Origin of the sequence: Oceanobacillus luteolus (assembly GCF_042678205.1) — a bacterium.
Classification (GTDB): Bacteria; Bacillota; Bacilli; order Bacillales; family Amphibacillaceae; genus Oceanobacillus; species Oceanobacillus luteolus.
Genome location: NZ_JBHUDE010000164.1, coordinates 1 through 57,671 on the forward strand (window position 1 = coordinate 1; position 57,671 = coordinate 57,671).

Here is a 57,671-nt window from a genome sequence, read left to right on the forward strand (position 1 = left end):
TAAAGACCGATAATGATAAATTTGACTCAAAAAAGGATCCTAGCAAAGTTTTGATTGCTTGGATCCTTTTTAATTACTGTTTTCGGCTAGTTATGTCCCAGCCTCAATTTTCAATATGAAGAATTAGCTATTTGAAATAAAGTTTATTTATTATAATTGGGGGTAAACCTCTACTAAATTAGAAATATAATTCCTTCGTTTATTTTATGGGGAATGAATTGATAAATAAAAATAACTATGTTAATATAAATTTACAAATAAATAAATAATTCAGTAATCCTGATGTGTACGTTCATACAAAGTGTATTGACCGAACAACAGATGAAAGGGAGCCTGGAGTTTCCATGCTTCATCCCGTCCACCGGACGAATATATGCAGTATGGAACAGGGCACCCACCTGCTAATAGCGGGATCAAAACTTTACATGGACGGCACGATCGGGATTTGTAATAAAAAAATCACGCAGAGGGTTCTGCGTGTTTTTTTATTGAGCAACTAATTAGAGGGATTCGCTAGTTGCTCCAAGTTTCCATTTTTATCCATCCTAAAACTAGGGGAAGTAAATGAACGCTCATCATTCAATACTGTCATGCGACGAGCGCGATCCATAATTTGAATGAATGTCTGGTAATCTTCCTGCATGGTCTCCAATTGTTTTTCTGTCTGTTTTAATTGTTTTTCCAGACGGGCATTTTCCTCTTTTAGTTGTTGGTTTTCTTTTAAGGTAATCTCCATGTTTGCTTTTGATTGATTAGAAGCGTAATAATCTTGTTTTAAGTTTTTCAAGAATGTTAGAACCATATCAAAAGTTAGCTCACTAGAGTATTCTACCTGGTTACCTGTATTGGTGACAGGCGTGGTTGGTTTATCGAGAGACTTGACATTTTGCCTCGCTTGTTTTCTTTTTAATTCTTTTCGTTGTCTTTTTGCAAGATCAATCGCATTAATATATTTATTACGGACTTCAGCGTTCCAGCGAAAGCCACAAGCGGCAGATGTCCGGTTGAGCTTGTCCCCAACTTCCTCAAAGGCATTAAGCTGTGTACTGCCTTCTCGAATATGACGCAGTACGGTTTCTGCCAATAGTAAATCATCTTCATGGGACCAAGCATCCTGTCTGACTTTAGCCATCTTACCCAACTCCTTTTTCTCGTGGTATAGTAGATTATAAATATATCCATCTGATAATTTTTTCTCATGGAACACGTTCTGCTTCAGTTGGTATTCGATTTGTAATCGCTCTTTCATCCAGACGGCATTTCAGACTAGAAACTTCGCTTTGGAGTTTAGCGGTTACTATGATTACGGATTCCAACATGCTTACTGAACGTTTTTTTCATTATGAGAAAAACTAGATTATCATGTTGATAGTTATTATTACCTCAAGAAAAAGGAATTATACGTTAATCATTTAACTCTCGTAGAATTTTTTCGTAAACTTGCTTCATTGCCGATTCGAATTTACCCGTATCTTTTGGTTGATAATACTTTTTGCTTTTAATTCGATCTGGCAAATATTGTTGAGAGACCCAGCCGCCATCATAATTATGTGGGTATTTATATTCCACCCCTCTACCTAGTTCTTTTGCCCCTTTGTAATGGCTATCTTTTAAATGCAGTGGAATATCACCACTTTTTCCGGATCGTACATCACTAAGTGCAGAATCTAAAGCTTTATAAGCGCTATTGGATTTCGGGGACAAAGCTAGTTCAACAATAGCAACTGCCAGGGGAATTCTAGCTTCTGGAAAACCTAGTCTTTCAGCAGATTGCACAGCTGCAAGAGTCCTTGGACCGGCCTGCGGATTTGCCAATCCGATATCCTCATATGCGATTACTAACATTCTTCTCGCGATACTATCAAGATCACCTGCTTCAATTAATCTAGCTAAATAATGAAGCGAAGCATTAACATCACTGCCTCGAATGGATTTCTGAAAAGCGGAGAGGACATCATAATGGGCATCTCCATCTTTATCATGTGAAAAGCTTTTCTTTTGCATACATTCTTCTGCAGCTTCAAGATTGATCTGGATGATATCGTCATCGTTAGCCGGGGTTGACATGGCTGCAAGCTCAAGACCGTTTAAAGCTGCACGCAAGTCCCCGTTTGAACTGGTTGAGAAATGTTCGAGTGCATCCTCACTCAACTCAATATTCATCTTTCCTAAGCCACGGGTATCATCTTCGATAGCTCTTAGTAATGCTTCTTTAACATGTTTGGGTTCTAGAGAATGCAGTTCAAAGAGGTGACACCTACTGCGGATTGCAGGATTTATAGAGTGATATGGGTTACTAGTTGTACAACCGATAAGAGTAATCAAGTTCGTTTCCAAGTGAGGAAGAAGAAAGTCTTGTTTCGCCTTATCCAAACGATGGACCTCATCAAGAATAAGGACGATTTGTCCACTTAATTTGGCTTCCTCGACAACGATCTCCATATCTTTCTTTTTATGTGTTACCGCATTAAGCAATCTCACTTGCAAACCAGCTGTTTTGGCAATTGCAACCGCCGTTGACGTTTTACCAGTGCCGGGAGGGCCGAATAGTATCATAGAGGCGAGCATATTTGCTTTGACCATCCGGTGAATCAATTTACCTTCACCGACAAGGTGTTCCTGCCCGATAATTTCCGAAATGTGAGTAGGTCTCATACGTAAAGCTAATGGTTGTCGTTTCATTTAAACCGTCCTTTGTCATTATCTAGTTTCATTGCCAGTGACATAACGAATGGATTATAATCCATATGTTATAAAACGGCTGTAAGGTATTTCTATTAGTTATATAATTAAAGCTTAAGCTTGAAATCGCAGAAATGCAAGAGAGATATAATTCATGTTATAATAGCGAATAGTATACAATGAACGATTGGAATTAAACGCTGATTATTGGACAGTAATTTAATTTTCTCGTATAGTGATGACTTATATTGTAAAGAGGTGCAAAGTATGAAAATTACAACTAAAGGAAGATACGGATTAACTATAATGATTGAACTTGCAAAGGAATATGGGGAAGGACCGAAGTCATTGAAGTCCATTGCCCAAGAGAATAATCTATCTGAACATTATTTAGAACAGCTAGCTGCACCTCTTAGGAACGCCGGTCTTATTAAGAGTGTGAGGGGTGCTTACGGAGGCTATAAACTTGCCAAGGAACCAACAGAAATCTCTGCTGGTGACATCATCCGTGTATTGGAAGGACCAATCACACTAGTGGAGGGTATTGAAGAAGAAAAACCTGCCCAACAAGCATTATGGATAAAAATCCGTGATGCCATTCGTGGGGTACTGGATAATACGAGCCTAGAGGACTTAATTCAGGCTGATGATAATGAAACAGAAGAAGCATACATGTTCTATATCTAATGAATAAGGAAAGGAATTCTCCTATGAAAGAGATTTATTTAGACCACGCAGCTACAACGCCAATAGCTGCAGAAGTAGCAAACGAAATGATTACAGTTTACCAAGAAGTCTTTGGTAACCCATCCAGTGTCCATTCTTATGGAAGAAAAGCACGAAAGATGTTAGATGAAGCAAGGAGGCTTGCTGCATCCAGCATCAACGCAAACGAAAAAGAGATTTACTTTACGAGCGGGGGTACAGAAGCGGATAATATCGCTTTAATCGGTACTGCGTTGGCTAACCGTGACAAAGGGAATCATATTATTACAACGGCCCAAGAACATCACGCTGTACTTCATACTGCTGAATATTTGGAATCCATTGGATTTGACGTAACTTATTTATCAGTCAGTGAAACAGGGCGTATTTCATTAGATGAGCTAGAGAAAGCTCTGCGTGAGGATACTATCCTCGTTTCAATCATGTACGTAAATAATGAAACGGGTGTTATTCAACCAATAGAAGAAATAGGAAGTATTTTAAAAGAACATCAAGCCTATTTTCACACAGATGCCGTACAAGCATATGGTTTGTTGGAAATCGATGTAAATGCGCTTCAAGTCGATTTATTGACTACTTCAGCTCATAAGATCAATGGGCCAAAAGGTGTCGGTTTTCTATATGCCCATGAATCCGTTCCAGTTCAAAATTTATCTTTTGGAGGAGAACAGGAGAGAAAACGAAGAGCTGGTACAGAGAATGTTGCTGCGATTGTCGGATTTAGTAAAGCAATAGAGCTTGTCAAGCTAGAGCGTGAAGAAAGAAACAAACAGTACCAACTATATAAAGAATTATTTGTTCAGCAATTAAGAGAAGAAGATATTGAGTTTACATTAAATGGCGAACAAGAGAACACGATCAGTGCGATCGTCAATATAAGCTTTCCAGGGACAAATGTAGAACAGGTGTTAACGAATCTGGACCTTTCTGGAATTGCAGCATCTAGTGGAAGTGCTTGTACAGCCGGTAGCGTTGAACCTTCACACGTTTTGAGTGCGATGTTTGGAGAAAATAATCCATGTACAACAAATTCCATCCGGTTTAGTTTCGGTAGTGCAAATACGAAAGAGAATGTAATCGAAGCAGCGAAACGGATCGCTAAGATTATACGAAGATTAACAAATTAAGGATTGTGATAGAAATGAACGATAATAAAAATATTAGAGTGGTTGTCGGGATGAGTGGTGGTGTCGATTCATCGGTTGCCGCCTTACTTCTAAAAGAACAAGGTTATGATGTTGTCGGTATTTTTATGAAAAACTGGGATGACACTGACGAATTTGGAGTGTGTACGGCGACCGAAGACTTTGATGACGTTGTCCGTGTATGTAATCAATTAGATATCCCTTACTACTCCGTTAACTTTGAAAAAGAATATTGGGATAAAGTATTTACTTATTTTCTAGATGAATATAAAGCAGGCCGTACTCCAAATCCTGACGTTATGTGTAATAAGGAAATTAAATTTAAAGCGTTTCTTGATCATGCAATTTCTTTAGGTGCAGATTACTTGGCCACTGGACATTATGCTCAAGTCAGAAGGGAAGACGGAAGAGTAGAACTTATCCGCGGCGTTGATGAAAATAAGGACCAAACGTATTTCCTTAACCAGCTCTCAAAAGACGTGTTGGATAAAGTCATGTTTCCGTTAGGTCACCTTAATAAACCAGAAGTACGCGAGATTGCTTTGAAGAATAATCTGGCAACTGCTACAAAAAAAGATTCTACAGGGATTTGCTTTATTGGTGAAAGGAATTTCAAAGAATTCCTTAGTGAATATCTTCCAGCACAACCAGGTGAAATGCAGACACTTGCTGGTGAAGTGAAGGGAAGACACGATGGACTCATGTACTATACTATCGGGCAAAGGCAAGGTCTTGGAATCGGTGGAGCTGGGGACCCATGGTTTGTTGTTGGGAAAAATCTAAAAGAAAATGTTCTTTATGTAGAGCAAAGTTATGCGAATGATAAATTATATTCAGATGCATTGACTGCAACGGATGTAAATTGGATCAACCCAGAAGTGGTAAAAGAAAAGTTTACATGCACAGCGAAGTTCAGATATCGTCAAAAAGATAGCAAAGTGACAGTCACTGTATTGGAAGATAATAAAGTCCGTGTAGATTTTGACAAACCGGAGCGTGCGATTACACCAGGACAAGCTGTTGTATTTTATGATGGTGAAGTATGTCTTGGTGGAGCGACTATTGATAAAGTGATCAAGGAAGAACAGCACCTTGAGTATGTAGGTTGAGTTAGGGGTTTATACATGGAGAAAAATAGAGAAGCCATTCGTATGATGCAAGAAAAAAAATACGAAGAAGCAGCAAAATTATTTAATGAAATAATAGAAGAAAATCCGTCCGATCCATTAGGGTATATAAACTTTGGGAACCTATTAGTAGAGCTGCAAGAAAACGAACGTGCAGAGCGCTTTTTTCTAAAAGCAATCGATTTGGATGAAAATGCCGCTACTGCATATTATGGCCTTGGTAATCTGTACTTTGAACAAAATCAATTTGAACATGCTGCAAAATATCTTCAGCATGCTTTGGATAAAGGTCTTGAGGATGCTCATGTTTATTACTTGTTGGGACTATCGTTGCAGAATAAAGAAGAGTTTCGTTTAGCATTGCCATATTTATTACGGGCTACAGAATTACAACCAGGGGAAACAAATTATCTTTTTCAATACGGTTTGTCTCTTGCCCAATGTCAGTTAATTGATGAAGCGAAGAGTGTTTTTACGAAAGTAATCGATTTTGATAAAGAGCATAGTGACGCTTACTATAATTTAGGAGTAATTGCTGTTTTTGAAGAAGATGCAAAACAAGCGTTAGCTTATTTTGATACGGCCCTTCAAAACCAATCTGACCATTATTTGGCTGCTAACGGCAAGAAACAGGTGGAAGAATTTTTAGAAAATCTTTAATGTCCCGCACCTCAACTATAATGAATAGCGGTGCGAGATGTTATGGCGAAGAAGCCAGCATGTAAAATTTTAGCTATAACGAAACGAGAGGTTTTACAAATGGAAGAAAAAAAGCAAAATGAAAAGGGATATATACGAGGAGTCGTTCTTTATACAATTTTTCAAAATCAGTCGGAGAACTTCTCAATCATTAAAGTGAAGATTGAAGATACAAATGAAGAATATGATGAAAAAGAAATTGTTGTTAAAGGTTATTTCTCTGAACTTACGGAAGAAAATTCGTACTATTTCTATGGAACCTTTGAACAACATGCACGATTTGGGATGCAGTATCGTGTCGACTCCTACCAAACTTATATTCCTGATACAAAGGAAGGCCTGATTTCATACCTTTCCAGTGATCTTTTTTATTCCATTGGTGTAAAGACTGCAACAAAGATAGTAGATAAACTTGGCTTAAATGCTATTTCTCATATTTTAGAAGACCCGGAATGCCTGGATGGGATTCCGGGTATTACTAAAAAGACGCGTGACCAATTACATAAAAGTTTAGAAGAGCATCAAGGGTTTGAAAGAATCGCAATCACTCTTTCAAATTATCAGATCGGCTTAAAAATGGCTCAACAAATCTATCAAGAGTATAAAGAAGATGCTATTATCAAACTTGCCGATGATCCTTACCAACTTGTTTTCGATATTGAAGGTTTTGGCTTTCAAACTGCGGATCGAATTGCAAGAATGAACGGGCTCGCAGTCGACCACCCTACTCGTACTGGTGCTGGTTGTGTATTTGTCTTGCAAAGAAGCATGCAAGATGGACATGTGTACTTACCATATGACTATTGTATAAGAGAAGTCATCCAATTATTAGGGTTCCAAATAGAAGAACAAGTAGTGATGGAGCAATTGGATACTTTAAATATAGAAAAGAAAATTATTATACATGATGGGAACGTATACTTGCCTTCCTTGTATTATGCTGAGGATGGTTTTGCGACGAACCTGAATAGGATTATGCAAAGCGAGCTTGAAGATAGAACGACTCTCGCAGAACTGATGAAAATTACAGGTGAAATCGAGGAAGAAGAAGTGCTTAGCTATGGTAAAGAACAATTTCATGCGATTGAAAAATCACTAAGCTCAAGGATTATGATCCTAACCGGTGGGCCCGGTACAGGTAAAACTACTGTAATTAAAGGGATTGTAAAAGCGTATGCAGCTATCCATGATGTATCCCTCGATATCGATGATTATGAGAAGAAAGCTGAGTTTCCTTTTGTTTTGACTGCTCCGACTGGGAGGGCGGCCAAACGTTTAAGTGAATCAACTGGGTTGCCGGCATATACGATTCACCGTTTGCTTGGTTGGAATGGAACAGATGGTTTCGATAAAGATGAACATGAACAATTATCTGGCCGTTTTTTAATTGTTGATGAGTTTTCTATGGTCGACATTTGGCTGGCCAATCATCTATTTAAGGCTATTCCTGATGATATGCAAATATTAATGGTAGGTGATGAAGACCAACTGCCTTCGGTAGGTCCCGGTCAAGTTCTATCTGACCTGCTGGCAAGTGATAAAATACCTGTTGTAAGATTACAAGAGGTTTATCGTCAACAAGAAGGTTCAAAAATAATTGAACTCGCCCATGAAATAAAAAACAATGCTCTAACTCCACAATCATTGAAAAAAGCAAAGGATTTCAGTTTTCTCTCCGTAAATAATAACCAAATTGTAGAGGCAATCACAAAAATCTTTAAACATGCGATGGATAAAGGTATTGATACGAATGATATTCAAGTTCTTGCACCGATTTATAAGACAGAAGCAGGAATCAATCGGATTAATGAAGAATTACAGCAAATGCTCAATCCAAAAACAGATAAGAAAAGGGAAATCCAAGTTTCTGATGTTTCTTACCGTGTAGGCGACCGTGTCATTCAACTAGTTAATCAACCTGAAGATGGTGTGTTTAACGGAGATATTGGAGAGGTTGTAGCGATTTTCTTCGCTAAAGAGAACAAAGAAAAGAAGGATCAAATAGTTATTGCATTCGATGAGAGGGAAGTGGTGTATGAAAGACAAGACTTCCTGAACTTTATGCATGCTTATTGTATCTCCATTCATAAATCACAAGGCAGTGAATTTCCGATTGTCGTATTGCCTGTTATTTCTTCCTATCATCGTATGCTCAGGAAAAATTTATTGTACACAGCAATTACAAGAAGCAAGGAATCTCTCATTATATGTGGAGATAGCTCAGCTTTTATGCGTGGAGTTACCACCATCGATACGAATCAGCGTTATACTTCGTTAATTGAACAGCTTGAAAAAAGAATTGAAATAGAACCTCAAGTAGATTCATCTGAAGAATCAGAAGCACTCGATCCTTATGATTTTATGTAAAATAGGTATAGACCTCTCGAAATACGGTTAGGATAGTGTTATATACTGACCGTGGAGATGATGTAGAATGCACTGTCCTAACTGTCGAGGGAAGAACCTTGGTAAGATAGGCGTTCAATTATACTATTGTTGGACGTGTTATATTGAACTTTCTATTGAAAAAGGGAAGCTTAATATGAATCAAATAGAACCTGATGGCAGCTTAAGTCCATTAAATGACTTATTTCCCGAAGAAGAAAGAACGATATCAGAAGATAGATTGCTATCCTGAATATCGTGATTAAAATAAGTCTCTTGGAGTGTTGCCATTGCTTCACCGGATAGATGGAAAAAAACTAATATATATTTTATTGATTGGTATTTTACTTTTAGTATTTTCTTTTTTGATCTTAATAACTTATCCTTACTTTAAGGAGCTTTTCTCCTTTATATGGCGGCTTCTACTGCCTTTTTTTATTGCTGCTTTTATTGCCTATCTACTTTTTCCGATCATTGCTTTTTTAGATCGGCAGCAAATTCATAAAGGGCTTGCTGTCTTGATTATTTATGTTCTATTTTTTGGAGGTATCGGATTTTTATTTTATCGTGTCTATCCCTTGGTAATTCATCAAATGAAAGATTTGATCGACAACTTCCCGCAATTTATAGAATTGTATGAGGCTTCAATTAACAATCTGTATGATTATACTGCATTTCTCCCTGAGACGGTACACGATAAAATTGATGAACTGCTCCTCAGTTTGGAAAATTCATTGGATATGTTATTGACGAGGCTCGTTGATGGATTTCTGCATATTTTCGATATGATTATTATCATAACTGTAATCCCTGTCCTCGTATTTTATTATATTAAGGATTATCAGTTGATGAAGAATTTCATCAAAAGGTTTATACCGAAAAGACTCCATGCTAGAGTAAAACGAATGGTCTATGCAATTGATGAAGGACTTGGAGGTTATATCAGGGGACAGTTTATCGTAAGTATATTTGTTGTACTGGTCACCTTAATCATATTTAAATGGATTGATGTGCCCTATGCTCTTTTGCTTTCCATTTTACTTGGCTTAACCAATATTATTCCATACTTTGGTCCAATAATTGGTGCCATTCCAGCTGTCATAATTGCGTATGCCTCATCACCAAGCCTTGCAATTTATGTAGTCATCACCATTTTTGCTGTTCAGGTCATTGAAGGCAATCTCTTATCCCCATATATCATGGGGAAGAACATAAAAATCCATCCAATTGCGATTATCTTTGTTCTACTTCTAGGTGGAGAATTGTTTGGTATACTTGGTATGATTCTTGCTGTTCCAGTTCTTGCGATTCTCAAGGTGATCTTTAAGCATTTACCATATTTAATTAGTACCGATTGACAAGAGAAAAATTATTATCTATACTATCGCTAAACACATATTTTAAAATGATGAAAGTGCCGAGTACATGGAGTTCGTGTGACAGAGAGGGATGAAGTGCTGAGAACATCCTCACATGGAAACATGGAATGCTACACTAGAGTACGGCTAATCCCCGTCGGTTTCAAACCGTTAACATGCATAAGTGATGAATAGTAGTCATTCTATTCATAATTAGGGTGGTACCGCGAATAATCTCGTCCCTGCATAGAGCAGAGAGGGGATTTTTTTATTGGTTTGATTAGATGATTACTGAATGTAAATATATAGGAGGATCAAATGATGAAAGAATTAAATTCTGCTGAAGTTAGACAAATGTTTTTAGACTTTTTTAAGGAAAAGGACCATCAAATTGAACCAAGTGCTTCTCTTGTACCAAATGACGATCCGAGTTTATTATGGATCAATAGTGGTGTCGCTACATTAAAGAAATATTTTGATGGGAGAGTCATTCCAGAGAATCCACGAATTGTAAATGCTCAAAAGTCCATCCGAACAAATGATATTGAGAATGTCGGTTACACTGCAAGGCACCATACATTTTTCGAAATGCTAGGTAACTTTTCGATTGGCGATTACTTCAAGGAGGAGGCAATTCATTGGGCATGGGAATTTCTTACAAGTGAGAAATGGCTCGGCTTTGACCCGGAATTATTGTCAATCACCGTGCACCCAGAAGATGATGAGGCTTACGATATCTGGTTGAATCAAATTAAAGTACCTGCAGAAAGAATCATCCGGTTGGAAGAGAACTTTTGGGATATAGGCGAAGGGCCAAGTGGACCAAACTCTGAAATATTTTACGATCGAGGACCTGAATATGGGAATGATCCAAATGATCCTGAACTATACCCAGGTGGAGAAAATGCACGTTATTTAGAAATATGGAACTTGGTCTTCTCCCAGTTCAACCATAATGCTGATGATACGTATACGCCACTCCCTAAGAAAAACATTGATACAGGTATGGGATTGGAACGAGTGATGTCCGTCATTCAAAATGTGCCAACCAACTTTGAAACAGACTTATTCCTGCCTATCATTGAAAAAACAGAAAGCATCGCTAAAGTTAAATATGGGAAAGACGAAAAACAGACTATCGCATTTAAAGTGATTGCAGACCATATTCGGACAGTCAGCTTTGCAATTGGAGATGGTGCACTACCTTCGAACGAAGGACGCGGTTATGTTCTTAGAAGATTAATTAGAAGAGCTATTCGATTTTCCAAGGAAATAGGATTAGATAAACCATTTTTATATGAGTTAGTAGATATTGTTGGAGATATAATGAAGGAATACTATCCACAAGTGTCGAATCAAAAAGATTATATAGCCAAAGTTATTCGTTTAGAGGAAGAGCGATTCCATGAAACGTTAAATGATGGATTGGATATTCTTACAACTATTATCGAGAGGGAAAAGTCAGCAGGCAACAAAGTTTTTCCTGGAGAAGCAGTATTTAAATTATATGATACGTACGGTTTTCCAAAAGAGCTTACTGCTGAATACGTAGAAGAACACGGCTTTACGATTGATGAAGAAGGCTTTGAGAAAGAGATGGAGAAGCAGAGGGAACGTGCAAGAAGTGCTAGACAGAAAGTTGATTCAATGCAGGTCCAAAACACAGCATTGAGCGAACTTGATGTAGAAGGTGAGTTTATTGGTTACGATACGTTGGAAACGAACGCTACAATAACGGCAATTGTAAAAGATGATTCTGAAGCAGAGATTGCAAAAGAAAATGATGAGGTTCTGCTCTTTTTATCAGAAACGCCATTTTATGCAGAGAGTGGTGGACAGATTGCCGATAAGGGATGGATTTACACAGAAAGTGCATCAGCTTACGTTGAAGATGTACAAAAATCCCCTCAAGGTCTTCATATCCATCGAGTGACGGTTAAAAGTGGTGAGTTGCAAAAAGCTGAGCAAGTGCGTGCTATTGTAGAGAATGATTTTCGTAATGCAATTATAAAAAATCACACTGCAACCCATTTATTGCATCAAGCGTTAAAAGATGTCCTTGGTAAACATGTGAATCAAGCAGGTTCATTAGTTACTCCAGATCGTCTTCGTTTCGATTTCACCCACTTCGCTGCGGTTACCAAAGAAGAGTTTGAACAAATCGAAAAGATTGTAAACGAAAAAATCTGGCAGTCCATCAATCTTGTTATTGATTATAAAAAAATCGATGAAGCAAAAGAGATGGGAGCAATGGCTTTATTTGGTGAAAAATACGGTGATATTGTTCGCGTAGTGCAGATCGGTGATTACAGTATCGAACTTTGTGGTGGCTGTCATGTTAGGAATACTTCTGAAATCGGACTGTTCAAACTTGTTTCAGAAGGTGGAATTGGAGCTGGAACGAGAAGGATTGAAGCTGTAACAAGTAAAAATGCTTATGAATTTTTAAACGAGAAGATGAATGTGCTCAGACAAGTTACCGACCTTGTAAAAGCCAATGATGATGCTCAATTACCTGAAAAAGTACAGCATTTACAGCACGAAATTAAGGTTCTGCAAAAAGAAAACGAATCACTTAGTTCGAAACTAGCAAATGTTGAAGCCTCTGCCATATTAGAGCAGGTAGAAGATATTGGTGGCATTCCAGTACTGGCACAGCATGTGAATGTGAAGGATATGAATCAGCTTAGGAATATGGTGGATGATTTGAAACAGAAACTTGGTTCTGTTGTTATACTTCTTGCAACAGAAAATAATGAGAAAGTCCAATTGGCTGCAGGAATATCCAAGGATCTTGTCGAAAAAGGATTGCATGCAGGAAAATTAATTAAGGAAGCTGCTGCCGTTTGCGGTGGCGGAGGTGGTGGACGCCCAGATATGGCTCAAGCTGGAGGAAGTGATCCATCGAAAATTCTTGAAGCACTTAACACTGCTAAAGATCATGTGAATGGTGTAATAAACCAGTAAGTAATTTGTAACAATGCATTGAAAAGGTTATAATGATTTTATGATAGAGTTGAGTGCTTCCTTAAAAATTGGAATGAGGTGTCACAATGAGTTCAATTGACAAGACGATGAAGTTTAATTTTTCAGAGGAGCCGTATGATCACGATATAAAAACCATTCTTTTTACCGTACATGAAGCTTTACAGGAAAAAGGTTACAATCCAATTAATCAGATTGTAGGTTATTTATTGTCAGGTGACCCTGCGTATATCCCAAGACATAAAGATGCACGAAATTTAATACGTAAGGTTGAACGTGATGAGGTTATTGAGGAATTAGTAAAATACTATTTAAAAGGAAATCAGAATAACTAAATGAAAATATTAGGGCTTGATGTAGGAACAAAAACAATAGGTGTAGCTGTCAGCGATGCATTAGGATGGACAGCCCAAGGAATTACAACAATATATTGGCAAGAAGATGATATTCAGTCTGCAGATGCTGAACTGAAAAAAATCATAGAAGAACACGAAGTAGGAAAAGCTATTATTGGCTTGCCAAAGAATATGAATGGGACCATCGGCGAACGTGGAGAGGCTTCAATGAGATTTGCCGAGCATTTTGAAGAGACATTTCAAATACCTGTAGTATTATGGGATGAAAGATTATCCACCATTGCTGCAGAAAGAGTACTGCTTGAAGCGGATTTAAGCAGGAAAAAAAGGAAAAAAGTAATTGATAAGATGGCTGCTGTAATGATCTTACAGGGTTATCTGAATCAAAAATAATAGGGGTGACCTCATGGCATTAGAAGAAAAAGAAAGAATCATTATTCCCGATGATAATGGGGATGAACATTTATTTGAAGTATTATTTACGTTCGAAGTAGACGAGACGAATGCTTCCTATATTGCAGTTATACCTGTCGAACAGGCAGAGGATGAAGAAGTGGAAGTTTATGCATTCCGCTATGAAGAAAAGGATAACGATGATGAGGACCTCTCTTTATTCCCAATAGAATCTGATGAGGAATGGGAAATGGTAGAGGAAATGTTAGAAACATTAGCAGACGAAGCCGATGAAGAAAAGTAAATGACAGTTGTGGCTATAAGACCTCCCATTTGATGTATCGAATGAAATCGGGATAGTAAAAGGGAAATCTAACGTTGAATCGTGTTTCCACAAGGTAATATTCCAAGAGATACAGATTCACTTTATGAAAAGCTGATGTCTTATGTAGACATCAGCTTTTCCCTGTAACTATCAGCATCTTTATTATTAGTATTGCTGGTTCCGGTCCAGTCACACGTCGCTCAAGTGCGTATTTGCTCTATTGCAATACGCGTTATTATACTTTATTATTTTCCGAGATATAGTATAATATATCGAATAAGAGGGAGAGAAGTGCATGAGCAAAGGAAAATTCAAAAAGCTATTTAAAGAAAACCGGAATGCTCGGGGAGAAGAAGCACACACGGTTCGTAAAATAGTCTTTATCATCCTCATCGTATTTATATTATTATTTGCAATTGGTGGAGTAGCCGGATATTCATACGTCAAATCCGCTTTGGAACCAGTTGATGAGAATAGTGAGGAAAAAATTGATGTTGAGATTCCTATAGGTTCTTCTACCTCAACGATTGCAGGGATATTGGAAGAAAATGGAATTATTAAAAACGATCTTATATTTCGTTTCTACATAAAATTTAAAAATGAATCTGATTTTCAGGCAGGAAATTATACATTCAGTCCCTCTATGACAATCGATGAGATTATCGAGTCTTTAAAAAGCGGGAAGTTAGTATTGGAGTCAACTCAACGAGTAACGATACCGGAAGGGTTAACCGTAGAGCAAATTGCTGAAATCTATAGTAACCATTTTTCATTTACTAGTGAAGAATTCCTCGAAAAGGTAAATGATGAGGAGTACATTAAGCAGCTGATTGATGAGTATCCACTTCTGTTGACAGAAGAAATTTTGCATGAAGATGTAAAAACTCCATTGGAGGGTTACCTTTACGCTATTACTTACGACTTTTATGAGGAAAATCCGTCCATTGAATCTATTGTTGAGATGATGCTTGAACAGACTCAAAGTGTGATGGCACCATATTTTGAACAAATAGATGAAGCTGGGATGACGATTCACGAGGCAATCACATTCGCTTCCATTATAGAGAAGGAAACAGGTAAACTTGATCAGCGTAATGAAATATCTGGTGTATTTCATAATCGTCTAGATGTAGATATGCCTTTACAAACCGACCCGACGGTAATCTATGCAAAAGGTGAACATACAGAACGTGTATTATATGAGGATTTGGAGATTGAATCACCATACAATACATACAAAGTCAAGGGACTTCCGGTCGGGCCGATAAGTAATTTCGCTGAGAGTTCTTTAGAAGCTGTATTAAATCCTGTCGAGAGTGATTATTTGTATTTTCTACATGACCGACAAGGTAACATTCATTTTGCAGAAACACTAGAGGAGCATAATCAGAATAAAGCCGAGCATTTGGGTGACGACGAGTAGAAATGTGGATGATTGATTCACATTTCTACTTTTACGGCATTAGAATCTTATGTAGAAGAGGTAGAATATGATAAATGATAGTATCCATACCTATTTGCAAGAGTTGGTTTCACCTAAACCTGATTGGGTAATGACACTTGAAGAGCATGCCGATAAAAACAATGTACCGATTATGGAAAGTGTCGCAATCGATTTTATGTTGAATCAAATAAAGATCCATCAACCGAAACAAATTCTTGAAGTAGGCACAGCAATAGGCTACTCCGCACTTCGTATGTTGGAAGCAAGCCCCAATTCTGAAATAATTACAATTGAAAAGGACGAACAGCGTTATAAAGAGGCTATTGAAACAATCAGTAAACAGAATAAAGACAATAAAATTATTGTCCATCTTGGTGATGCTTTAGACGTTATGCAGAAACTTCAGGAAGCAGACAAAAAATTTGACTTTATCTTCATTGACGCTGCAAAAGGGAAGTATCGTGATTTCTTTGATATAGCTCACCAGCTATTAAATAAGGGTGGATGGATAGTTACAGATAATGTATTATTTAGAGGTTATGTAGCAAATCCGGAGGCTGCACCGAAAAGATATAAAAATATGGTAAAGAAGATTAGTGAATATAATCAATTACTCTCCACACATCCAGATTACATTACATCAATTCTACCAATTGGAGACGGTGTAATGCTTAGCTATAAAATTGATTGAAAGGCAGGCGCTAGCCAGTGACAAGCAAACCAATGGTCATCGGAGTTGCCGGGGGAAGCGGAAGTGGAAAAACTTCGGTTACGAAAGCAATCTTTGATCGTTTTTCAGATAAAAGTGTTTTAGTTATTGAACAGGATTATTATTATAAAGACCAAGGACATCTATCGTTTGAGGAAAGACTCAACACGAATTATGATCATCCATTAGCATTTGATAATGGGTTATTGATTCAACATGTTAAAGACTTGATACAACATAAAGCAATAGAGAAGCCAGTCTATGATTATAAACTGCATACTCGATCAGACAAAGTAATCCATATTGAACCAAAAGATGTCATTATAGTTGAAGGAATACTCATATTAGAAGATAGTGAATTACGTGATTTAATGGATATTAAAGTGTTTGTCGATACGGATGCGGATCTCCGAATTATTCGTCGTCTACTACGTGATATAAAAGAAAGAGGACGCAGCCTGGATTCAGTAGTCGATCAATACTTGAATGAAGTTAGACCATCACATTTGCAGTTTATTGAACCAACTAAACGCTATGCGGACATCATCATACCTGAGGGTGGTCAAAATCATGTAGCCATTGATATTATGGCGTCTAAGATTGAGACAATCTTAGCACAGAAAAAAGTTAACTAATTGTAAAAATATATTGATATATTATTGAATTTCTGCCATAGTGGTGGTTAGTATATTCTCATATTTACATTCAAAGCGCATACATTTAATGCAAGCGAGTGTATTACTTATACTGTCGGAATTATAAAAAGGAGTGTTTATACATGTCTACAGAGAAAAGTTATTATATGACTATTGAGGGAAAAGAAAAACTAGAGAAGGAGTTACATTATCTTAAAACAGACCGTCGACAAGAGGTTGTTGAGAGAATTAAAATTGCTCGGGATTTCGGAGACCTATCGGAAAACTCGGAGTACGATTCTGCTAAAGAAGAGCAGGCATTCGTTGAACAACGTATTACACAACTTGAAAAAATGATACGTAATGCTGTAATTATTGAAAATACGGATTCAAATCCTAATGTTGTTTCACTTGGTAAATCGGTCACATTCCAAGAGCTACCAGACGGGGAAGAAGAAACATATACTATCGTTGGTAGTGCAGAAGCAGATCCTTTCGAAGGTAAAATTTCTAATGACTCTCCAATTGCCCAAAGTTTACTGGGACAAGAAGTTGGAGCGGAAGTAACGGTGACTACTCCAGGTGGCGATATCCAAGTTAGAATTACTAAAGTGGAATAGACTTTCAATTAATGATGATACAAAAAGTAGCAGGAGCAATACCTGCTACTTTTTTATCTTCTATTATTATAGGAGGATTTGTAAATTTTCTTACCTAAATAATTTTATTTCACTTGTACATGTCGATGAAACTCTAGTATAGGTAATATGTTTATTGAAACTTTTACAACTTGTATCGATACTATATATATTTCGTAAACAAAAAGTAAAAAGGAAAATACTAATTTACTCTGAATAAATGTTATAATATGATACTATAAATGTTATTAGAGGAGGGAGTAAACATTGACAAATAATTCAAATTCTCGCTTAAATAAATTTGAAAAACGTAGAAGAAATACAAAGTTTATTAACTATTCTCTTATACTCGCTTCTGTACTCGTTCTGTTTTTGGTGGCGATGTGGATATTTGGCGGTGGAGAGGACGAAGTAGCAGAAACCACTGATGCTGAAACTGCTAAAAATGAGTCACTTTTCTTGGAAGTTGATGAGGATGATGAAGAACAAGAAAATGAATCCAACGATTCAGATCAAGTAGAAGATATAGAAGAGGATTCAGAAGATCAGGCCGACGACGAGAAGGATAACAATGAAGAAGCGGAAGACGAAGATCAGGAAGTGACTACGGTGGAGGCAGAACCATCTGATGATAATGTATCTGAAGCAGTTACAGGAAATTGGCCAGCAATTGGTACAAGCCAGACTGGACCTCATACAACAAATTTTGAAAATGGATCACAAGACCGTATAGAAATAAAGAAGGCTGTATCGATGGTTACAGGCATACCAGAAGATAATATGATTGAATGGTGGGTTGGTAATGGTGGAGATCAGAAAGTGGTCGCGACTGTTTCTGATCGAGAAGAAACAGAAACCTACCGAGTATATCTATCTTGGGTAGATAATGAGGGATGGCAGCCAACAAAACTAGAAACTTTAGTTGAAAATGATAAGAAATGATGCACATATAATGACAGCTGGAGGTAGCGGAATGATTGGTTTGATTGGTGCAATGGATGAAGAAATTGCATATTTATTAAATGAAATGGAAAATAAAACGGAAATTACCGTAGCAAACAGCCTATTTGTACAAGGTGAGCTTCAAGGAAAGGAAGTAGTCCTGTTAAAGTCAGGAATAGGTAAGGTAAATGCTGCTATGGGCACTACAATTATGATGGAACGATTTTCCCCGAACGCTATCATCAATACGGGTTCTGCTGGTGGATTTCATGCAGAGCTTGCAGTAGGGGATTTAGTGATATCGAGCGAAGTTGTTCATCATGATGTTGATGTGACTGCGTTTGATTATGCTTATGGTCAAGTTCCAGGATTGCCTGCCACATATGAAGCTTCAAAAGAGCTGGTAGAATACACCGCAAATGCTGTAAAAGAGCTTGATATTGATTATAAAATAGGATTGATTGCAACAGGTGATTCCTTCATGGAAGACAAAGCAAAGGTTGAGGAGGCACAGGAAAACTTTCCTGATATGATAGCTGCAGAGATGGAGGCGGCGGCGATTGCTCAAGTTTGCCATCAATACGGAACTCCTTTTGTTGTTATTCGTGCTCTTTCTGACATTGCTGGGAAAGATTCGTCCACTAGCTTTGATGAATTTCTGGAGACTGCGGCTAAACATGCAGCACAATTGATTATTAAAGTTGTAAAATCCATATAAAATGATTAAAACGAAGGAAGTCGCAAAGAATAGGGCGATTTCCTTCGTTTTTTGTATAGTTAATCTATTAGTTTACTTCTTTCTTGTCGGTAATATTCATGAAACACTTTCATTAGTGCTCTTTTTTCAATTCTTGAGACATAGCTCCTAGAAATATTTAGTTTCTTCGCGATTTCTCTTTGTGTCATTTCGTCTTTATCATGGAGACCGTAACGGTAAATAATTACTTCTTTTTCTCTGTCGTCAAGTACTTGGAAGAAGTCCTGCATTTTATTGATTTCCATATTAAGCTGAATAAATTCAATGATATTCTCACTCTCAGCTTCTAAAATATCAATTAAGCTAATTTCATTACCCTCTTTATCCTGACCAATCGGATCATGGAGAGATACATCCTTTTTAACTTTCTTCAAAGCTCTCAAATGCATCAGTATTTCATTTTCAATACATCGCGCAGCGTAGGTCGCCAACTTCGTACCTTTGTCAACGGAAAAACTTTCGACCCCTTTAATGAGTCCAATAGTACCAATGGAAATTAGATCTTCAGTATCCTCACCAGTATTGTCGAATTTTTTGACAATGTGAGCAACTAGTCGAAGATTATGTTCAATTAATTTGTCCCTTGCTTCCTTATCCCCATTCAGCATTGCCTTGATATATTTTGTTTCCTCCTGTGAGGATAATGGTTGCGGAAAGGCATGGTTCTTAATATAAGAAACAAAAAACATCGCTTCTTTGATGAGCACTGCAAGGACGGATAAAATTCCTGACAAGAACATACACCTCCACAAATTTAAGGTCAAACCTTTCTGGGCAATTGCCCATAGTAAAATGTATGACTATTCGTGTGAAATAGTGTATGTCCAAGGAAATTTTCATGATTTATGAAAAAATCGACAAAAGAAGAGGTGAAATAAGGTTGAAAATAGGTATGTTAACGGAGATGTTTAATTTTTGGCGTCAGTGATCTTTTATCTATTTCTTTTTTGATTAATAATAAAAAGTCTTGACTAAGATTTAATTTTCTAGCTTTAATATACGATTCGACAAGCAGTTCATCTGATAAGTTTTCCATATTACAATCCCCCAATAAAATTGTATGAGAATGTTCAATTTATAATTTATCATGTTTCCTAAAACAGGACAAGCCTTAGTTTATCTACAGGAACGTGTAGATAACTTGTGTATAATTCGTTAATTATCGATATAAATGTTGTGTTATAGAGGTTAGTTTAGTGGGTAAAGTTATCCACATTTTTTCGGGTGTCACTATTTGTCGAACGATTTTTCAAAAAATCATCTAATATTTGGAATAATTATTGTACAAATACAATATAGTTATCATTTACATTTATTTAGAGTATTAATAAATTGAAATCATACCTTTGCGCTTCTAATTTAATTCTGCATTCCAACTATCCTTCGATTTTCGCAGGAAGGCCCATGAGACTCGAAGCTTAGGACGTGCGTTCTTAGTCTACCACACTGCGCTGCGGGGCCTTGAGAGAGACAGTCCCTTGATACGTGGATTTAGATGATTTGATTCTACTTAGACAATAACTACATAATTTGTATTAAAAACTGTATGTTTCAAGTGTATGGTATTTGTTTTGGTTTCTGAACAAAATTAATGATCATTGATTTTAACTAGCTTCAATGCTCCAAATAATAATTAACCGGATGAAATTCTTTGAATGACATTAGTCAGGATTTTATATCAAATTTGTAGTAAAATAATATTTTCTACCACTACTTAGTTTATCTTTCATCTTAATTAAGCTATGATAGGATAAGATAATTACTGATTGGAAATGAAATGGAAAGTCGGATAATGAGGTGTAAGCGTGTTAAATAAATTTTTACCAAATCAACATGTTAAAAGTATCTTTGATATAAAGGCGGAAGAATTAAAGGAACGTGGAATAAAGGGCATCATAACAGACCTTGATAATACATTGGTTGCTTGGGATGTTAAAGATGCAACACCTGAAGTAATTGCTTGGTTTGAGCAAATGAAAAAATCAGATATAAAAGTGACAATCATATCCAACAATAATCAAGATAGGGTGAAAGTATTTTCAGATCCATTAGGCACACCCTATGTCTATAGTGCAAGAAAGCCACTGCGTCGTGCATTTAATAAAGCAGTAAAAGAAATGAACCTTGATAAAAGTGAAGTTGTTGTAATTGGTGATCAATTGCTTACTGATGTATTTGGTGGTAACTCGGCGGGATTCTATACGATTCTGGTTGTCCCAATTGTCCAGTCTGATGCGAAAATTACGCAGTTTAACCGTAGAATTGAAAGGATTATCTTAAATTATTTCCGTTCAAAAGGAAAAATCAGCTGGGAGGATTAATGCATGGAAGTTATTTATTGCGAGGGTTGTGGAACGAAGATTCAAACTGAAAATAAAGGTGAAATTGGCTACGCGCCAGCAGCTGCTCTTGAAAAGGACATTATTTTATGTCAGCGTTGTTTTCGATTGAAGCACTATAATGAAACGCAGGATGTTCCTATGACAGATGATGACTACTTAAGGATGGTCAGCAGCATTAGAGATTCTCAAGGGTTGGTTGTACACATGATAGACATTTTTGATGTACATGGCAGCCTCATAAGAAGCTTACCTAGGATCACAGGAGAAAATCCAATCATACTTGTAGGAAACAAGCTTGATTTGTTGCCAAAATCCACGAATGCAAACAAACTTATTCATTGGCTTAAAAAAGAAGCAAAGGATGCTGGAATTAAGGTATTGGATGTCTTTTTGATTTCTTCAGCTAAAGGTGCTGGGATTGATGACTTAAAAGCAGCGATAGAATATCATCGAAATGACCAGGATGTATATGTAGTTGGTACGACTAATGTTGGTAAATCAACATTTATCAATACTTTGATTAAACAATCGACAGGCCATAAAGATATAATTACAACTTCTTATTTTCCAGGAACCACTCTAGGGTTTATACAAATACCTTTAGATGAAAGTTCGTCGTTGATCGATACCCCGGGGATCGTGAATAAACAGCAGATTGCCCATTATCTTTCACCAAAAGATTTAAAAATTGTTACCCCGAGAAAAGAAATCAAATCTCGTGTGTATCAGTTAAATGATAGGCAAACTCTTTTCTTCGGAGGATTAGCCAGATTGGATTTCATTAAAGGGGATAGGCAGTCATTTATTTGTTATTTTGCCAATGAGTTGGAAATACATCGTACAAAATTGGAGAAAGCAGATGAACTATATGAAAATCATCTTGGTGGTCTACTATCTCCACCAGATGAAGATAGTTTAAAACTTCTACCATCTTTTACACAACACTCCTTTAAACTTACAGGTGAGAAAAAAGATATTGTTTTTCCTGGTTTAGGTTGGGTAACGGTGAGTGGGGAAGAGGCAACTGTAGTCGTACACAGTCCGAAAGATGTTTCTGTTGGAATTAGAAATTCGTTAATATAGGGGGAATTGGGGAAGTGTATCAGTTAGGGTTGATTGGTTATCCAATTCAGCATTCATTATCTCCTTGGATTCATCATCGATTACTTGACAATGCTGGATTGGAAGGAAACTATCGTTTATTTGAAATTTCGCCAGAAGAGGACTTTGCAGAAAAAATTCAGGAATTAAAATCAAAAGAAATCAAAGGCTTCAATGTGACAGTACCTTATAAACAAAAGATCATCCCTTATTTGGATGGCTTGGATTCAACTGCTGAAGAAATGCACGCAGTAAACACTGTAATTCACAAGAATGGAAAATGGTATGGTTATAATACAGATGGGATAGGTTACTTACGTTCGCTGAAGCATGCCTATCCAGATTTTTTCAATGACTTGAAAAATAAGGTGCTTATTCTTGGTGCAGGTGGGGCTGCACGCGCTTTGTTTTACGCTTTGAGTCAAAAAGGATTCGTAAATATCGATATAGCTAACCGTACTTTGAAAAAAGCGGAAGATATTGCGCAGTTGGGCAACAATAATAGTAATACAAATGTATTTACCATAGAAAAAGCCAATGAATGCCTCCATAACTATGACTTGATTATCCAGACCACATCAGTCGGAATGAAGAGTTTTGGTTTAAAACCAATAGTCACTATTGAGCGATTGAAAAAAGATGTAATTGTAAGTGATATCGTGTATCAGCCGATTGTTACGAAGTTTTTACAGGATGCTGAAGAGCATGGAGCTAGGCTGCTTTTTGGACATACGATGCTTCTTTATCAAGCACAATACGCTTTTGAAATATGGACGAACAAACGAATTGATTTGAAAGATATGGAAAATGAATTATTAGCTATTTTGGAAGGAAGATAATATGTTAACAGGAAAACAAAAACGCTTTTTACGATCAGAAGCACATCATGTAAAACCGATTTTTCAAGTTGGTAAAATTGGAGTAAATGAGAATATGATTGAGCAAATAAAAGATGCTCTAGAGAAAAGGGAACTGATTAAGGTAAGTGTTCTGCAAAATTGTTTGGAAGACAAAAACACAGTAGCTGAAAAGCTAATCCAAGGAACGGAAGCTGAACTGGTGCAAATTATTGGAAATAACATTGTCCTTTACAAGGAATCACTCGAAAATAAACAACTGCAACTACCTTGAAAAGGGTGAGAACAATATGAAAAGAGTCGGTATTCTGGGAGGAACGTTTGATCCGCCGCATATTGGACATTTAATTATTGCTGAGGAAGTTCGAACGGCTTTGAGTCTTGAGGAAGTGTGGTTTATTCCAACATATACACCACCACACAAGAACGCTTCGCAAACAGAGGCTCACCATCGAATTCAAATGACGGAGCTTGCCATCAAATCCAATCCCAATTTTAAACTTAATTCAATTGAGATTGAGCGGTCTGGAAAGTCATATACGATTGAGACAATCAAGAAGTTGAATCTACTGCATCCCGATTGTGATTTTTACTTTATTATCGGAGCTGATATGGTAGAGTATCTCCCTAATTGGCATCAGGTCGATGAGTTGGTGAAGCTCGTACAATTTGTAGGAGTAAAGCGTTCAGGTTATGAACTCCAAACGGAATACGATATAGTAAAAGTAGATATTCCATTAATAGATATCTCTTCAACGATGGTCCGAGAAAGGTTGAGAAATAATAAAACAGTCAACTATATCGTTCCAGAAGCTGTGTTTGCCTATATTAGGGGTGAAAGTTTATATGGATTTAAACAAAGCAATTGACTTGGTTAAAGCTGAACTTGTTCAATCAAGATTTGAACACACATTACGTGTAGCAGAAGTAAGTAAAGAATTAGCGGTTGTATACGGTGTTGCAGTGGATAAGGTACAGCTAGCAGCTATTCTCCATGACTACGCAAAAAATTGGCCAAGTGAAAAGTTAAAAAGTTATATTTTAGACAATGGTTTGCCAAGGGAACTCTTGGATTTTGATAAGGAATTATGGCATGGACCGGTCGGGGCACACTTATTTGAGAATCAGTATGGAGTTGTTGATCAGGATATATTAAATGCGATAAGGTTCCATACGACAGGTAGAGCAGAAATGAGTCTAGTCGAAATGATCCTTTATCTTGCAGATTATATTGAACCAGGAAGAAGCTTTCCTGGGTTACAAGAAGTTCGCCAAGCAAGCGAAAAAAACTTGAAATATGCCTGTTGGTTAGTAGCTAGGAATACGATAATGTATTTAATGAAAAAGAATGCCACTATCCACCCCGATTCGTTTTATGCATATAATGATTTTACAAGGTATATAAAAACGGAGGGATTATTGAATGGATAATAAGCAAATCGTTCAATTGATTGCGGACGCTTGTGATGATAAACGTGCAGAAGATATTATTGCCTTAGATATGAACCAGGTATCATTAGTAGCAGATTATTTTCTTATCTGTCATGGGAGTACAGAGCGTCAAGTCCAAGCAATCGCAAGAGGAATTAAAGATAAGATGGATGAACATCAAATTGATGTAAGACGTATGGAAGGGTTTGAACAGGCCCGTTGGATACTTATCGATGTTGGGGATATTGTTTGTCATGTATTCCACAAAGACGAACGCAGCTACTATAATCTGGAAAGATTATGGGGAGATGCCGAAGAAGTTGCGTTGCATATTGGACAAGAGGGCTAGTGATGGCCTATGGACAGATGGCTATGGTGTATGACCATTTAATGGCACATGCACCATACGAAAAATGGGTGGAATTCACCGAAGAAATGTTTAAAGAACATGAAAAATCAATTCATCATATCGCTGATCTAGGTTGTGGAACGGGTGAAATCACCACTCTTCTGGCAAAAAAAGGCTATCAGATAGTCGGTGTAGATTACTCTGAAGAGATGCTCACACTTGCTGAATCGAAGGCCATGGAAAATAATGTATCCGTTACTTGGTTGCATCAGGATATAAGGAGTTTAGATGGTCTAGAAAATCTTGATGCAGCAGTAAGTTATTGTGACGTGATGAATTACATTACCGAACCGGAAGATATAAAAGCAACATTTCACAATGTATACCAATCATTAAAGCAGGATGGACTGTTCCTCTTCGATGTTCACCATCTCGACTATATATTAGATCATTATATTAACCAAACTTTTGCCGAAGTAACCGATGAAGCTTCATATATTTGGTTTTGTTCACCTGGAGAAGAACTGGGTGAAATGTATCATGACTTAACATTCTTTTATTTGATGAACGAAAAATATGAAAGGTTTGATGAACAACATCATCAACAAACCTATTCCATAAATTTTTATAAAGAAATTTTAGAAGACGTTGGCTTTAAAAACGTTAAAGTTTATGCAGATTTTAACACGAAACAATCAAATATAGATGATAACACAGCGAGAATCTTTTTTTCCGCGGTAAAATAATCGAGATAATACAATATCTCGATTATTTTTTTGTAAGAAGGAGTTTTGCATTCTGTGTCGAATCCTTTAAGATGAAAGTATCCCCCCTTAAACAATTCACTCCAAAACTATACTTCAATTTCCTCTAAGGATGTGGTCCTCAAAAATGTCTGATACAGTGAAGAAGCTAGTATTTGTAGCCGGAATCGGAATGGCTGTCATCCTGTTTTTTTTCCTTACAGAGAATTCGGTGAAAGAAGATAATCATTCAAAAAGCATCCTTGCAGCAAAAGAAACAGGAGATTCCATCGTTCGTCCAGCAGAAGAAGTAAGTCCTGAATATGCTATTGTAGATATTAAAGGTGAGGTGAATAAACCGGGAGTATACGAGATTAGCCTTGACTCCAGAGTAAATGACGTCATTGAACTTGCCGGTGGTTTTACGGACCATGCCGATACCCATCTGATAAATCTTGCACAGAAGATTCAGGACGAGATGTCCATTATCGTATATAAAAAGGGAGACGAAAATAATACCGCAGGATCTGGGAACGGCAATGCACAAGGGAAAGTTCGCATTAATTATGCCACTGTTGAAGAGATACAATCCTTAAATGGAATTGGGCCTTCCAAGGCGCAGGCAATTATACAATATCGAGAGGAACATGGACTATTCCAAGTTCCAGAAGATTTATTGAATGTTTCAGGGATTGGCGAGAAAACATTACAAAATTTTATTGACCAAATTCAAGTACCTTAAGAAGTTTGACTAATATCACTGTTCATAATTAAACTGGATGTAATATGTTGTTTTGGGGGGATATGCAATTGGACAGAATTTCATGGGACCAATATTTTATGGCACAGAGCCATTTGCTTGCTTTAAGGAGTACATGCACCAGGCTGATGGTCGGTGCTACAATCGTTAGGGACAAACGTATTATTGCTGGAGGGTATAACGGAAGTGTCTCTGGTAGTGTACATTGCGTTGATGAAGGCTGCTATGTCATTGATGGCCATTGTGTCCGAACGGTGCATGCAGAAGCCAATGCCCTCTTGCAATGTGCGAAGTTTGGTGCCTCAACCGATGGCGCGGACATTTACGTTACCCATTTTCCTTGTTTACAATGCTGCAAGCAATTGATTCAAAGCGGAATTCGTACAGTGTACTATGCAGAGGATTATCGAAATCATGAGTATGCAATTGAACTGTTTAAAGAAACTGGTGTAAAAACGATAAAAGTTACTTTAGACTATCTTGCATTTGATACGAATTATCAAGAAAAACAAAAACTTATTGAAAGGCTATACGCTGAACTTGATAAGAATAATGCTGATGGAGAAATCCAAGAATTAAAAAAAGAAGTTGAACGATTGTTTTTGAATTAATTAATCGAACGTACATATCATTTTTGTGCAGACCAAATACACTCCAGAAATTAAGGAGGTGTTTGGACTGCCTAATTGCAAGCAATTAACTATTAGGAGAATAAATGATGAAAGGTTATTGGCATATTGTCGCTTTGTCCGCTTCAATAGCCGTCATTTCTGTGATTCTAGGTAAAAATTTATTTCTCTTCGTATTCCTTTGGCTAGTATTCCTCTATTTAAATCAACGGTTAAAAATCATTCCTTTTCTACTATCCATATGTTCTTTTCTCTTTTTCCTAGTTTATTTACCTGCGATAAACTTAGTAGCTGATACTTCCTCTGAAATTACCAGTCAAAATCTCATCCTCGGAAAAATTATCGAATATCCCGCCATTCAATCGAATAAAATTGAGTTCATCTTAGAAGAAATGGACTCAGAAGAAAAGATAATGGTGCTATATTTCCCGCAAAATGATGAAATCAAAACAGAAGAAGCGTCGCACATACGATACGGTGGATTTTGTACGGTAAAAGGAGAACTGGAACTTCCCCAAAGTGCAAGAAATCCAGGTGAATTTGATTATCGTGAGTTTTTATTGACAAAAGGAATCACCAAGCAGGTGGTTGTAAATGATTTAACTCAGATCGAATGTGAGGGAGCCTCCTTCTGGCACCGGTTCTTTTCTCTGCGGATCCAGTTAATACGTCAAGCTCAAGAAAATATTAGCGATTATAGCGCTGCATGGGTAAGTGCTCTTGTACTTGGTGATGATTCCTTGATAGATGATCATGTCATTAAGCTGTTTCAGGATTGGGGATTATCACATATTCTAGCAATATCCGGCCTCCATATAGGGATAGTTGTAGGGATAATTTATTTGTTATTAATAAAATCGAATGTGATGACTAAGGAAAAATCAGAGCTTATCATTTTGTTTTTCCTTCCGGTATATGCAGTTCTGGCGGGGGGAGAGCCTTCGGTTTTACGTGCATGCTCAATGGTTCTACTTCTATTAGTATTACGTCGATTAAAAATCAACGTATCTGCTCTTGATATCATTAGTATAGTTTTTATTGTCCTTCTCCTCTCAAACCCTTATCTGATTTACCACATCGGCTTTCAATTCTCTTTTATTGTGACATTTGGAATAATCTTATCTCGAAATTGGCTGTCTTCCGTATCTTCTCGAACTTATCAATTGTTGATAATTAGCTTTATTTCTCAAATGATCATTTTACCTATTCAATTTAATTATTTTTCAATTTTTCAACCTCTATCTATTCTAGTTAACCTAGTAATCGTCCCATATTTTTCATTATTTGTGATCCCATTTATGTTTTTCCTCTTGTTGTTTTCCTTTCTCCCCAACTCCATTTTGCAATCCTTCGATGCGGTGTTTGTTGGCATTCATCTCCGTGTTATTGGAGTAGTGGAATGGATAGATGAAATATTATATTATCCGTTGTATTTATCTGATTTGCCAGTATGGTTCTTTGTTTTATATTATTTAACCCTGCATACTGCATTGTTTTTTGTTGAAAAAGGCTGTTTGAAAGAAGCGTTGACTGGTTTTATATCAGTTTCTCTATTAATAATAGGATATGCTGCGATACCTTATTTCTCAGATGATGGTTCAGTTACGATGCTGGATATTGGCCAGGGAGATGCTTTTATTATTGAATTACCGTATCGCAAAGGAGTGTTTATGATTGATGCTGGTGCAAAGTTTTCCTTTGAGGATATGCAACCATCTCCTTCCGTATATCAGCGAATTATTAAGCCTTACCTGCGTGCTAATGGTATCCATCATATTGATGCCTTGTTTCTGACTCATGAGGATATCGACCATATGGGCAGTGTAGAATTCATGTTAGATGCTGGAATTGTGGGTGCGGTATATGTCAGTGACTATTTTGATATTTCTACTAGTCTATTAAACAAAATGGAGGATAATAATATACCAATATATCGGTTAACGGCAGGTGAGTTGATTACCATTGGAGATCAATCATTTACGGTCTTGGGTCCGAGCAAAGATAGGCGAAAATCCAATGAAAATTCATTAGTACTACATGCAGAAATAGGTGGGAAAAGTTGGTTGTTTACAGGGGATATAAGCAAAACGGAAGAGTTAGAAATTATAAATGACTACCGATTGAATGCGGATATCATTAAAATTGCCCATCATGGCAGTGATACGTCATCCGATCCGTTATTTCTTGAATCCCTTCAAAGTGAGGTTGCGTTCATACCAGTAGGCGAGAATAATGCATACGGTCACCCTTCCTCAGAAGTTATCCATAGACTCGAAGAACTAGGAGTCCGGGTGTTTCGTACAGACCAACACGGTGCGGTACAATATAATTTTAGCAACAAAGACGGCTATTTCCAAACGTTTTTAGGCAATTAAAAAAAGAGACTCATCTAACTAGTCTCTTTTCTAAAATTGCCATTTTATTATCCACCTAGTACATTAAATGCTACTCCAATTCCAAATATAAGGAAAAAGAATAAGAATGAGAAGACAAAACCTAGACCTGAATCAATGATATCGTTGTTTTTAGACTGTGGATTTTTTTCGAATTCGTTCATCATTACCCCTCCTATCATCCATCTTTAGTATAAGATAAACTAAAAGAAAAATCCAATTGTTTCTTTTCAGCTACATTGCCTTATTCCCATATGGTACAATTTAGATGAGATAGAAAGATAATTGGAGTGGTTCGTCATGTCATACATGGATGTAATGAAAAAAATAAAGAAAAATCAAATAGCACCATTCTATTTCCTTTATGGATCAGAAGCTTATTTTATTCAAAATATTAAACAACAATTAATAGAGAAGGTTACTGGGAATGATGAAGATAGTTTAGCTATTTATGATTTAGAGGAAGTTCCTATTGATGAGGTAGTAGGGGATGCCGAAACATATCCTTTCTTTAGCGATCGAAAATTAGTAATTGCAGAGAATCCAGTATTTTTAAAGGCAAAGCCGGATAAATTGAGTTTTGAACATAATTTAGATGCTCTTGAAAGATATGTGACTTCTCCTGTAGATTATACGGTATTCGTCATTATCGCCCCTTATGAAAAAATCGACGAAAGAAAGAAGATTAGTAAGCTTCTAAAAAAACATGCAACAGTAGCGGAATGTAATCCGATTGGTGAAAATGATTTACGGAACTGGATGGAAACTACAGCCGACCGACTGGAGATTTCACTTACAGATGAAGCTATAGAAATATTGGAAACAGAGCTATCCAACAACTTGTATCAATTAGAAAATGAACTTCATAAACTTGCCTTATACGTTGGACCAGAAGGAGTAATCACAAAGGAGATAGCGGAAAGTCTAGTTTCACATACGACAACAAGTTCTTCTCTACGATTAGTGGATGCGGTCATTGAAAAGGATTTACAAAAAGCAATCCGTATCTTTAAAGATCTGCTGAAGATGAAGGAAGAACCAATAGCCCTTATCGGATTGATAGCCTTCCAGTTCCGTTCGATTCTTCGAGTGAAACTTCTTAAGCAGCAAGGTTATAGTCAATTCCAAATGCAAAAACAATTAGGCGTCCACCCGTATGTTGTAAAAATAGCACTAAAGCGGGAAAGGCAATTTACAATAGATAAACTAGAGCGGATCATCATCCAACTTGCTGATACGGATGCGGCGATAAAGCAGGGAAGAATGGAAAAAGATTTGGCTTTTGAGTTGTTGCTATATGAACTAATAGAAGCTGCATAAAAAAATAAAAACGATCCAATCTTGGATCGTTTTTTTATGGATACATATTTGTGTTATGCACCAAGGTTATTAACTTTTTTAGCTAAACGGGCTTTTTGACGTTCACCGTTATTTCTATGGATAATTCCTTTTTGAACGACTTTGTCAATTTTTTTAACCGTTTCTTTTAATGCTGCTTTAGCGTTTTCTACATCATTAGCTTCAACGAATTTTTCAACTTGTTTAATCGCTGTACGCATTTCTGATTTTTTGGATTGATTTAATGCTCTTTTTGTTTCGTTTGTATCAATACGCTTAATTGCTGATTTAATATTAGCCATGTATGGCACCTCCTTAATTAAAAATACGATGTGGTTAATCAAAGCTTCCTATTTTAATAAAACCTTTGTTTCGCTTTTTCATTAACAAAAGTAATTTTACCAAACGGAGAGATAGTTTTCAATAGAATTGTTATTTTACTTGTATTTGTATGATTTGGGAGAGTTAAGCTCATTCTAAGTATAACTTGGATATAACGAAATAAAGTTATAATGGAGGAAACTAAGATGGATGAGTTAAAAAACTTTCAAGTAAGAACTGATTTAGCTGTTGAAGCAAGAGATATGTACGTAGAAAAAGAACAGCAGAAAAAAAGTGACATTCATGGAGTTGTATTTAATGAAAAGAGACAAGATGGAATAAAAGTTTCGTATGTGGATATTTCTGCTGAAGGCGCGGAACAGATAGGTAAGAAGGCAGGTTCTTATATTACAATATATGCTGATGGAGTTAAGCTTCAGGATACAAAGCGGCAAAAGGCAGCTTCAGATGTTTTGGCGATGGAGTTGAAAAGCTTACTTAAGAAAAATGATATTCCGAAAGATGCAGAAGGACTAATTGTTGGTTTGGGAAACTGGAACGTGACACCCGATGCTTTAGGTCCAATGACTGCCGAAAAAATAATGGTGACTAGTCATTTGTTTAGACTTGATTTCGAAACCGTTACAGAAGGTTACCGCCCTGTCGCATCCGTAACTCCAGGAGTTATGGGAATCACGGGAATTGAAACAAGTGATATTGTCCTCGGAATCGTAGAGAAATTCAAGCCAGACTTTGTGATTGCGATTGATGCATTAGCGTCTCGTTCCATCGAACGGGTAAATGAAACAATTCAACTTTCCGACTCCGGTATACACCCTGGGTCGGGCGTGGGTAATAAAAGAAAGGAATTGAGTAAAGAAACTTTAGGGATTCCTGTAATTGCAATTGGTGTTCCTACTGTTGTTGATGCGGTGACTATTACTAGTGACACGATAGATTTCATGCTTAAACATTTTGGTAGAGAGTGGAAGGAAAAAGATGATCCTAGTAAAGCACTGACACCAGGAGGATTCTCCTTTGGAAAAAGAAAGCTTACTGAACAGGATATGCCAAATGAGCAACACCGAGAGACGGTCCTTGGGATTGTAGGGGGACTATCTGAAGAAGAGAAAAGGCAACTTATATCCGAGGTTTTGACTCCAATCGGTCATAATTTGATGGTGACACCTAAGGAAGTTGACTCATTTATGCTGGATATGGCTCATTTATTGGCTGATGGAATTAATCATGCCCTTCATGAAAATATTGATAGCAGTGATTCTGCCAGCTTTACAAGATAATTAATATATTCAATAGAAAACATGGTTCTACTAAATAGATTCCTGACATAGAGTTAAATGTACAGGAAACTAGGAGGGAGAGGACCATGTTTTTTTCTAAGCAGAACCATCAAAACTTTGGATTGGTAAGGAAAATAGTTGCATTAGCAATAAGTTTCTTCCTCATTTTTCTATTAGTCGGATATTTAACAACCATGAATCCGGCGAATCGACCGTCTTCCAATACAATATCCCAGTGGACGAGCGATATTAATAGTTCAATTTATTTGCATCTATTAGGAATGGAGAATAGGGCTTTCATGCATGTATATGAGGAAGAAAATCAATCTAAAACCATTATAAATACGATGTTTCAATTGGTAACGAGTATTAAACCAAATGATTTCCGGAGCTTACTTGGCAATGAGCTACCAGGATTTTCTAGATATGATCGGGAAATACTTATTGCTGGTGAAGGGACAGATTATACAAACTTACCAGTAGAGTCTTCTTTTCCGTTAGAAGATGTATTGGAAGAAAGACAAGCGGTTTATGAAGATGATAAGGAAGAAAATGGGTCCGAAATAGAGCCGCCAAAGAATAAAGAAGAGCTGGAAAACGTTGTATTTATTTACAATACACACAACAGAGAATCATTTTTACCTCATTTACCTGATGTAACAGATCCCGATCTAGCGCATCATCGTGAAGTGAATATTACTAAAGTATCGGAACGGTTGAAAGAGGAACTAGCGAAGAGGGGCATCGGGGCAATTGTTGATGAGACGGATATTATTGGTGAAGTACTTGTAGAAAAAAACTGGGAGTATTGGCAATCTTATCGAGCATCACGTGAAGTTGTTACGGAAGCATTTGCCCAGAACGGAAAATTGAAATATGCATTCGATCTCCATCGTGATGCAATCTCCAGAGATTCAACAACAAAAAATATAAACGGGGAAGATTATGCGCGGGTCATGTTCGTGATTGGTGAAGACAACCCTGCATATGAAGAGAACTTGGAGATAGCAAACGAGCTCCATAAAAAATTAGAGGAAAAATATCCAGGATTGAGCCGTGGAGCTGTACGTCAAGGTGGAGCAGGGAACAATGGAGTATATAATCAAGATCTCTCCGAAAATCTACTACTTCTTGAAGTCGGTGGAGTTGACAATACATTAGAGGAAGCTTATCGAACTGTTGAGGCGCTCGCTGAAGTTTTTAGTGAATATTATTGGGATGCTGAAGCCGTACAAGGTAATTAAGGAGGAGCATAATATGCGGATTATGTTATTGCTTTTATCCCTGGCAGTTTGTTTTTTAATCGGTGTGCTATACGGAATGGATCGGGAGAAAGACGATGTAGCGCAAGACTCGACTTTGGAGCATGAAATTGTTGAATCGATCGAAGACAAGCTAGTCGTAGAAGAACCTGAAGAAACTGTAGAACAAGTCCATGTTATTCAATCAGGGGACAACACTCCTGCTTATAAAGCCGCTTCAGCACTATCATCCGTTGTCGAATTCATTTATGAGATCATTGTAGAAATACTATTTCAAATATCAAAGTTATTTTATTAATACACTCGATACAACTTATGGCTCATTTTACCCAGAAAATTCATTTTAAGGATGACAGGCCGCAGTCTCTGATATACCTTCGCTTTCCGCGGGCGGCTGGTGAGCTTCCGACGCACATGACGTGGCATACTTAGTCTGCCTCGGGGATAAGCACGATATGAGGTCTCCTTTAAGAAGGAGTCTCGAAATATTTGGACTGCGGATTTCCAGAAGAACCAGCAAGCTTTATCTTCAGGTAATCATCATTTAATTAAGGTCCAGAGTATGCGCTCCACACGTTTGTTCTTGAATATCCTTGTTTCAATTGCTATAATCAATTCTAGCATTCATCACCAAATTTATATGCCCGACGAATGAATTCATCGAATGGAATCGGGACGTAGGAGTGAACAACAGGAATGGTGAAAAAACAAAGGAATGTACGTAACTTTTCGATCATTGCACATATTGACCATGGGAAATCCACCTTGGCAGATCGAATCTTAGAAAATACAAAGGCAATTTCTGAACGTGAAATGAAAGAGCAAATCCTTGACGGAATGGATTTGGAGCGGGAACGTGGAATCACAATTAAACTAAATGCTGTTCAGCTTCAATATACAAGTAAGAGCGGCGAAGATTTTATTTTCCACTTGATAGATACTCCGGGACATGTGGACTTTACATATGAAGTATCCAGAAGTCTTGCAGCATGTGAAGGGGCAATCCTTGTCGTGGATGCAGCTCAAGGAATAGAAGCTCAAACATTGGCAAACGTATATCTGGCGTTGGAAAATGACTTAGAAATTATTCCAGTTATTAATAAAATTGATTTACCAAACGCAGACCCAGAAAGAGTCAAGCAGGAATTAGAAGATGTACTCGGAATTGACAAAGACGAAGTGATTCTTGCTTCAGCTAAAGCGAATATAGGAATAGATGAGATACTGGAGCGGGTGGCAGAGGTTATTCCTCCTCCATCAGGTGATGAAGATGCTCCTTTAAAAGCATTGATTTTTGATTCTCTTTATGATTCTTATCGAGGCGTTGTTGCCTATGTTTGTATTAAGGAAGGTTCGATGAAAGTCGGGGACAAAATTAAGATGTTCTCAACTGGAAAAGAATTTGAGGTTAACGAAGTAGGAGTATTCAAACCGAAAATTACTGCAACAAACGAGTTGAGAGTAGGGGATGTAGGTTACTTCACAGCCTCTATGAAAGATGTTGGTGATACACAAGTTGGTGATACGGTAACTACTGTGAACAGACCTGCAGAGGAAGCTTTACCAGGTTACCGACGACTGAACCCAATGGTTTTCTGTGGTTTGTATCCAGTCGATTCGAATAATTATAATGATTTGCGGGAAGCTTTAGAGCGTTTAGAGTTAAATGACTCATCCCTGCAATATGAAGCAGAAACTTCCCAAGCACTGGGATTCGGATTCCGTTGTGGATTCTTAGGTTTACTTCACATGGAAATCATCCAAGAGCGGATTGAAAGAGAATTCGGTATTGACTTGATTACTACAGCACCAAGTGTAATCTTTGAAGTGACGAAAACCAACGGTGAAACGATTAGGGTAGATAACCCGTCTCAAATGCCAGACCCACAAGTAATCGAATCTATTCAGGAACCGTATGTAGAAGCTACAATCATGGTTCCGAATGATTATGTTGGTGCTGTTATGGAAATTGCCCAACGGAAACGCGGACAGTTTGTGAATATGAATTATTTAGACGACATTCGGGTTAATGTAATCTATCATATTCCATTATCTGAGATCGTTTATGATTTCTTTGACCAACTCAAATCTCAAACAAAAGGTTATGCATCGTTTGACTATGAATTAATCGGTTATAAACAATCTAACCTTGTGAAAATGGATATACTACTTAACCATGATACGATTGATGCATTATCATTCATTGTACATCGTGACTTCGCTTATGAACGCGGTAAACAGATTGTTGAAAAGTTGAAGAATCTTATCCCTCGACAACAATTTGAAGTCCCTGTTCAGGCAGCTATTGGAAATAAAATTGTAGCAAGATCGACGATTAAAGCGGTCAGAAAAGATGTTACGGCGAAACTGTATGGTGGAGATATCAGTCGTAAACGGAAACTGTTAGAGAAACAAAAAGAGGGTAAAAAACGAATGAAAATGGTTGGATCCGTGGAAGTTCCACAGGAAGCATTTATGGCTGTCCTAAAAATGGATGAAGATTAATTACTACACTTCTATCTATCGGATAAAAATCGTTAAGCAGTACCGAGATAAATGTTTAATCTTTGAAAAGCTTGAAAGCATTTTGCTCTCAGGCTTTTCTTTTAGTCTGAGTAAAAGGAAGAGGTAAATGATGGCCAAAATAGAGTCTGCTTACATACATATCCCTTTTTGCAAACAAATGTGTCATTATTGTAATTTTGTAAAGTACTATTATACTGAAAAACGTGCGACGGAATACTTACAAGCTCTAGAGAAGGAAATCGAAGCTTATTTACCAGAAAATAACCATAAACTCCGTACTATATATATTGGTGGAGGTACTCCAACCGCATTAAATACAGATCAATTGATTTATTTATTTGAAATCATCCATAAGAAGATAGATGTGTCTCAAATAGAAGAGTTTACAATTGAAGTAAATCCCGGGGACATTAATGAAGAAAAGACGAAGATTCTAAAGGATTATGGGGTTAACCGTATATCATTCGGAGTACAAGTTATGGATGATTCGATGTTAAAGGAATTGGGCCGAATACATCGAGTAGAAGATGTGTATCAAACTGTCGATTTGTTAGCTAAAAATCATTTTCATAACATCAGCTTGGATTTAATCTATGCTTTACCACACCAAACTGTTGAACACTTTGAAAAGTCATTGCAAGAAGCCTTATCATTCCAGTTGCCTCACTATTCAACTTATGCCCTACAAATAGAACCGAAAACAGTGTTCTATAAAAAACATAGGCAAGGGTTATTACATCGTCCAAAAGAAGATGACGAGGTAGCGATGTACAATATACTGAAGGAAATGATGGCAGCCAATGGAATTGAGCAATATGAAATCAGTAATTTTGCTAAGCCTGGCTTTGAAAGTAAGCATAACTTAACATATTGGAGTAATGAATATTACTACGGTTTTGGTGCGGGAGCATCCGGTTATTTACCTGGTAAACGTATTTCGAATGTGAAACCTTTACCTGCGTATGTAGATAAGGCGTTACATGAAGAGAAACCAATCTTGGAAATAGATACTGTCGGTATAAAAGAACGGATGGAAGAAGAAATGTTTTTAGGATTACGTAAGATAAAGGGCTATGATGAAAGAACGTTTCAACGTAAATTTGGACAAGATATTCGTTCAGTTTATGGTAAACAACTAAATGAGTTGAAAAGTCAAGACTTGTTGAAGGATGAACAAGGGGTTTGGAGATTGACTGACAAGGGTATGCTTCTTGAGAACCGGGTATTTGCTGAATTTATCTTGAATTAATCGATGTTTTTTCTATGTTGATTACATGGAGTATGAGCTAAGATTATTGACAAAAACCGATGAATTTGATAGTTTATACTTAGAATTAGCACTCAAGGAGTCGGAGTGCTAACAGAGGTGATCGACATGCTGACGGAAAGGCAATTATTGTTGTTACAGGTGATTATTGATGACTTTATAGATACTGCCCACCCCGTAGGTTCTCGTGCCTTAGCTAAAAAAGGAGACATACCTTATAGTGCGGCAACCATACGAAATGAAATGGCAGATTTGGAAGAACTTGGCTTTTTGGAGAAGATGCACTCTTCATCTGGACGTATACCTTCTGAAAAAGGCTATCGTTATTATGTTGATCATTTGATTAAACCGATCTCTAATAACAAATATAACGGCATTGTAAGCAAACTGATAACAGAAGGGATTTTCGAATTTGAACAAGTCGTCCAAATGTCTGCAGAAATTTTATCTGACCTGACTAGTTATACTGCAATTATTTTAGGACCTGAAGTCTTTGAAACAAAGTTAAAACAATTGCAAATCGTACCTTTAACTTCGCAAACTGCCGTTGCTATACTAATTACCAATACGGGACATGTAGAACATCGTTCGATATCTCTGCCAGAAGCAATTAATGCATCTGATTTGGAGAAACTTGTAAATATTATTAATGAAAAGCTTGTCGGTCTTCCTGTTGTGAAACTTCAAGATATGTTTTACACAGAAATTGCACAGATTATGAAACAATATCTGGACGACTATGAAAAGTCAATGCAGTACTTGAAGGCAATCTTCGCAACGGACTATCCTGTCAAGGTTTATGTCAGCGGCAAGTCGAATATGCTGATGTTGCCAGAATTCAATGATATAAATAAAGTACGTTCTTTTTATTCATTGATGGATCGAGAAGAAGAAATTGTCAATTTGTTAAAAGACTCAACTCCTGGTATTGAAGTTACCATTGGTAATGAAAACGAGATAGAAGCTATTAAAGATTTCAGTTTAATTACATCATCTCTTCACCATGGGAAGGAGCAAATGGGTACAATTGCTCTTTTAGGTCCTAAACGGATGGAATACCGTAAAGTGATTTCTTTGTTAAAAGGTTTGTCTAATGAAATGACAAACACCTTATATATGTGGTATAAGAACGATGATTAATATTTATAAAGTGATGTGTGGCAGGGGGGAGAGACACCTGTGTCAAACTCCTTCCTACCACCATTTTTGGTGCTTTTTTGAGAAATATAGAGAGTGGAGGTGGCGCTTGTGACGGAGAAAAGAGACGAGACACAAGCAAACGAAGAGGTAGAAGAAAAGGATTCTGTTGAAGTGACGGATTCTGCTGAAGAGAACGAAGAAATCGTTCAAGAAAGTGAAGAATCGAGTGAATTGAATAAAGAAATAGAAGAGCTACATAAGGAAAAAGAAGACCTGTTTAATCGATTGGTTCGCTTACAGGCAGAATTCGACAACTTTAAAAAACGCTCACAAAAGGAAAAAGAAGCAGAACGGAAATATAAATCCCAAGACATTGCTAATGATCTTCTTCCTGTTCTTGATAACTTTGAGCGCGCATTACAAGTAGAACATACAGATGCTACAAGCAATCTGATTGAAGGAATTTCAATGGTCTACCGTCAGCTGCAAGATGCTTTGAAAAACAATGGCATTGAAGCAATAGAAGCAGAAGGGAAGGAGTTTGATCCGAACCTACACCATGCGGTGATGCAGGTAGAAGATGAAAACTTTGAATCGAACTATGTAGTTGAAGAATTGCAAAAAGGTTATATGCTTAAAGATCGTGTGATTCGACCAGCAATGGTTAAAGTTAATAAATAATTGGATTTTTTGAGGAGGATTTCAATAAATGAGTAAAATAATTGGTATTGACTTAGGAACTACAAACTCTGCTGTGGCAGTGATGGAAGGTGGAGAAGCAGTTATCATTCCTAACCCGGAAGGTAACCGCACGACACCATCAGTTATTGCTTTTAAAAATGGTGAAAGACAAGTAGGTGAGATTGCTAAGCGACAAGCAATCACTAATCCAAATACCATTCAATCTATCAAGCGTCATATGGGTACAGATTATAAAGTGAAAATCGAGGATAAAGAATACACACCTCAGGAAGTTTCTGCAATCATTTTGCAGCATATTAAAGCTTATGCAGAAGATTATATCGGAGAAAAAATTGAAAAAGCAGTAATTACTGTGCCTGCTTATTTCAATGACTCAGAACGTCAAGCGACAAGAGATGCGGGCAGAATTGCCGGTCTTGAAGTAGAACGTATTATCAACGAGCCAACTGCAGCAGCTTTAGCATATGGTATCGATAAAGAAAATGAAGATCAAACAATTCTTGTATTTGACCTCGGTGGAGGTACTTTTGACGTTTCTATTCTTGATATCGGGGACGGTACATTTGAGGTATTGGCAACTGCTGGTGACAACCGACTAGGTGGAGACGACTTCGACCAAGTGATCATCAACTATATGGTTGAAGAATTTAAGAAAGAAAATGGCATTGATTTGTCTCAAGATAAAATGGCTACACAGCGTCTAAAAGATGCGGCAGAAAAAGCCAAGAAAGAATTGTCAGGAGTTTCTCAAACTCAAATTTCCTTACCATTCATTACTGCTGGTGAATCAGGACCATTACACTTAGAGATGAGTTTATCCCGTGCGAAATTTGAAGAGCTATCTTCAGAGCTTGTTGAACGCACAATGGTTCCTACTCGTAAAGCTTTATCTGATGCAGGCTTCTCAGCAAGTGATATAGATAAAGTACTACTAGTTGGAGGTTCTACACGTATCCCTTCTGTTCAAGAAGCTATCAAACGTGAAATCGGAAAAGAGCCTTCAAAAGGAGTAAACCCGGATGAAGTGGTTGCACTAGGTGCAGCAATTCAAGGTGGTGTACTTGCAGGTGATGTTAAGGATGTTCTATTGCTTGACGTAACTCCACTATCACTTGGAATCGAAACAATGGGTGGCGTATTTACAAAGCTTATTGAAAGAAATACAACTATTCCAACTAGCCATTCTCAAGTGTTCTCAACTGCAGCAGATAACCAAACAGCTGTTGATATCCACGTGTTACAAGGTGAGCGTGAAATGGCGGCGGATAACAAGACACTTGGTCGTTTCCAATTGACTGATATTCCACCAGCACCTCGTGGAATCCCTCAAATCGAAGTAAGCTTTGATATTGACGCAAACGGAATTGTAAACGTGCGTGCAAAAGATATGGGAACTAACAAAGAACAATCTATCACTATTCAGTCTTCTTCTGGATTATCAGATGAAGAAGTAGAAAGAATGGTAAGAGAAGCGGAAGAAAATGCTGAAGCAGACAAAAAACGCCGTGAAGAGGTAGACCTTCGTAATGAAGCCGACCAACTTATCTTCACAACAGAGAAAACAATCAAAGATCTCGGAGATAAAGTAACAGAGGATGATAAGAACAAAGCAGAAGCAGCTAAAGAAGATCTTAAAAAAGCTTTAGAAGGATCTGATCTGGAAGATATTAAAGCGAAGAAAACTGCTCTAGAAGAACACGTACAACAATTGTCTGTGAAGCTATATGAGCAAATGCAACAACAGCAACAAGCTGAAGGTGGTGCAGACACAACTCAATCTCAAAACGATGATGATGTTGTAGACGCTGATTATCAAGAAGTGGACGACGAAGATAATAAAAAATAAGGTATACTAAAAAGTCAAAGTCAGGATTCTCTTGACTTTGACTTTTTTCTAGGTGATTTCAAAAGAGGCAGGGTCGATTCAGGCTATAATCGCTACATTTAATGTGTCGTAGCATAAATAAAAGTAAACCATTAGTTGCCATTGTTTTATAGATAATGATATGATAACACTTATGTGATTAGTTCGGCAGGAGAGTGATGAAATTTGAGTAAGCGTGATTATTATGATGTTTTAGGTGTAGAGAAAAGCGCATCAAAAGATGAAATAAAAAGGGCTTATCGTAAACTTGCAAGAAAATATCATCCGGATGTAAATAAAGAACCGGGAGCAGAAGAGAAGTTTAAAGAAGTAAAAGAAGCGTATGAAGTACTAAATGACGATCAAAAACGAGCTCAATACGACCAATTTGGCCATGCAGGTCCAGGTGCACAAGGATTTGGTGGATTCGGAGGCGGCGGTGCCGACTTTGGCGGTTTTGGAGATATATTTGATATGTTCTTTGGTGGTGGTGCTGGAAGTCGTGATCCTAATGCACCGCGACAAGGTAACGACTTACAATATACCGTAACTTTAGATTTTGAAGAAGCGATTTTTGGGAAAGAATTGAATATAACTGTACCGCGAGAAGAAGAATGTACTACTTGTCATGGAACTGGTGGTAAGCCAGGAACGAAACCAGAAACTTGTACCCATTGTCATGGAACAGGTCAGTTGAACCAAGAACAGAACACACCATTCGGTAGAGTTGTGAATCGCCGAGTATGTCCTTATTGTAGCGGTAAAGGTAAGGTCGTTACTGATAAATGTACCACTTGTCATGGAGAAGGCCGTGTGAAAAAGCATCGTAAAATTGATGTTACAATCCCGGCTGGAATTGACGAAGGCCAACAAATTAGAGTTGCAGGCCAAGGGGAGGCTGGCATAAATGGTGGCCCTCCAGGTGATTTATATGTTGCAATCCGTGTCAGACCACATGAATATTTTGAACGTGAAGGAGACCATATATTCTGTGAGCTTCCATTAACTTTTGCACAAGCTGCCTTAGGTGATGAAGTCGAAGTGCCAACGGTCCATGGGAAAGTTAAGTTGAGAATCCCTGCGGGTACCCAAACAGGTAAAACGTTCAGACTTCGGGGTAAAGGTGTGGTAAACGTTCGAGGACGTGGTCAAGGGGACCAGCATATTAAAGTTCGTGTCATTACACCTACTAAATTAACCGATAGACAAAAAGAGTTATTGAGGGAATTCAATGCTATTGGAGGGAATGATTCTACGAATGAACAGGATTCGAATTTCTTCCAACGCTTTAAGAAAGCTTTTAAAGGCGAATAAAGATGTTGTGTGACACACAACATCTATACATAAAAGAAACAATCTTCTATGAAATGAGTTGGTATAATGAACTGGACGGAAGTATGCATCCACACAACCCGTGAAGCGGTTGAATCGATATCATATGTGCTTCATGAAGCAGGTTTGAGCGGGTTGATTATTGAGGATCCACTTGATTTGATTAAAGCGCGTGATTCACAATTTGGTGAAATCTATGAATTGAATCCAAATGATTATCCTGAAGAAGGTGTCCGTATTAAAGCATATTTACCAGTCAACAGCTATCTTAAGGATTCTATTGCCGAAATCAGGGAAGAAATAAATAAGTTAACTGATTATCATGATATGGGGAAAAATGAAATAACCTTAAGTGAGGTCCATGAAGAAGATTGGGCGACAGCTTGGAAAAAGTATTATAAACCTCTTCAAGTGACTGATAATATTACAATTAAGCCGATTTGGGAAACATATGAACCAAAACGAGATTCCGAAATAATAATTGAAATGGACCCTGGAATGGCGTTCGGCACGGGGACCCACCCCACAACAGTCTTAAGTATCCAAGCGCTTGAAAAGTATGCTGAACCATCAAATGTCGTAATCGATGTCGGTTCAGGTTCAGGTGTGCTGAGTATAGCAGCTGCAAAACTTGGTGCCGAGAAAGTGTATGCGTATGATTTGGATGAAGTCGCTGTTAAAAGCAGTAAATCAAATATTGCTATGAACGAACTCACTGATAAAATATCTGTAAAGCAGAATAATCTGTTGCGGAATGTTGATTTACAGGCAGAAGTCATTGTTTCGAATATACTTGCGGAAATTATTGTGAAATTTGTGGATGACGCATGGAAGAATTTAAAAAATAAAGGATTTTTTATCACTTCCGGAATTATAGAAACCAAAAAGGAAACTGTCCTTGAGCAATTGAAGCACCAAGGCTTTGAAATAATCGAAGTAAATGAATTGGAAGAATGGATTTCAATCGTAGCAATGAAACCATGAAAATGAATTAGTGGTAGGTGAATGGAATGCAACGATATTTTATACTTAAGGATGATGCTTGGTCAGAGACAGATGTCACAATATATGGTGAGGATGTCCATCACATCTCGCGTGTTATGCGTGGGGAAGTCGGTGATCGCATTATATGTAATCACCGAAATGGCAGAGCCGCGATTTGTGAGATCAGTGAAATATCCAATGACAAAGTTAGAGCAAATATCGTTGACTGGCAGGATCAAGATGTTGAATTGCCTATAGAAGTTACTATTGTTCAAGGTTTACCAAAAGGCGATAAGATGGATTTTATTCTTCAAAAGGGAACCGAACTTGGAGCTGATTCCTTTATACCGTATAAAGCAGAACGTTCCATCGTTGTTTGGGATGAGAAGAAAATGAAGAAGAAATTACAACGATTTGGAAAAATTGTGAAAGAAGCAAGTGAACAAAGCCATCGCAATAAAATTCCTACAATCCATGATCTTGTCAGTATTAAGCAACTGATTGAAGTCAGTGATCAATTTGATGTGAAAATTTTTGCCTACGAGGAAGAGGCAAAAACAACTTCCTACCAATCCTTTGCAGAAGTGTTAAAGGAAATGAATAGTGGAATGCAGTTGTTGATTTGTATTGGCCCTGAAGGTGGTTTTTCGGAAAAGGAGGCTGAGCTATTAAAGGAGAATGATTTTAAACCAGTCCGCTTCGGACCTCGAATTCTCCGGACTGAAACTGCTGCATTATATGCTTTATCGAGTATCTCTTACCATTTTGAAGAACTGAGGTGGAATGAATGCAAACAGTAGCATTTCATACGTTGGGATGTAAAGTTAACCATTACGAAACAGAAGGTATTTGGCGGATGTTCAAGGAAAAAGGGTATGAACGTGTAGAATTCGACCATGATTCCGATGTTTATGTAATTAATACTTGTACCGTAACAAACTCTGGTGATAAGAAAAGTAGACAAGTGATTCGGAGAGCAATTCGCAGTAACCCAGATGCGATCGTCTGTGTTACTGGATGTTATGCACAAACTTCTCCTGGTGAAGTAATGGAGATTCCAGGGGTCGATGTGGTTGTCGGTACACAAGACAGAAAAAATATCTTCAAATATATTGAAGAACATAAGCAGACGAGATTGCCGGTTAACGGTGTGAGTAATATTATGAAAAATCGTGTATTTGAAGAAATGGATGTACCTGAATTTACGGATCGTACAAGAGCTTCCTTAAAGATTCAAGAAGGCTGTAATAACTTCTGTACTTTCTGTATTATTCCATGGTCAAGAGGTTTACTTCGTTCACGTGACCCTGAGAATGTAATCAACCAAGCGCAAAAACTTGTAGATGCAGGATATAAAGAAATCGTTCTTACTGGTATTCATACTGCTGGATATGGTGAGGACATGGTGGATTATAACTTCGCTAGACTACTTCGTGATTTAGAGGAAAAAGTCGATGGACTAAAAAGAATTAGAATATCGTCCATTGAAGCGAGCCAAATTACGGATGAAGTGATTGATGTACTCAATAACTCCCAAAAAATTGTTAGACATCTTCATATTCCAGTTCAGTCTGGATCTGATTCCGTTCTTGCAAGAATGCGTCGTAAATACTCAACTGCTTTCTATAAGGAAAAAATCGCTAAAATTAGACAAGCATTACCTAACTTGGCAATTACATCAGATGTCATTGTAGGTTTCCCTGGAGAAACAGAGGAAGAATTCCAAGAAACTTATAACTTCATTAAAGAAATAGGATACAGTGAGCTACATGTATTTCCATATTCACGTCGTACTGGTACTCCTGCAGCTCGAATGGATAACCAAGTTGAGGATGAGGTGAAAGAGGATCGAGTAAACCGCCTCATCGCTCTATCAGATCAATTGGCAAAAGAATACGCATCCACATTTGAAAATGAAGTGTTGGAAGTGATTCCTGAAGAAAGAATAGTAAATGAAGACCAACCTGAACTATTAGTTGGGTATACGGATAACTACCTTAAGGTACAATTCGAAGGTACAAAAGATATGGTAGGGAAACTTGTGCGTGTGAAAGTCACAAAATCTGGTTATCCATATAATGAGGGGACATTTGTACGGGTTATGGATGATGCAACCCACGCATTAACTAAATAACAAAAGCTAAGATAGAGCTGTGCCGGATATGATTGTTATACCAAATAAGGAAAGGATTGATAGCATGACAACTTCATTAGCCAAATATATCGATCATACACTTTTAAAACCTGAAGCAACAGAAGACCAAATCAACAAATTGGTGGAAGAAGCAAAGGAATATGAATTTGCTTCTGTCTGTGTGAACCCAACATGGGTTTCTTCATGTTATAGTGAATTAAAAGATACACCAGTAAAAGTCTGTACAGTAATTGGATTTCCTTTAGGTGCCACCTCAACTGAAGCGAAAGTCTCAGAAACTGAACAAGCCATAAAAGATGGTGCAACCGAAGTGGATATGGTAATAAATATAGGCGCATTAAAATCCGGGAAAGATGAATTGGTCCAGGAAGACATCAGAGCTGTTGTGCAAGCTGCAGAAGGACAAGCGATCACCAAGGTGATCATTGAAACTTCGCTTTTAACAGAAGAGGAAAAAGTTAATGCCTGCAAGCTGGCTAAGGCTGCTGGTGCGGATTTTGTAAAAACATCCACAGGCTTTTCTGGTGGAGGTGCAACAGTTGCAGATGTTAAGTTAATGCGTGATACAGTAGGTGAAGAAATAGGTGTAAAAGCCTCTGGTGGCATTAGAGACTTGGAGACTATGCAACAAATGATTGATGCTGGTGCATCAAGAATCGGTGCAAGTGCGGGAGTGTCTATTATCAAAGGATTAAAAGGCACAGAAAACTATTAAACCTAATAACAAACTTTCTGTTGACCTGAAAGTTTGATTATATTATAATTTAGGGAGCGTGTGACTTAGTATTCATTCGCTGATAACTTTTGTTTTTTGCTTCGGAGGGAGGGAAACAAGCATGTCAAATACAACTCGCGTTCGTAAAAACGAGTCTCTTGAGGATGCTCTTCGTCGCTTCAAGCGTAGTGTATCAAAAAGCGGTACATTACAGGAATATCGCAAGCGTGAACATTATGAAAAACCTAGCGTAAGACGTAAGAAGAAATCGGAGGCTGCTAGAAAGCGTAAATACTAAGAAGAGGGTGTAGCTTTGATGACTTTACTTGAAAAGCTGAATCAAGATATGGTTCAGGCGATGAAAAATAAAGACAAGGATACCCTTAGTGTTATTCGCATGGTTAAAGCTTCGATTCAAAATGAATCAATTAAGCTGGGTAAAGAACATCTAACAGAAGATGAAGAATTGACAATTTTATCAAGAGAGCTCAAACAAAGGAAAGAGTCCCTCCAAGAATTTACTTCCGCAGGTCGGGAAGACCTTTCTGAAAAAGTTAGATTTGAAATAAACGTTTTAGAGCAGTATATGCCGGAGCAACTTTCTTTAGAGGAATTGCATGAAATTGTTGAGCAGACGATACAAGAAGCCAATGCCACTTCCATGAAAGATTTTGGAAAAGTAATGGGTAAAGTGATTCCTTTAACGAAAGGGAAAGCTGACGGCTCTCAAGTAAAGAAAATTGTTGAACAAAAATTAAAATGAATGATAGTTTAATTTAAAACTCTTCTTTAACACCTTGAAAATGGTTCCATTCATCAAAAAATGAATGGAACCATTTTTTAGTCCTGTACCATTCTTTTCATATGTAGATAATATGTGATAGTATCTTAGTGACAGGTATTCCTTTTAAAAAGTTTTTAAAAAATGAAACATCTGGTTGTTGAATTTCGTATAAATAGGTAAATATAAAGGGGGTGTTAAAGTTGCCTGCCAAAAAGATATTACACTACATACTCATTATTTTCATTGTAGGACTTGTTTCCTTCCCTTTGTTCGGAGAAAAAGTACATGGTGATGGGACGGGGAAAATCGTCTATGTTATTCCGATAGAGCGTGAAGTCGAACGAGGACTCGAAGCTTTTTTAACTAGAACCACGAATGAAGCAATTGAGGCAAATGCCGATCATATTATTTTTGAAATTGATACTCCTGGTGGAAGAGTTGATTCTGCAGGTCAAATTGCCGAGTTGTTACAAAACCTGGAAATTCCTACAACTTCATTTGTTATTCATGAAGCATTATCTGCTGGCTCATATATAGCACTCAATACTGATAATATCTATTTTAAGCCTCAAGCAACGATGGGAGCGAGTGGTGTCATTACCGGGGATGGTAATGCTGCAGATGAAAAGGCGCAATCAGCTTGGATAGCGGCAATGCGGAGTGCGGCTGAATCAAAGGGAAGAGATCCGTTATATGCCGCAGCAATGGCCGATCCTTCTATTGACTTACCGGAATACGGTGCAGCAGAAGGGAAATTTCTAACCCTTGGTCCAAGTGAAGCTGTCGAAGTTGGCTATGCTGAAGGAATTGTCAATCATCGTGTAGAACTTTTAGCGGAGCTTGATTTAACAAATGCAACCATTGTTGAAACTGAAACGACTATTGCAGAGGAGATTGCGCGTTTTTTAACCCACCCGCTGGTTATACCGATTTTATTATCCGTCGCCAGTCTTGGTCTTGTGCTTGAACTATATTCGCCGGGTTTTGGTGTGCCGGGTACTATGGGACTCATTGCATTATTCCTATTTTTCTATGGCCATATCGTTGCCGGTTTGGCTGGAATGGAAGCGATAATTCTTCTGATACTTGGAATCATACTAGTTATTGCGGAGTTCTTTTTACCAGGTGGCATTGTTGGTTTGCTGGGAATTGGTGCTATCCTCGGATCCTTAATGATGTCAGGTTATGATATGGGACATATGGCCTTGAGTATCAGTATTGCTTTTATTGTCGCTATCGTGGCCGCCATCTATTTATACCGGAGAATCGGTATGGATAAAGGTATCTTCCGTCATATTATTCTAAAAGACCAAACATCCACAGAATTAGGCTATGTTTCATCCGTGAACCGTCTGGAATTGATTGGTATGGAAGGTGTTTCTTTAACTCCATTACGTCCTTCAGGAACTGGAATGTTTGCAGATGAAAAAATAGATGTCGTTTCGGAAGGCAGTTTTATTGAAGAAGGAAAGACGATAAAAGTCACCAAAGTTGAAGGAATGCGAGTAGTTGTAAGAGAAATAATAAAATAAATACACAATTAGGAGGAAAGAATTATGGGTGGTTTTGAAATTCTACCAATTATTATTATTGCTGTTATTGTAATAGCAGTAGCAATTCTATTTACATTTATTCCAGTAGCACTTTGGATTAGTGCACTTGCAGCTGGGGTAAAGGTTAGTATTTTTACTTTGATCGGAATGCGATTACGTCGAGTTGTACCGAGCAGAGTAATAAACCCGTTAATAAAAGCACACAAAGCAGGACTTAATGTAGCAATTAATCAGCTTGAAAGCCATTACCTTGCTGGTGGTAACGTAGATAGGGTAGTAAATGCATTGATTGCTGCTCACCGTGCCAATATTGAACTTCCATTTGAAAGAGGCGCAGCAATTGATCTTGCTGGACGTGATGTATTAGAAGCTGTACAAATGAGTGTTAACCCCAAAGTAATTGAAACGCCGTTTATTGCTGGTATTGCAATGAATGGTATTGAGGTAAAAGCTTTAGCGAGAATTACGGTTCGTGCAAATATTGACCGACTTGTTGGGGGAGCGGGTGAAGAAACAGTAATCGCCCGTGTTGGTGAAGGTGTTATCAGTACAATTGGTAGTTCTAATACGCATGAACAAGTACTTGAAAATCCAGATTCCATTTCACAAACTGTACTGGCTAAAGGACTAGATTCAGGAACAGCATTTGAAATTCTGTCCATTGATATTGCAGATGTAGATATTGGTAAGAACATTGGTGCTACATTACAAATTGATCAAGCGGAAGCAGATAAGAATATAGCCCAGGCGAAAGCGGAAGAACGCCGTGCAATGGCAGTCGCATTAGAACAGGAAATGGTTGCACGAACCCAAGAAATGCGTGCGAAAGTTGTGGAAGCAGAAGCAGATGTACCTCGCGCATTGGCAGAAGCACTCCGTTCAGGAAACATGGGTGTTATGGATTATATGAACTATCGTAACATTAGTGCAGATACAGAAATGAGAGATACGATCGGTAAGTTGACAGAAGACAATGATGACAACAATCAATAAGCACTTCTTTGTTTCCTGTAAAGGAGGGAAGTAATGGGTTTTTTGGATCTAATCTTAGATAACATTTTCCTGATTTTCATTATAATTTCAGGAATTATCGGTTTCCTGGGCAGTAACAAGGAAGAACAAAAAAAGAAGCAGCGTCCAGTTAAAACTAATACTCCGCAACGGCAACCGGTACCTGCACCAAGCCGAACTCGGACTGAAACTAAACGTCCAATAGAGAGTCCAAGGAGGCAAGCAGAACAGCCTGCTAAACCTCAGGTCACTGTTGCAGATTCCATTGAGGCGGAACAAAAGGCTCAAATGGAGCGTCTGCAAGAGAGATTTGGCAGGTCAACTTCGCCTGACGAAAAAGCCGTTACTAGTAATCAAATAGGTCAAGATTTAACAGAGTCAGGTTCATTACAACCAGCGAAATACTTTTCCGAAGAGCAAGAAATATTGCGTAAAGATATCCGGAAAAGTTTAAAAAATAAAGGTTTGATCAATGGCATCATTATGGCGGAAGTATTAGGGAAACCACGCTCATTAAAGCCGTTTGAAAGTCCGACTTTAGAACGTTACAAAAAGTAAAATGATATATTATTATAAAAACCATCAGTACAATGTTTAATCTATTGTCTACTGATGGTTTTTTGTCTTTTCTAATGGTCTTAATTAAATTTTCATTTCATACATATAAAGAGGAGGGGGATGTATCAGTGAAAAAATGGCATCTACGATTGCGTAACTTAATGGTTGATTACCTATCACTTCCTTCTGATGTTTTACTTGAATTACCAAGGCTAACCATGATTGGAAATTTTCACTTGTATATTGAAAATCATAAAGGGCTGGAAACATACTCAGAAACCGAACTCAAAGTAAAAACTACAAATGGATATGTACAAATTTTGGGATCTTCGTTTGTATTAAAACAAATGTTACCAGAAGAAATTTTATTAGAAGGAGAAATTGAAGAAGTAAAATATTTACCAAGCTGATTGCAAAGGAGGATATATGAAGACTGTAAAAGGGTCCTATATTTCAGGCTATCTGCAAATTCAAGTAAATGGAGAATATCCCGAACGTTTTTTACAAACATGTGCAGCGAACGGTATTATGCTATGGGAAATCCAAAAGCAGAGCACTAATCAATGTACGGCGATGGTCCAATTAAAAGACGTTCAGAAGATAAAAAAGTTAAGACATGGAAGTAATTATAAAATATATTTTAAGAAAAAGTATGGAATTCCATTTCTCAATAAAAAAGCTAAGAGGAAAAAACCACTTCTATTTGGCTTGCTTCTTAGTGTGCTTTTATTTTTTATGCTTTCCAATATGATTTGGCAAGTTACAGTAACCGGCGTTCCAGAAGAATTGGAAAATAAAATTTATGAAAGATTATCCAGTTACGGCGTCCATCCCGGTGCTTTTACATTCACTGTCGATTCCCCCAATCAAATCCAACAATTATTGTTGGAGGACGTCCCCGAATTGCTTTGGGTTGGTATTGAAAAAAGAGGGACAAGCTTTTATTTAGAAGGTGTAGAGAAATTGATTGTAAAGGATGAGGAAAAGAAAAGTCCTAGGCATTTGGTTGCGAACAAAAGTGGAGTAATCAAGAGTATGTATGTAAAGAAAGGCTTGCCTCAAGTTAGGGTTAATGATTTTGTGGAGAAAGGAAAAATACTTGTATCAGGAGCGATTGAAAAGCTGAATATGGAAAAAACGAAAGAAGAGGAAAATGAAGAGGTATATTATGAATACCTTGCTTCAGAGGGGGAAGTTATCGCTACTACATGGTATCGCGCAGAAGTTCTTATACCTTTACAATCCGAGCATATAGAATTGACTGGAAATATAGATGAGAATTATCGCTTTGGGATTGGATCGTATACATTCCCAATCTGGCCATGGAACAAAAAAGAATTTGATGATGAAATAAAGGAGATTGATGAAAAAAAATTAGAGATATTTGGTTGGGAATTTCCACTATACATTGTTAAGGAAAAAAGAATGGAAAGTACATCTAAGATTACAGAGAGGACACGAGAACAAGCAATTGAGGCCGGTATACAACAGGCGAAGGAAGATTTATATAGAAAGTTGGGAAATGATGCAAGAATTATATCAGAAAAAGTTTTGCATGAAACTAACCGGCATGGTAAAGTTAAACTAAGCTTGTATATTACAGTGGAAGAAAATATAGCGATTGAACAACCGATAAACCAAGGAGATTAAGTATGACAGGAAACTTAACTGATATCGACTTACAATTACAAGATCCAACTGAGGCTCTTGCGCTATTTGGAAATAATGACAAGTATTTAAAGCAATTAGAGTCTTTATTGGACATACGCATCGTTTCTCGTGGTGAAAAAGTCCAAGCTTCTGGAAGTGAGGAAGCCGTACAAGTATTACAGGAAGTCCTTTTTTCATTGCTTTCTTTAATTCAAAAAGGAATCAGTTTTTCCGAAAGAGATATAGGCTATGCCGTTGAGATGGCAAGAAAAGGGAATATTAATCAGTTTGAAGCAATGTTTGAAGACGAAATCACAAAAAATGTAAAAGGTAAATCCATTCGAGTAAAAACACTAGGACAAAAAAATTATATTGAGCGAATTCGTTCAAACGACTTGGTGTTCGGTTTTGGCCCAGCTGGTACGGGAAAGACTTATCTGGCAGTTGTAATGGCTGTAGACGCATTAAAAAAGGGGCTTGTAAAAAGGATCATTCTAACAAGGCCAGCTGTTGAAGCAGGAGAAAGCTTAGGTTTCCTGCCAGGAGATTTGAAAGAAAAGGTTGATCCCTACTTAAGGCCGTTATATGATGCTTTACACGATGTTTTAGGTGCAGAACACACTACTCGGTTAATTGAACGGGAAACAATTGAAATTGCTCCTCTTGCCTATATGCGAGGAAGAACCTTAGATGATGCTTTTGTCATCTTAGATGAAGCTCAGAACACCACACCTGCACAAATGAAGATGTTTTTAACACGTTTGGGATTTGGATCTAAAATGGTGATAACTGGGGATGTTACCCAAATTGATCTCCCGAAAGGAGTAGCATCTGGTCTCCGGGTGGCAGAACAGCTGCTTAGAGGCATTGAAGGCATTTCCTTTATTTATTTAGATGACTCTGATGTTGTACGTCATCCACTTGTACAGAAAATAATCCGTGCTTATGACAAAGAAAACACAAATCAGTAAGACCTGCTTTGTAGGTCTTATTTGTGCTGTAGGCCTGGAAGACAGGTTCTTTTTGCTATGGACAAAGGGGTGAGAAAGTGAAAAACAAGTTCATTGATCAGATGAAGAACTGGTTGAAAAATCGGACGAGTATATTTTTGATTGTTATAATAGTGCTCATACAAAGCCTATTTTTCTTTTTCCTATCATTGAATAATGTATATACAGAGACTTATGATCTTCAACGTTTTGCTACAGCCAACACAACGATTCGCTCACCTGTTACCATTGAAAATGAGGATGAAACGGAAAGGAAAACGAGGGAAGCGGTACAACAGGTTGGTGATCGCTATTCCATTTCAGAACAGGTTATCAACGAAAGAATCGGATATAGTGAAGAAATATTTGATGCTATTTTAACATTGAATGAAGATAATAAAAATGAAGCTGAGGATCAAGAAGACGGAGAGAAAGAGGAAGCTGTAAACGAAGAAGGGCTATCCCTTGATGAGAAAATTGAACGATTACGTCAAGTTCTTTCAGAGGACATAGTCCTTGGAGTGGATGCTGAAGTATTTCGCACATTGCTTTCTCAGCCTAGTAATGAACTCAAAGAAGCAAAAAAACTCTTCATTGAATCGACGTTAGAGGTTATGGAAAACGGTGTCAGGATAGAGAACCTGCAAACAGCTCGTGGGTTAGTTCAAGATGAAATAAAATATTCAAATCTAGAACCTATCGTTAAAGACGCATTAATCAATTTATCGACCTTTATAGTGACGGAAAATTCATTCTTTGATTTAGAAGCGACAAATGAAGCGAGGAAGATTGCCGCAAGCAATGTAGATCCTGAGATGATAAAAGCTGGGGAAATCATTGTCAGTGAAGGTCAAGTAATTACGAATGAAATTTACGAACAACTGAGACTAGTGGGACTATTGGATGGTGAACGTAATTTCTACCCGGTATTAGGGTTAATTTTGTTATTATTCATCCTTGGCGGGATTTCCGTAATTGAGATTAATAAATTGGTCAAATCAAATTCATTCGATAAACGTATTTTAGCTGCCATCCTAATTATTAGTGTAATAGTTATATCTTTAATGAAAGTCGTGAGTTTATATTCTACAGAGAATAATCATTTGTTTTATTTGATGCCAATTGCCATGGGTACACTTCTCATCAAGCTATTTATAAGTGAAAGATTAGCGATTATTATGGCAGGCGTATATGCAATCCTTGGGACAGTCATATTCAATGGATTTATTCCTGGGGCGTTAAATATAGAAGCAGGAATTTATTTCTTCTTTTCGCAGCTGGCTGGAATACTTTTCTTCCCTCGGGTTAAGGATCGGTTGGCGATTTTAAAGTCGGGAATAGCGATTATTCTCGTTAACATCATCACGGTACTATTATTTTTATTCTTGTCCTTTGAAAAATATACCGTGATGGACTTCTTCATCTATTCATCCTATGGGATGGTTTCAGCGTTCTTGTCTGCGGTTTTGACGATTGGATTGTTGCCTTTCTTTGAAACTAGTCTAGGAATATTATCTGATGTTAAACTGTTGCAACTTTCGAGCCCTAATCAGCCGCTATTAAAAAAACTTTTAGTAGAGGCGCCGGGTACCTACCATCATTCGGTTATGGTAGCCAATATTAGTGAGACGGCCTGTGAAGCAATTGGAGCTAACGGCTTATTGGCAAGAGTTGGTGCGTATTATCATGATATTGGTAAAACCGTGAGGCCACAATTCTTTATCGAAAATCAATTAACAAATCGTAATCCTCATGATCAAATGGATCCAAGAGAGAGTGCTAAAATTATTATAAGCCATCCATATGATGGAGCTGAGATGTTAAAGCAGAATAAGTTTCCTAAAGAAATTATTGAAATTGCTAAGACCCATCACGGCACCTCACTTTTAAAGTTTTTCTATCATAAGGAAAGACAACAAAATTCCGAAGTATTAGAGACGGATTACCGTTATCCAGGTCCAAAGCCCGCTACTAAAGAGGCTGCAATCATCAGCATATGTGATTCGGTAGAAGCTGCGGTCCGGTCACTAAATGAACCTACTGAAGATAAAATTGAGGAAATAGTGGCTTCTATTATGAATGACCGAATTTCTGATGGACAATTAGACGAAAGTCCATTAACATTAACAGAACTAAAAGTAATTCAAACTACCATTTGTGAGTCATTAAAAGGATTTTTCCATTCACGAATTCAGTATCCTACAAAGGATAAGGAGGCAAATTAAATGTATATTGATTTTCATGATGAAACTAATTCACTACCCACTGAATATTTCGATCTCTTGCAAAGACTTCTGGAGTTTGCACGGAAGAAAGAAGGGGTATCGCAAGAAGCGGAGATGTCTGTCAATTTTGTTGATGATAAAGAAATACAGGAATTGAATAGAAATTACCGACAAAAAGATGAACCGACTGATGTCATATCGTTTGCAATGCAGGAAAAAGTCGATGGGGAACTGCATATCTACGGAGAAGAAGATATTCCTACTATTCTTGGTGATATCGTTATATCAATTGATCGAGCAAAGGAACAGGCGGAAGAGTACGGTCATACGCTAGAAAGAGAAATATCATTTTTAACGATTCACGGATTTCTCCATCTTTTAGGGTATGATCACTTAACCGAAGAAGAGGAAAAGGAAATGTTTGCTAGACAAAATGAGATATTGAGTGAGTTTGGAATTGAAAGATAAAAAAGGGAAGAAGGGTCATATAGGCTTTCTTCATGCGTTTGCCGGACTTATAGGTGTGTGGAAATCGGAGTGGAATTTTCGATTTCATTCTTTTGCAGCCTTGCTCGTCATTATTGTCGGCTTTATGTTGAGTCTAACCATAATGGAATGGGTGCTGATCAGCTTTGCTGTTGGAATGGTATTAATAAGCGAATTAATCAATACGGCGATAGAAAAGACGATTGATTACCTGAAGCCTGAATATCACCCAAGTGCCCGTTTCATTAAGGATGCTGCCGCAGGAGCAGTACTGGTAAGTGCGATTGTCGCTGTCGTCGTTGGATTACTTATTTTTCTGCCAAAGATAAATATCCTCTTGTAACTCCATCAGGCAGGACTAGGATATGTCCTGTCTGCAACCCATCCTTCATCCTGCAGCAAATTATTAGAAGTTTTTACAACTTTTGTCGAAAATATGAAATGCAAGCTATTTTATAGTATGATATAAAAAAGTGTAAGCGACTGATTAGCGACGCACAGTTTTTCTTTGCTAATAGTTGCTGGTCGTAGCAGCTGTAAGTGGGAAATTGATGGAACTAATCTACCCACAACAACATTTAAATATTAAAAAAACAATCATCATGGAGGATCTTCAAATGGATTCCAATTATAAATCAGGTTTTATCGCTATCATTGGTAGACCGAATGTCGGGAAATCAACTTTTCTTAATCATGTCATCGGTCAAAAAATCGCCATAATGAGTGATAAACCACAAACAACTAGAAATAAAATACAAGGTGTACTAACCGCAGAAGACTATCAAATGATATTTATAGATACTCCTGGTATCCATAAACCCAAACATCGACTCGGTGATTTTATGATGAAAATTGCGGAAAACACATTAAATGAAGTTGATGCTGTCTTGTTTATGATAAATGCAGATGAAGGCTATGGCAGAGGAGATCAATTTATTATTGATCGTCTCAAAACAGTGAAAAGCCCTGTTTTCTTAATCATAAACAAAATTGATTTAGTTTCGCCTGAAGAATTACTGGGTATTATTGATGAGTACAGGGTAAAAAGTGATTTCCAAGAGATTATTCCAATCTCCGCATTACAAGGTAATAATATTGATCGTCTCCTAGGAGAATTAAAGAAATATCTTCCAGAAGGCCCACAATATTATCCTGCCGATCAAGTTACTGATCATCCCGAACGTTTCATCATAACTGAACTGATTCGGGAAAAAGCACTGCACTTGACGAGAGAAGAGGTACCTCATTCGATTGCTGTCGCATTAGAAAATATGGAAAAACGAAGTGACGAAACGGTCTTTATACAGGCAACTATTGTTACGGAGAGAAATAGTCAAAAAGGAATCATTATTGGAAAGCAAGGAAGTATGTTGAAAAAGATTGGGCAAGAAGCTAGAAAAGATATTGAAGTGCTTCTTGGTTCAAAAGTCTATCTGGAGCTTTGGGTTAAGGTGAAGAAAGACTGGAGAAACAAACAAAGTCAACTTTACGAACTAGGCTTTCGTAAAGATGAATATTAATCATGGTAAATTTTAATACTTATTTTTTTAAACTTCCTGGTCAATCTAGAAATAGAAACATTTTCAAACCACAATAG

The 57,671-nt window shown here is 37.4% G+C and carries 60 protein-coding genes, 1 other RNA gene and 1 other annotated feature; of the genes, 55 read left to right on the forward strand and 6 right to left on the reverse strand.

Going from position 1 to position 57,671, the window contains the following annotated elements; translation table 11 throughout:
• Positions 1-273: 273 nt before the first annotated feature.
• A non-coding RNA gene (ssrS, locus tag ACFSBH_RS19610) (6S RNA) lies at positions 274-449 on the forward strand.
• Between the two features lie 47 nt (positions 450-496).
• Here the strand turns inward: ssrS and ACFSBH_RS19615 are convergent.
• Complete coding sequence (locus ACFSBH_RS19615) at positions 497-1,132, reverse strand: RsfA family transcriptional regulator (RefSeq protein WP_251509954.1); 636 nt, start codon at positions 1,130-1,132, stop codon at positions 497-499.
• Between the two features lie 272 nt (positions 1,133-1,404).
• On the reverse strand, positions 1,405-2,682 hold the full coding sequence (locus ACFSBH_RS19620) for a replication-associated recombination protein A (protein ID WP_379599365.1): 1,278 nt from the start codon (positions 2,680-2,682) through the stop codon (positions 1,405-1,407).
• Between the two features lie 267 nt (positions 2,683-2,949).
• On the opposite strand from ACFSBH_RS19620, the gene cymR reads away from it, so the two are divergent.
• The 17 genes from cymR to mtnN all read left to right on the forward strand — a co-directional run bounded on the left by cymR (position 2,950) and on the right by mtnN (position 19,267).
• Positions 2,950-3,369 carry a cysteine metabolism transcriptional regulator CymR gene (gene cymR, locus ACFSBH_RS19625; RefSeq protein WP_251509960.1) on the forward strand — a complete coding sequence of 140 codons (420 nt, stop codon included), beginning with the start codon at positions 2,950-2,952 and terminating at the stop codon, positions 3,367-3,369.
• A gap of 23 nt (positions 3,370-3,392) precedes the next feature.
• Positions 3,393-4,535: a cysteine desulfurase family protein gene (locus tag ACFSBH_RS19630; protein ID WP_251509962.1), complete on the forward strand. Its 1,143-nt coding sequence runs from the start codon at positions 3,393-3,395 to the stop codon at positions 4,533-4,535.
• Between the two features lie 14 nt (positions 4,536-4,549).
• Positions 4,550-5,662, forward strand: a complete 1,113-nt coding sequence (mnmA, locus tag ACFSBH_RS19635; RefSeq protein ID WP_379599368.1) for a tRNA 2-thiouridine(34) synthase MnmA — start codon at positions 4,550-4,552, stop codon at positions 5,660-5,662.
• A gap of 15 nt (positions 5,663-5,677) precedes the next feature.
• The gene (locus tag ACFSBH_RS19640) at positions 5,678-6,340 is read left to right on the forward strand and encodes a tetratricopeptide repeat protein (RefSeq protein ID WP_379599370.1); all 663 of its coding nucleotides are present in this window, start codon (positions 5,678-5,680) and stop codon (positions 6,338-6,340) included.
• Positions 6,341-6,382: 42 nt separating this feature from the next.
• Positions 6,383-8,746: an SF1B family DNA helicase RecD2 gene (recD2, locus tag ACFSBH_RS19645; RefSeq protein ID WP_379599372.1), complete on the forward strand. Its 2,364-nt coding sequence runs from the start codon at positions 6,383-6,385 to the stop codon at positions 8,744-8,746.
• 67 nt (positions 8,747-8,813) lie between these two features.
• Positions 8,814-9,017, forward strand: a complete 204-nt coding sequence (locus tag ACFSBH_RS19650; protein WP_379599374.1) for a hypothetical protein — start codon at positions 8,814-8,816, stop codon at positions 9,015-9,017.
• Positions 9,018-9,054: 37 nt separating this feature from the next.
• Complete coding sequence (locus ACFSBH_RS19655; protein ID WP_379599376.1) at positions 9,055-10,122, forward strand: AI-2E family transporter; 1,068 nt, start codon at positions 9,055-9,057, stop codon at positions 10,120-10,122.
• Positions 10,123-10,163: 41 nt separating this feature from the next.
• Positions 10,164-10,369, forward strand: a binding site (T-box leader).
• A gap of 74 nt (positions 10,370-10,443) precedes the next feature.
• On the forward strand, positions 10,444-13,089 hold the full coding sequence (gene alaS, locus ACFSBH_RS19660) for an alanine--tRNA ligase (RefSeq protein ID WP_379599378.1): 2,646 nt from the start codon (positions 10,444-10,446) through the stop codon (positions 13,087-13,089).
• Positions 13,090-13,175: 86 nt separating this feature from the next.
• On the forward strand, positions 13,176-13,442 hold the full coding sequence (locus tag ACFSBH_RS19665; RefSeq protein WP_251509973.1) for an IreB family regulatory phosphoprotein: 267 nt from the start codon (positions 13,176-13,178) through the stop codon (positions 13,440-13,442).
• A complete protein-coding gene (ruvX, locus tag ACFSBH_RS19670) occupies positions 13,443-13,856 on the forward strand; it encodes a Holliday junction resolvase RuvX (RefSeq protein ID WP_251509977.1) in 414 nt (137 codons plus the stop codon).
• Between the two features lie 13 nt (positions 13,857-13,869).
• The gene (locus tag ACFSBH_RS19675) at positions 13,870-14,160 is read left to right on the forward strand and encodes a DUF1292 domain-containing protein (RefSeq protein WP_251509979.1); all 291 of its coding nucleotides are present in this window, start codon (positions 13,870-13,872) and stop codon (positions 14,158-14,160) included.
• A 316-nt stretch (positions 14,161-14,476) separates the two neighbouring features.
• Positions 14,477-15,604 (forward strand): endolytic transglycosylase MltG, encoded by a 1,128-nt coding sequence (gene mltG, locus ACFSBH_RS19680; protein ID WP_251509981.1) that lies wholly within the window; start codon positions 14,477-14,479, stop codon positions 15,602-15,604.
• A 67-nt stretch (positions 15,605-15,671) separates the two neighbouring features.
• The gene (locus ACFSBH_RS19685) at positions 15,672-16,316 is read left to right on the forward strand and encodes an O-methyltransferase (protein ID WP_379599382.1); all 645 of its coding nucleotides are present in this window, start codon (positions 15,672-15,674) and stop codon (positions 16,314-16,316) included.
• Between the two features lie 17 nt (positions 16,317-16,333).
• Positions 16,334-16,969 (forward strand): uridine kinase, encoded by a 636-nt coding sequence (udk, locus tag ACFSBH_RS19690; RefSeq protein ID WP_251509986.1) that lies wholly within the window; start codon positions 16,334-16,336, stop codon positions 16,967-16,969.
• Between the two features lie 143 nt (positions 16,970-17,112).
• Positions 17,113-17,589: a transcription elongation factor GreA gene (greA, locus tag ACFSBH_RS19695; RefSeq protein WP_251509989.1), complete on the forward strand. Its 477-nt coding sequence runs from the start codon at positions 17,113-17,115 to the stop codon at positions 17,587-17,589.
• A gap of 285 nt (positions 17,590-17,874) precedes the next feature.
• The gene (locus ACFSBH_RS19700) at positions 17,875-18,549 is read left to right on the forward strand and encodes a YrrS family protein (RefSeq protein ID WP_251509991.1); all 675 of its coding nucleotides are present in this window, start codon (positions 17,875-17,877) and stop codon (positions 18,547-18,549) included.
• 31 nt (positions 18,550-18,580) lie between these two features.
• Positions 18,581-19,267 carry a 5'-methylthioadenosine/S-adenosylhomocysteine nucleosidase gene (mtnN, locus tag ACFSBH_RS19705; RefSeq protein ID WP_251509994.1) on the forward strand — a complete coding sequence of 229 codons (687 nt, stop codon included), beginning with the start codon at positions 18,581-18,583 and terminating at the stop codon, positions 19,265-19,267.
• A gap of 59 nt (positions 19,268-19,326) precedes the next feature.
• On the opposite strand, the gene sigK is transcribed toward mtnN, so the two are convergent.
• Positions 19,327-20,040, reverse strand: a complete 714-nt coding sequence (gene sigK, locus ACFSBH_RS19710; protein WP_251509997.1) for an RNA polymerase sporulation sigma factor SigK — start codon at positions 20,038-20,040, stop codon at positions 19,327-19,329.
• A 161-nt stretch (positions 20,041-20,201) separates the two neighbouring features.
• Positions 20,202-20,342 (reverse strand): sporulation histidine kinase inhibitor Sda, encoded by a 141-nt coding sequence (gene sda / locus ACFSBH_RS19715; RefSeq protein WP_251510000.1) that lies wholly within the window; start codon positions 20,340-20,342, stop codon positions 20,202-20,204.
• Positions 20,343-21,111: 769 nt separating this feature from the next.
• On the opposite strand from sda, the gene ACFSBH_RS19720 reads away from it, so the two are divergent.
• The 11 genes from ACFSBH_RS19720 to ACFSBH_RS19770 all read left to right on the forward strand — a co-directional run bounded on the left by ACFSBH_RS19720 (position 21,112) and on the right by ACFSBH_RS19770 (position 29,893).
• Positions 21,112-21,627, forward strand: a complete 516-nt coding sequence (locus ACFSBH_RS19720) for a YqeG family HAD IIIA-type phosphatase (protein WP_251510002.1) — start codon at positions 21,112-21,114, stop codon at positions 21,625-21,627.
• A 3-nt stretch (positions 21,628-21,630) separates the two neighbouring features.
• Positions 21,631-22,731 (forward strand): ribosome biogenesis GTPase YqeH, encoded by a 1,101-nt coding sequence (gene yqeH, locus ACFSBH_RS19725; RefSeq protein WP_251510005.1) that lies wholly within the window; start codon positions 21,631-21,633, stop codon positions 22,729-22,731.
• 14 nt (positions 22,732-22,745) lie between these two features.
• Entirely contained in the window at positions 22,746-23,588 is an 843-nt protein-coding gene (gene aroE / locus ACFSBH_RS19730; RefSeq protein ID WP_379599386.1) for a shikimate dehydrogenase, read from the forward strand.
• Between the two features lies 1 nt (position 23,589).
• Positions 23,590-23,880, forward strand: coding sequence for a ribosome assembly RNA-binding protein YhbY (gene yhbY, locus ACFSBH_RS19735; RefSeq protein WP_251510011.1), 291 nt, complete (start codon positions 23,590-23,592; stop codon positions 23,878-23,880).
• A 16-nt stretch (positions 23,881-23,896) separates the two neighbouring features.
• Positions 23,897-24,475, forward strand: a complete 579-nt coding sequence (locus ACFSBH_RS19740; RefSeq protein ID WP_251510014.1) for a nicotinate-nucleotide adenylyltransferase — start codon at positions 23,897-23,899, stop codon at positions 24,473-24,475.
• Positions 24,453-25,037: a bis(5'-nucleosyl)-tetraphosphatase (symmetrical) YqeK gene (gene yqeK / locus ACFSBH_RS19745; protein WP_251510017.1), complete on the forward strand. Its 585-nt coding sequence runs from the start codon at positions 24,453-24,455 to the stop codon at positions 25,035-25,037. The genes ACFSBH_RS19740 and yqeK overlap by 23 nt, the downstream gene beginning before the upstream one ends.
• On the forward strand, positions 25,030-25,386 hold the full coding sequence (rsfS, locus tag ACFSBH_RS19750) for a ribosome silencing factor (protein ID WP_251510029.1): 357 nt from the start codon (positions 25,030-25,032) through the stop codon (positions 25,384-25,386). Before yqeK ends, rsfS begins: the two co-directional genes overlap by 8 nt.
• A gap of 2 nt (positions 25,387-25,388) precedes the next feature.
• Positions 25,389-26,132: a class I SAM-dependent DNA methyltransferase gene (locus ACFSBH_RS19755; protein ID WP_251510031.1), complete on the forward strand. Its 744-nt coding sequence runs from the start codon at positions 25,389-25,391 to the stop codon at positions 26,130-26,132.
• A 145-nt stretch (positions 26,133-26,277) separates the two neighbouring features.
• The gene (locus ACFSBH_RS19760) at positions 26,278-26,871 is read left to right on the forward strand and encodes a helix-hairpin-helix domain-containing protein (protein ID WP_251510034.1); all 594 of its coding nucleotides are present in this window, start codon (positions 26,278-26,280) and stop codon (positions 26,869-26,871) included.
• 68 nt (positions 26,872-26,939) lie between these two features.
• Positions 26,940-27,500 carry a ComE operon protein 2 gene (locus ACFSBH_RS19765; RefSeq protein ID WP_251510036.1) on the forward strand — a complete coding sequence of 187 codons (561 nt, stop codon included), beginning with the start codon at positions 26,940-26,942 and terminating at the stop codon, positions 27,498-27,500.
• Positions 27,501-27,607: 107 nt separating this feature from the next.
• Positions 27,608-29,893 carry a DNA internalization-related competence protein ComEC/Rec2 gene (locus ACFSBH_RS19770; protein WP_379599390.1) on the forward strand — a complete coding sequence of 762 codons (2,286 nt, stop codon included), beginning with the start codon at positions 27,608-27,610 and terminating at the stop codon, positions 29,891-29,893.
• Between the two features lie 47 nt (positions 29,894-29,940).
• Here ACFSBH_RS19770 and ACFSBH_RS19775 read toward each other — a convergent pair whose 3' ends face one another.
• Positions 29,941-30,075, reverse strand: coding sequence for a YqzM family protein (locus ACFSBH_RS19775; protein WP_251510041.1), 135 nt, complete (start codon positions 30,073-30,075; stop codon positions 29,941-29,943).
• Between the two features lie 136 nt (positions 30,076-30,211).
• Between ACFSBH_RS19775 and holA the strand changes: the two genes are divergently transcribed.
• Complete coding sequence (holA, locus tag ACFSBH_RS19780) at positions 30,212-31,231, forward strand: DNA polymerase III subunit delta (protein WP_251510042.1); 1,020 nt, start codon at positions 30,212-30,214, stop codon at positions 31,229-31,231.
• Between the two features lie 53 nt (positions 31,232-31,284).
• Here holA and rpsT read toward each other — a convergent pair whose 3' ends face one another.
• The gene (gene rpsT, locus ACFSBH_RS19785; RefSeq protein ID WP_251510043.1) at positions 31,285-31,551 is read right to left on the reverse strand and encodes a 30S ribosomal protein S20; all 267 of its coding nucleotides are present in this window, start codon (positions 31,549-31,551) and stop codon (positions 31,285-31,287) included.
• Between the two features lie 210 nt (positions 31,552-31,761).
• On the opposite strand from rpsT, the gene gpr reads away from it, so the two are divergent.
• From gpr to era, 25 genes are all read left to right on the forward strand, one after another.
• Entirely contained in the window at positions 31,762-32,871 is a 1,110-nt protein-coding gene (gpr, locus tag ACFSBH_RS19790; protein ID WP_251510044.1) for a GPR endopeptidase, read from the forward strand.
• Positions 32,872-32,957: 86 nt separating this feature from the next.
• Positions 32,958-34,115 carry a stage II sporulation protein P gene (spoIIP, locus tag ACFSBH_RS19795; protein ID WP_251510045.1) on the forward strand — a complete coding sequence of 386 codons (1,158 nt, stop codon included), beginning with the start codon at positions 32,958-32,960 and terminating at the stop codon, positions 34,113-34,115.
• 13 nt (positions 34,116-34,128) lie between these two features.
• The gene (locus tag ACFSBH_RS19800; protein WP_251510046.1) at positions 34,129-34,431 is read left to right on the forward strand and encodes a hypothetical protein; all 303 of its coding nucleotides are present in this window, start codon (positions 34,129-34,131) and stop codon (positions 34,429-34,431) included.
• A gap of 398 nt (positions 34,432-34,829) precedes the next feature.
• Entirely contained in the window at positions 34,830-36,638 is a 1,809-nt protein-coding gene (lepA, locus tag ACFSBH_RS19805; RefSeq protein ID WP_251510048.1) for a translation elongation factor 4, read from the forward strand.
• Positions 36,639-36,768: 130 nt separating this feature from the next.
• Positions 36,769-37,908, forward strand: a complete 1,140-nt coding sequence (hemW, locus tag ACFSBH_RS19810) for a radical SAM family heme chaperone HemW (RefSeq protein WP_251511069.1) — start codon at positions 36,769-36,771, stop codon at positions 37,906-37,908.
• A gap of 126 nt (positions 37,909-38,034) precedes the next feature.
• Positions 38,035-39,066 (forward strand): heat-inducible transcriptional repressor HrcA, encoded by a 1,032-nt coding sequence (hrcA, locus tag ACFSBH_RS19815; RefSeq protein ID WP_251511078.1) that lies wholly within the window; start codon positions 38,035-38,037, stop codon positions 39,064-39,066.
• Between the two features lie 108 nt (positions 39,067-39,174).
• Positions 39,175-39,747, forward strand: coding sequence for a nucleotide exchange factor GrpE (grpE, locus tag ACFSBH_RS19820; RefSeq protein ID WP_379599395.1), 573 nt, complete (start codon positions 39,175-39,177; stop codon positions 39,745-39,747).
• 28 nt (positions 39,748-39,775) lie between these two features.
• On the forward strand, positions 39,776-41,614 hold the full coding sequence (dnaK, locus tag ACFSBH_RS19825; RefSeq protein WP_379599397.1) for a molecular chaperone DnaK: 1,839 nt from the start codon (positions 39,776-39,778) through the stop codon (positions 41,612-41,614).
• 204 nt (positions 41,615-41,818) lie between these two features.
• On the forward strand, positions 41,819-42,946 hold the full coding sequence (gene dnaJ / locus ACFSBH_RS19830) for a molecular chaperone DnaJ (RefSeq protein WP_251510057.1): 1,128 nt from the start codon (positions 41,819-41,821) through the stop codon (positions 42,944-42,946).
• A 66-nt stretch (positions 42,947-43,012) separates the two neighbouring features.
• Positions 43,013-43,948 carry a 50S ribosomal protein L11 methyltransferase gene (prmA, locus tag ACFSBH_RS19835; protein ID WP_251510059.1) on the forward strand — a complete coding sequence of 312 codons (936 nt, stop codon included), beginning with the start codon at positions 43,013-43,015 and terminating at the stop codon, positions 43,946-43,948.
• Between the two features lie 26 nt (positions 43,949-43,974).
• A complete protein-coding gene (locus tag ACFSBH_RS19840; RefSeq protein ID WP_379599399.1) occupies positions 43,975-44,748 on the forward strand; it encodes a 16S rRNA (uracil(1498)-N(3))-methyltransferase in 774 nt (257 codons plus the stop codon).
• On the forward strand, positions 44,736-46,082 hold the full coding sequence (gene mtaB / locus ACFSBH_RS19845) for a tRNA (N(6)-L-threonylcarbamoyladenosine(37)-C(2))-methylthiotransferase MtaB (protein WP_251510063.1): 1,347 nt from the start codon (positions 44,736-44,738) through the stop codon (positions 46,080-46,082). Before ACFSBH_RS19840 ends, mtaB begins: the two co-directional genes overlap by 13 nt.
• A 64-nt stretch (positions 46,083-46,146) precedes the next feature.
• On the forward strand, positions 46,147-46,818 hold the full coding sequence (gene deoC / locus ACFSBH_RS19850) for a deoxyribose-phosphate aldolase (protein ID WP_251510065.1): 672 nt from the start codon (positions 46,147-46,149) through the stop codon (positions 46,816-46,818).
• A gap of 121 nt (positions 46,819-46,939) precedes the next feature.
• Positions 46,940-47,116: a 30S ribosomal protein S21 gene (rpsU, locus tag ACFSBH_RS19855; protein ID WP_072887896.1), complete on the forward strand. Its 177-nt coding sequence runs from the start codon at positions 46,940-46,942 to the stop codon at positions 47,114-47,116.
• Between the two features lie 18 nt (positions 47,117-47,134).
• Positions 47,135-47,581, forward strand: a complete 447-nt coding sequence (locus ACFSBH_RS19860; protein WP_251510066.1) for a GatB/YqeY domain-containing protein — start codon at positions 47,135-47,137, stop codon at positions 47,579-47,581.
• A gap of 221 nt (positions 47,582-47,802) precedes the next feature.
• A complete protein-coding gene (locus ACFSBH_RS19865; protein WP_251510067.1) occupies positions 47,803-49,134 on the forward strand; it encodes an NfeD family protein in 1,332 nt (443 codons plus the stop codon).
• A 24-nt stretch (positions 49,135-49,158) separates the two neighbouring features.
• Positions 49,159-50,148 carry a flotillin-like protein FloA gene (gene floA, locus ACFSBH_RS19870; protein ID WP_251510068.1) on the forward strand — a complete coding sequence of 330 codons (990 nt, stop codon included), beginning with the start codon at positions 49,159-49,161 and terminating at the stop codon, positions 50,146-50,148.
• 33 nt (positions 50,149-50,181) lie between these two features.
• A complete protein-coding gene (locus ACFSBH_RS19875; RefSeq protein ID WP_251510069.1) occupies positions 50,182-50,724 on the forward strand; it encodes a hypothetical protein in 543 nt (180 codons plus the stop codon).
• 128 nt (positions 50,725-50,852) lie between these two features.
• Complete coding sequence (gene yqfC / locus ACFSBH_RS19880; RefSeq protein ID WP_251510070.1) at positions 50,853-51,134, forward strand: sporulation protein YqfC; 282 nt, start codon at positions 50,853-50,855, stop codon at positions 51,132-51,134.
• A gap of 16 nt (positions 51,135-51,150) precedes the next feature.
• On the forward strand, positions 51,151-52,374 hold the full coding sequence (gene yqfD / locus ACFSBH_RS19885) for a sporulation protein YqfD (protein WP_251510071.1): 1,224 nt from the start codon (positions 51,151-51,153) through the stop codon (positions 52,372-52,374).
• A 2-nt stretch (positions 52,375-52,376) separates the two neighbouring features.
• Positions 52,377-53,345, forward strand: a complete 969-nt coding sequence (locus ACFSBH_RS19890) for a PhoH family protein (RefSeq protein ID WP_251510073.1) — start codon at positions 52,377-52,379, stop codon at positions 53,343-53,345.
• Positions 53,346-53,422: 77 nt separating this feature from the next.
• Positions 53,423-55,588, forward strand: coding sequence for an HD family phosphohydrolase (locus ACFSBH_RS19895; RefSeq protein ID WP_379599404.1), 2,166 nt, complete (start codon positions 53,423-53,425; stop codon positions 55,586-55,588).
• Positions 55,589-56,056 (forward strand): rRNA maturation RNase YbeY, encoded by a 468-nt coding sequence (gene ybeY / locus ACFSBH_RS19900; protein ID WP_379599406.1) that lies wholly within the window; start codon positions 55,589-55,591, stop codon positions 56,054-56,056. It begins immediately after the preceding gene.
• Positions 56,034-56,417: a diacylglycerol kinase family protein gene (locus tag ACFSBH_RS19905; protein ID WP_379599408.1), complete on the forward strand. Its 384-nt coding sequence runs from the start codon at positions 56,034-56,036 to the stop codon at positions 56,415-56,417. The genes ybeY and ACFSBH_RS19905 overlap by 23 nt, the downstream gene beginning before the upstream one ends.
• A gap of 274 nt (positions 56,418-56,691) precedes the next feature.
• Positions 56,692-57,594: a GTPase Era gene (gene era / locus ACFSBH_RS19910; protein ID WP_251511082.1), complete on the forward strand. Its 903-nt coding sequence runs from the start codon at positions 56,692-56,694 to the stop codon at positions 57,592-57,594.
• The last annotated feature ends 77 nt before the right edge of the window (positions 57,595-57,671 follow it).

Excerpts from the sequence above, each read along its gene's own strand:
- ACFSBH_RS19615 (WP_251509954.1), bottom strand. The coding sequence starts at position 1,132 with ATGGCTAAAGTCAGACAGGATGCTTGGTCCCATGAAGATGATTTACTA.
- ACFSBH_RS19620 (WP_379599365.1), bottom strand. The coding sequence starts at position 2,682 with ATGAAACGACAACCATTAGCTTTACGTATGAGACCTACTCACATTTCG.
- cymR (WP_251509960.1), top strand. The coding sequence starts at position 2,950 with ATGAAAATTACAACTAAAGGAAGATACGGATTAACTATAATGATTGAA.
- ACFSBH_RS19630 (WP_251509962.1), top strand. The coding sequence starts at position 3,393 with ATGAAAGAGATTTATTTAGACCACGCAGCTACAACGCCAATAGCTGCA.
- mnmA (WP_379599368.1), top strand. The coding sequence starts at position 4,550 with ATGAACGATAATAAAAATATTAGAGTGGTTGTCGGGATGAGTGGTGGT.
- ACFSBH_RS19640 (WP_379599370.1), top strand. The coding sequence starts at position 5,678 with ATGGAGAAAAATAGAGAAGCCATTCGTATGATGCAAGAAAAAAAATAC.
- recD2 (WP_379599372.1), top strand. The coding sequence starts at position 6,383 with ATGGCGAAGAAGCCAGCATGTAAAATTTTAGCTATAACGAAACGAGAG.
- ACFSBH_RS19650 (WP_379599374.1), top strand. The coding sequence starts at position 8,814 with ATGCACTGTCCTAACTGTCGAGGGAAGAACCTTGGTAAGATAGGCGTT.
- alaS (WP_379599378.1), top strand. The coding sequence starts at position 10,444 with ATGAAAGAATTAAATTCTGCTGAAGTTAGACAAATGTTTTTAGACTTT.
- ACFSBH_RS19665 (WP_251509973.1), top strand. The coding sequence starts at position 13,176 with ATGAGTTCAATTGACAAGACGATGAAGTTTAATTTTTCAGAGGAGCCG.
- ruvX (WP_251509977.1), top strand. The coding sequence starts at position 13,443 with ATGAAAATATTAGGGCTTGATGTAGGAACAAAAACAATAGGTGTAGCT.
- ACFSBH_RS19675 (WP_251509979.1), top strand. The coding sequence starts at position 13,870 with ATGGCATTAGAAGAAAAAGAAAGAATCATTATTCCCGATGATAATGGG.
- mltG (WP_251509981.1), top strand. The coding sequence starts at position 14,477 with ATGAGCAAAGGAAAATTCAAAAAGCTATTTAAAGAAAACCGGAATGCT.
- ACFSBH_RS19685 (WP_379599382.1), top strand. The coding sequence starts at position 15,672 with ATGATAAATGATAGTATCCATACCTATTTGCAAGAGTTGGTTTCACCT.
- greA (WP_251509989.1), top strand. The coding sequence starts at position 17,113 with ATGTCTACAGAGAAAAGTTATTATATGACTATTGAGGGAAAAGAAAAA.
- mtnN (WP_251509994.1), top strand. The coding sequence starts at position 18,581 with ATGATTGGTTTGATTGGTGCAATGGATGAAGAAATTGCATATTTATTA.
- sda (WP_251510000.1), bottom strand. The coding sequence starts at position 20,342 with ATGGAAAACTTATCAGATGAACTGCTTGTCGAATCGTATATTAAAGCT.
- yqeH (WP_251510005.1), top strand. The coding sequence starts at position 21,631 with ATGGAAGTTATTTATTGCGAGGGTTGTGGAACGAAGATTCAAACTGAA.
- yhbY (WP_251510011.1), top strand. The coding sequence starts at position 23,590 with ATGTTAACAGGAAAACAAAAACGCTTTTTACGATCAGAAGCACATCAT.
- ACFSBH_RS19740 (WP_251510014.1), top strand. The coding sequence starts at position 23,897 with ATGAAAAGAGTCGGTATTCTGGGAGGAACGTTTGATCCGCCGCATATT.
- yqeK (WP_251510017.1), top strand. The coding sequence starts at position 24,453 with ATGGATTTAAACAAAGCAATTGACTTGGTTAAAGCTGAACTTGTTCAA.
- rsfS (WP_251510029.1), top strand. The coding sequence starts at position 25,030 with ATGGATAATAAGCAAATCGTTCAATTGATTGCGGACGCTTGTGATGAT.
- ACFSBH_RS19755 (WP_251510031.1), top strand. The coding sequence starts at position 25,389 with ATGGCCTATGGACAGATGGCTATGGTGTATGACCATTTAATGGCACAT.
- ACFSBH_RS19760 (WP_251510034.1), top strand. The coding sequence starts at position 26,278 with ATGTCTGATACAGTGAAGAAGCTAGTATTTGTAGCCGGAATCGGAATG.
- ACFSBH_RS19770 (WP_379599390.1), top strand. The coding sequence starts at position 27,608 with ATGAAAGGTTATTGGCATATTGTCGCTTTGTCCGCTTCAATAGCCGTC.
- ACFSBH_RS19775 (WP_251510041.1), bottom strand. The coding sequence starts at position 30,075 with ATGAACGAATTCGAAAAAAATCCACAGTCTAAAAACAACGATATCATT.
- holA (WP_251510042.1), top strand. The coding sequence starts at position 30,212 with ATGTCATACATGGATGTAATGAAAAAAATAAAGAAAAATCAAATAGCA.
- rpsT (WP_251510043.1), bottom strand. The coding sequence starts at position 31,551 with ATGGCTAATATTAAATCAGCAATTAAGCGTATTGATACAAACGAAACA.
- gpr (WP_251510044.1), top strand. The coding sequence starts at position 31,762 with ATGGAGGAAACTAAGATGGATGAGTTAAAAAACTTTCAAGTAAGAACT.
- spoIIP (WP_251510045.1), top strand. The coding sequence starts at position 32,958 with ATGTTTTTTTCTAAGCAGAACCATCAAAACTTTGGATTGGTAAGGAAA.
- ACFSBH_RS19800 (WP_251510046.1), top strand. The coding sequence starts at position 34,129 with ATGCGGATTATGTTATTGCTTTTATCCCTGGCAGTTTGTTTTTTAATC.
- lepA (WP_251510048.1), top strand. The coding sequence starts at position 34,830 with ATGGTGAAAAAACAAAGGAATGTACGTAACTTTTCGATCATTGCACAT.
- hemW (WP_251511069.1), top strand. The coding sequence starts at position 36,769 with ATGGCCAAAATAGAGTCTGCTTACATACATATCCCTTTTTGCAAACAA.
- hrcA (WP_251511078.1), top strand. The coding sequence starts at position 38,035 with ATGCTGACGGAAAGGCAATTATTGTTGTTACAGGTGATTATTGATGAC.
- dnaK (WP_379599397.1), top strand. The coding sequence starts at position 39,776 with ATGAGTAAAATAATTGGTATTGACTTAGGAACTACAAACTCTGCTGTG.
- prmA (WP_251510059.1), top strand. The coding sequence starts at position 43,013 with ATGAACTGGACGGAAGTATGCATCCACACAACCCGTGAAGCGGTTGAA.
- ACFSBH_RS19840 (WP_379599399.1), top strand. The coding sequence starts at position 43,975 with ATGCAACGATATTTTATACTTAAGGATGATGCTTGGTCAGAGACAGAT.
- mtaB (WP_251510063.1), top strand. The coding sequence starts at position 44,736 with ATGCAAACAGTAGCATTTCATACGTTGGGATGTAAAGTTAACCATTAC.
- deoC (WP_251510065.1), top strand. The coding sequence starts at position 46,147 with ATGACAACTTCATTAGCCAAATATATCGATCATACACTTTTAAAACCT.
- rpsU (WP_072887896.1), top strand. The coding sequence starts at position 46,940 with ATGTCAAATACAACTCGCGTTCGTAAAAACGAGTCTCTTGAGGATGCT.
- ACFSBH_RS19860 (WP_251510066.1), top strand. The coding sequence starts at position 47,135 with ATGACTTTACTTGAAAAGCTGAATCAAGATATGGTTCAGGCGATGAAA.
- floA (WP_251510068.1), top strand. The coding sequence starts at position 49,159 with ATGGGTGGTTTTGAAATTCTACCAATTATTATTATTGCTGTTATTGTA.
- ACFSBH_RS19875 (WP_251510069.1), top strand. The coding sequence starts at position 50,182 with ATGGGTTTTTTGGATCTAATCTTAGATAACATTTTCCTGATTTTCATT.
- yqfD (WP_251510071.1), top strand. The coding sequence starts at position 51,151 with ATGAAGACTGTAAAAGGGTCCTATATTTCAGGCTATCTGCAAATTCAA.
- ACFSBH_RS19890 (WP_251510073.1), top strand. The coding sequence starts at position 52,377 with ATGACAGGAAACTTAACTGATATCGACTTACAATTACAAGATCCAACT.
- ybeY (WP_379599406.1), top strand. The coding sequence starts at position 55,589 with ATGTATATTGATTTTCATGATGAAACTAATTCACTACCCACTGAATAT.
- era (WP_251511082.1), top strand. The coding sequence starts at position 56,692 with ATGGATTCCAATTATAAATCAGGTTTTATCGCTATCATTGGTAGACCG.